At 69.5% G+C, this 56406-nt stretch carries 50 protein-coding genes (2 of these 50 running past the window's edge); 20 read left to right on the plus strand and 30 right to left on the minus strand.

What is annotated here, in order from left to right; genetic code table 11:
* Positions 1-661: the 5' portion of an acyl-CoA dehydrogenase family protein gene (locus tag ABTW65_RS11055; protein WP_350660122.1), read on the minus strand. The gene continues 965 nt to the left of window position 1, outside the view; 661 of the gene's 1626 nt are visible here — the first part of the coding sequence; its start codon is at positions 659-661; its stop codon lies beyond the left edge, outside the window.
* Positions 662-753: 92 nt separating this feature from the next.
* Between ABTW65_RS11055 and ABTW65_RS11060 the strand changes: the two genes are divergently transcribed.
* On the plus strand, positions 754-1491 hold the full coding sequence (locus ABTW65_RS11060) for a PaaX domain-containing protein, C- domain protein (RefSeq protein ID WP_350660123.1): 738 nt from the start codon (positions 754-756) through the stop codon (positions 1489-1491).
* A 19-nt stretch (positions 1492-1510) separates the two neighbouring features.
* On the opposite strand, the gene ABTW65_RS11065 is transcribed toward ABTW65_RS11060, so the two are convergent.
* Together ABTW65_RS11065 and ABTW65_RS11070 are read right to left on the minus strand one after the other, a co-directional pair.
* Positions 1511-3223 (minus strand): aldehyde dehydrogenase family protein, encoded by a 1713-nt coding sequence (locus tag ABTW65_RS11065; RefSeq protein ID WP_350660124.1) that lies wholly within the window; start codon positions 3221-3223, stop codon positions 1511-1513.
* A gap of 1 nt (position 3224) precedes the next feature.
* A complete protein-coding gene (locus tag ABTW65_RS11070; protein WP_350660125.1) occupies positions 3225-4805 on the minus strand; it encodes a GMC family oxidoreductase in 1581 nt (526 codons plus the stop codon).
* A 182-nt stretch (positions 4806-4987) separates the two neighbouring features.
* Here ABTW65_RS11070 and ABTW65_RS11075 point away from each other — a divergent pair, with 182 nt between their 5' ends.
* Positions 4988-6211 carry a PucR family transcriptional regulator gene (locus ABTW65_RS11075; RefSeq protein WP_350660126.1) on the plus strand — a complete coding sequence of 408 codons (1224 nt, stop codon included), beginning with the start codon at positions 4988-4990 and terminating at the stop codon, positions 6209-6211.
* Positions 6212-6458: 247 nt separating this feature from the next.
* Positions 6459-6677, plus strand: a complete 219-nt coding sequence (locus ABTW65_RS11080) for an amphi-Trp domain-containing protein (RefSeq protein ID WP_350660127.1) — start codon at positions 6459-6461, stop codon at positions 6675-6677.
* 43 nt (positions 6678-6720) lie between these two features.
* On the opposite strand, the gene ABTW65_RS11085 is transcribed toward ABTW65_RS11080, so the two are convergent.
* The gene (locus ABTW65_RS11085) at positions 6721-7119 is read right to left on the minus strand and encodes a hypothetical protein (protein WP_350660128.1); all 399 of its coding nucleotides are present in this window, start codon (positions 7117-7119) and stop codon (positions 6721-6723) included.
* 272 nt (positions 7120-7391) lie between these two features.
* Between ABTW65_RS11085 and ABTW65_RS11090 the strand changes: the two genes are divergently transcribed.
* Positions 7392-7736 carry a carboxymuconolactone decarboxylase family protein gene (locus ABTW65_RS11090; RefSeq protein ID WP_350660129.1) on the plus strand — a complete coding sequence of 115 codons (345 nt, stop codon included), beginning with the start codon at positions 7392-7394 and terminating at the stop codon, positions 7734-7736.
* A gap of 9 nt (positions 7737-7745) precedes the next feature.
* On the opposite strand, the gene ABTW65_RS11095 is transcribed toward ABTW65_RS11090, so the two are convergent.
* A complete protein-coding gene (locus ABTW65_RS11095) occupies positions 7746-9992 on the minus strand; it encodes a winged helix-turn-helix domain-containing protein (protein ID WP_350660130.1) in 2247 nt (748 codons plus the stop codon).
* Positions 9993-10195: 203 nt separating this feature from the next.
* Here ABTW65_RS11095 and ABTW65_RS11100 point away from each other — a divergent pair, with 203 nt between their 5' ends.
* The 3 genes from ABTW65_RS11100 to ABTW65_RS11110 all read left to right on the plus strand — a co-directional run bounded on the left by ABTW65_RS11100 (position 10196) and on the right by ABTW65_RS11110 (position 13644).
* Positions 10196-11329, plus strand: a complete 1134-nt coding sequence (locus ABTW65_RS11100; RefSeq protein WP_350660131.1) for an AI-2E family transporter — start codon at positions 10196-10198, stop codon at positions 11327-11329.
* A gap of 7 nt (positions 11330-11336) precedes the next feature.
* Positions 11337-12281, plus strand: a complete 945-nt coding sequence (locus tag ABTW65_RS11105) for a YhjD/YihY/BrkB family envelope integrity protein (RefSeq protein ID WP_350660132.1) — start codon at positions 11337-11339, stop codon at positions 12279-12281.
* A gap of 127 nt (positions 12282-12408) precedes the next feature.
* The gene (locus ABTW65_RS11110; protein ID WP_350660134.1) at positions 12409-13644 is read left to right on the plus strand and encodes a cation:proton antiporter domain-containing protein; all 1236 of its coding nucleotides are present in this window, start codon (positions 12409-12411) and stop codon (positions 13642-13644) included.
* Between the two features lie 26 nt (positions 13645-13670).
* On the opposite strand, the gene ABTW65_RS11115 is transcribed toward ABTW65_RS11110, so the two are convergent.
* Both ABTW65_RS11115 and ABTW65_RS11120 read right to left on the minus strand, forming a co-directional pair.
* Positions 13671-15089, minus strand: coding sequence for a DUF2252 domain-containing protein (locus tag ABTW65_RS11115; RefSeq protein WP_350660135.1), 1419 nt, complete (start codon positions 15087-15089; stop codon positions 13671-13673).
* A gap of 76 nt (positions 15090-15165) precedes the next feature.
* Positions 15166-16113 carry a 1,4-dihydroxy-2-naphthoyl-CoA synthase gene (locus ABTW65_RS11120; protein WP_350660136.1) on the minus strand — a complete coding sequence of 316 codons (948 nt, stop codon included), beginning with the start codon at positions 16111-16113 and terminating at the stop codon, positions 15166-15168.
* Positions 16114-16186: 73 nt separating this feature from the next.
* Here ABTW65_RS11120 and ABTW65_RS11125 point away from each other — a divergent pair, with 73 nt between their 5' ends.
* From ABTW65_RS11125 to ABTW65_RS11145, 5 genes are all read left to right on the plus strand, one after another.
* Complete coding sequence (locus ABTW65_RS11125) at positions 16187-16567, plus strand: MerR family transcriptional regulator (protein WP_350660137.1); 381 nt, start codon at positions 16187-16189, stop codon at positions 16565-16567.
* Positions 16564-16899, plus strand: a complete 336-nt coding sequence (trxA, locus tag ABTW65_RS11130; protein ID WP_350660138.1) for a thioredoxin — start codon at positions 16564-16566, stop codon at positions 16897-16899. Before ABTW65_RS11125 ends, trxA begins: the two co-directional genes overlap by 4 nt.
* Before the next feature lie 45 nt (positions 16900-16944).
* Positions 16945-17394: a nitroreductase family deazaflavin-dependent oxidoreductase gene (locus ABTW65_RS11135; RefSeq protein WP_350660139.1), complete on the plus strand. Its 450-nt coding sequence runs from the start codon at positions 16945-16947 to the stop codon at positions 17392-17394.
* An 80-nt stretch (positions 17395-17474) separates the two neighbouring features.
* Positions 17475-18077, plus strand: coding sequence for an ACT domain-containing protein (locus ABTW65_RS11140; protein WP_406029240.1), 603 nt, complete (start codon positions 17475-17477; stop codon positions 18075-18077).
* A 7-nt stretch (positions 18078-18084) separates the two neighbouring features.
* Positions 18085-18666, plus strand: a complete 582-nt coding sequence (locus ABTW65_RS11145; RefSeq protein WP_350660141.1) for a DinB family protein — start codon at positions 18085-18087, stop codon at positions 18664-18666.
* Positions 18667-18675: 9 nt separating this feature from the next.
* Here the strand turns inward: ABTW65_RS11145 and recD are convergent, their stop codons facing one another.
* The 3 genes from recD to recC are packed head-to-tail and all read right to left on the minus strand — an operon-like array spanning position 18676 to position 27073.
* A complete protein-coding gene (gene recD, locus ABTW65_RS11150; protein WP_350660142.1) occupies positions 18676-20433 on the minus strand; it encodes an exodeoxyribonuclease V subunit alpha in 1758 nt (585 codons plus the stop codon).
* Positions 20430-23702, minus strand: coding sequence for a UvrD-helicase domain-containing protein (locus ABTW65_RS11155; protein ID WP_350660143.1), 3273 nt, complete (start codon positions 23700-23702; stop codon positions 20430-20432). Before ABTW65_RS11155 ends, recD begins: the two co-directional genes overlap by 4 nt.
* Positions 23702-27073 carry an exodeoxyribonuclease V subunit gamma gene (recC, locus tag ABTW65_RS11160; RefSeq protein WP_350660144.1) on the minus strand — a complete coding sequence of 1124 codons (3372 nt, stop codon included), beginning with the start codon at positions 27071-27073 and terminating at the stop codon, positions 23702-23704. The genes ABTW65_RS11155 and recC overlap by 1 nt, the downstream gene beginning before the upstream one ends.
* A 104-nt stretch (positions 27074-27177) precedes the next feature.
* On the opposite strand from recC, the gene ABTW65_RS11165 reads away from it, so the two are divergent.
* Positions 27178-28584 (plus strand): hypothetical protein, encoded by a 1407-nt coding sequence (locus tag ABTW65_RS11165; protein WP_350660145.1) that lies wholly within the window; start codon positions 27178-27180, stop codon positions 28582-28584.
* 9 nt (positions 28585-28593) lie between these two features.
* On the opposite strand, the gene ABTW65_RS11170 is transcribed toward ABTW65_RS11165, so the two are convergent.
* Positions 28594-29172 (minus strand): hypothetical protein, encoded by a 579-nt coding sequence (locus ABTW65_RS11170; protein WP_350660146.1) that lies wholly within the window; start codon positions 29170-29172, stop codon positions 28594-28596.
* Positions 29173-29278: 106 nt separating this feature from the next.
* On the opposite strand from ABTW65_RS11170, the gene ABTW65_RS11175 reads away from it, so the two are divergent.
* Entirely contained in the window at positions 29279-29743 is a 465-nt protein-coding gene (locus ABTW65_RS11175) for a hypothetical protein (RefSeq protein ID WP_350660147.1), read from the plus strand.
* A 3-nt stretch (positions 29744-29746) separates the two neighbouring features.
* A complete protein-coding gene (locus ABTW65_RS11180) occupies positions 29747-31120 on the plus strand; it encodes a hypothetical protein (protein WP_350660148.1) in 1374 nt (457 codons plus the stop codon).
* Between the two features lie 140 nt (positions 31121-31260).
* Here ABTW65_RS11180 and ABTW65_RS11185 read toward each other — a convergent pair whose 3' ends face one another.
* Positions 31261-31656, minus strand: a complete 396-nt coding sequence (locus tag ABTW65_RS11185) for a RidA family protein (RefSeq protein ID WP_350660440.1) — start codon at positions 31654-31656, stop codon at positions 31261-31263.
* Positions 31657-31762: 106 nt separating this feature from the next.
* Here ABTW65_RS11185 and ABTW65_RS11190 point away from each other — a divergent pair, with 106 nt between their 5' ends.
* Entirely contained in the window at positions 31763-32734 is a 972-nt protein-coding gene (locus tag ABTW65_RS11190; RefSeq protein ID WP_350660149.1) for a helix-turn-helix transcriptional regulator, read from the plus strand.
* Positions 32735-32740: 6 nt separating this feature from the next.
* Here the strand turns inward: ABTW65_RS11190 and ABTW65_RS11195 are convergent, their stop codons facing one another.
* The 3 genes from ABTW65_RS11195 to ABTW65_RS11205 all read right to left on the minus strand — a co-directional run bounded on the left by ABTW65_RS11195 (position 32741) and on the right by ABTW65_RS11205 (position 35676).
* On the minus strand, positions 32741-33238 hold the full coding sequence (locus ABTW65_RS11195) for a PGPGW domain-containing protein (RefSeq protein WP_350660150.1): 498 nt from the start codon (positions 33236-33238) through the stop codon (positions 32741-32743).
* Positions 33239-33294: 56 nt separating this feature from the next.
* Positions 33295-33669 carry a DUF805 domain-containing protein gene (locus ABTW65_RS11200; RefSeq protein ID WP_350660151.1) on the minus strand — a complete coding sequence of 125 codons (375 nt, stop codon included), beginning with the start codon at positions 33667-33669 and terminating at the stop codon, positions 33295-33297.
* Between the two features lie 165 nt (positions 33670-33834).
* A complete protein-coding gene (locus tag ABTW65_RS11205; RefSeq protein ID WP_350660153.1) occupies positions 33835-35676 on the minus strand; it encodes a phosphoenolpyruvate carboxykinase (GTP) in 1842 nt (613 codons plus the stop codon).
* Positions 35677-36008: 332 nt separating this feature from the next.
* Here ABTW65_RS11205 and ABTW65_RS11210 point away from each other — a divergent pair, with 332 nt between their 5' ends.
* A complete protein-coding gene (locus ABTW65_RS11210; protein ID WP_350660154.1) occupies positions 36009-36470 on the plus strand; it encodes a hypothetical protein in 462 nt (153 codons plus the stop codon).
* A 49-nt stretch (positions 36471-36519) separates the two neighbouring features.
* A complete protein-coding gene (gene argJ / locus ABTW65_RS11215) occupies positions 36520-37668 on the plus strand; it encodes a bifunctional glutamate N-acetyltransferase/amino-acid acetyltransferase ArgJ (RefSeq protein ID WP_350660155.1) in 1149 nt (382 codons plus the stop codon).
* A 190-nt stretch (positions 37669-37858) separates the two neighbouring features.
* Here argJ and ABTW65_RS11220 read toward each other — a convergent pair whose 3' ends face one another.
* The 10 genes from ABTW65_RS11220 to ABTW65_RS11265 form a co-directional block, all read right to left on the minus strand.
* On the minus strand, positions 37859-38542 hold the full coding sequence (locus tag ABTW65_RS11220; RefSeq protein ID WP_350660156.1) for a sirohydrochlorin chelatase: 684 nt from the start codon (positions 38540-38542) through the stop codon (positions 37859-37861).
* Positions 38539-39693, minus strand: coding sequence for a uroporphyrinogen-III synthase (locus tag ABTW65_RS11225; RefSeq protein ID WP_350660157.1), 1155 nt, complete (start codon positions 39691-39693; stop codon positions 38539-38541). The genes ABTW65_RS11220 and ABTW65_RS11225 overlap by 4 nt, the downstream gene beginning before the upstream one ends.
* 108 nt (positions 39694-39801) lie before the next feature.
* Complete coding sequence (gene nirD / locus ABTW65_RS11230) at positions 39802-40155, minus strand: nitrite reductase small subunit NirD (protein ID WP_350660158.1); 354 nt, start codon at positions 40153-40155, stop codon at positions 39802-39804.
* Positions 40152-42779: a nitrite reductase large subunit NirB gene (gene nirB, locus ABTW65_RS11235; protein ID WP_350660159.1), complete on the minus strand. Its 2628-nt coding sequence runs from the start codon at positions 42777-42779 to the stop codon at positions 40152-40154. The genes nirD and nirB overlap by 4 nt, the downstream gene beginning before the upstream one ends.
* Positions 42776-44221 carry an FAD-dependent oxidoreductase gene (locus ABTW65_RS11240; RefSeq protein WP_350660160.1) on the minus strand — a complete coding sequence of 482 codons (1446 nt, stop codon included), beginning with the start codon at positions 44219-44221 and terminating at the stop codon, positions 42776-42778. Before ABTW65_RS11240 ends, nirB begins: the two co-directional genes overlap by 4 nt.
* Positions 44222-44265: 44 nt before the next feature.
* Positions 44266-46305: a molybdopterin oxidoreductase family protein gene (locus tag ABTW65_RS11245; RefSeq protein WP_350660161.1), complete on the minus strand. Its 2040-nt coding sequence runs from the start codon at positions 46303-46305 to the stop codon at positions 44266-44268.
* Between the two features lie 142 nt (positions 46306-46447).
* Positions 46448-47185 (minus strand): ABC transporter permease, encoded by a 738-nt coding sequence (locus ABTW65_RS11250; RefSeq protein ID WP_350660162.1) that lies wholly within the window; start codon positions 47183-47185, stop codon positions 46448-46450.
* Positions 47182-47895, minus strand: coding sequence for an ABC transporter ATP-binding protein (locus ABTW65_RS11255; RefSeq protein ID WP_350660163.1), 714 nt, complete (start codon positions 47893-47895; stop codon positions 47182-47184). Before ABTW65_RS11255 ends, ABTW65_RS11250 begins: the two co-directional genes overlap by 4 nt.
* A gap of 43 nt (positions 47896-47938) precedes the next feature.
* The gene (locus tag ABTW65_RS11260; RefSeq protein WP_350660164.1) at positions 47939-48535 is read right to left on the minus strand and encodes a TetR/AcrR family transcriptional regulator; all 597 of its coding nucleotides are present in this window, start codon (positions 48533-48535) and stop codon (positions 47939-47941) included.
* A 9-nt stretch (positions 48536-48544) separates the two neighbouring features.
* Complete coding sequence (locus ABTW65_RS11265; RefSeq protein WP_350660166.1) at positions 48545-49747, minus strand: heparan-alpha-glucosaminide N-acetyltransferase domain-containing protein; 1203 nt, start codon at positions 49745-49747, stop codon at positions 48545-48547.
* Positions 49748-49821: 74 nt separating this feature from the next.
* Between ABTW65_RS11265 and ABTW65_RS11270 the strand changes: the two genes are divergently transcribed.
* On the plus strand, positions 49822-51027 hold the full coding sequence (locus ABTW65_RS11270; protein WP_350660167.1) for an MFS transporter: 1206 nt from the start codon (positions 49822-49824) through the stop codon (positions 51025-51027).
* A gap of 24 nt (positions 51028-51051) precedes the next feature.
* Here the strand turns inward: ABTW65_RS11270 and ABTW65_RS11275 are convergent, their stop codons facing one another.
* The 5 genes from ABTW65_RS11275 to ABTW65_RS11295 all read right to left on the minus strand — a co-directional run bounded on the left by ABTW65_RS11275 (position 51052) and on the right by ABTW65_RS11295 (position 55454).
* Positions 51052-51822, minus strand: a complete 771-nt coding sequence (locus ABTW65_RS11275; protein WP_350660168.1) for a sugar phosphate isomerase/epimerase family protein — start codon at positions 51820-51822, stop codon at positions 51052-51054.
* 11 nt (positions 51823-51833) lie between these two features.
* Positions 51834-52790 carry a Ppx/GppA family phosphatase gene (locus ABTW65_RS11280; RefSeq protein WP_350660169.1) on the minus strand — a complete coding sequence of 319 codons (957 nt, stop codon included), beginning with the start codon at positions 52788-52790 and terminating at the stop codon, positions 51834-51836.
* A 216-nt stretch (positions 52791-53006) separates the two neighbouring features.
* Complete coding sequence (locus ABTW65_RS11285; protein ID WP_350660170.1) at positions 53007-54269, minus strand: MFS transporter; 1263 nt, start codon at positions 54267-54269, stop codon at positions 53007-53009.
* Between the two features lie 160 nt (positions 54270-54429).
* Positions 54430-54864 carry a YybH family protein gene (locus ABTW65_RS11290; protein WP_350660171.1) on the minus strand — a complete coding sequence of 145 codons (435 nt, stop codon included), beginning with the start codon at positions 54862-54864 and terminating at the stop codon, positions 54430-54432.
* On the minus strand, positions 54861-55454 hold the full coding sequence (locus ABTW65_RS11295; RefSeq protein ID WP_350660172.1) for an NADPH-dependent FMN reductase: 594 nt from the start codon (positions 55452-55454) through the stop codon (positions 54861-54863). Before ABTW65_RS11295 ends, ABTW65_RS11290 begins: the two co-directional genes overlap by 4 nt.
* Before the next feature lie 144 nt (positions 55455-55598).
* On the opposite strand from ABTW65_RS11295, the gene sigJ reads away from it, so the two are divergent.
* Positions 55599-56406 carry the 5' portion of an RNA polymerase sigma factor SigJ gene (sigJ, locus tag ABTW65_RS11300; protein WP_350660173.1) on the plus strand. The gene runs 83 nt beyond the window's last position, so 808 of the gene's 891 nt are visible here — the first part of the coding sequence; its start codon is at positions 55599-55601; its stop codon lies beyond the right edge, outside the window.

Genomic DNA, 56406 nt, shown 5'->3' on the forward strand with positions numbered 1-56406 from the left:
GGAACAGGTCGCTCATCGGGGCGCTGGTGAACCACTTGTGCCCGCGCAGGACGTAGGTGCCGTCGGTCTGCGGAGTCGCGGTCGTCGTGTTCGCGCGTACGTCGGAGCCGCCCTGCTTCTCGGTCATCGACATCCCGGCGATCAGACCGCGCTTGGACTCGGGATCGCGGAGCCCGAAGTCGTACTCCCGGCTGGTGAGCAGCGGCTCGAACCGCGCGGCGAGCTCGGGGTTCGCCCGCAGCGCCGGGACCACGGCGTAGGTCATCGAGATCGGGCAGCCGTGGCCGGCGTCGACGTTCCAGGCGTAGAACTTCGCGGCCCGGGCGACGTGGGCACCGGCCCGGTCGTCGGCCCAGGGAGCGGCGTGCAGGCCGTTCTCCACCGCCACGCCCATCAGCTGGTGGTACGCCGGGACGTACTCGACCTCGTCGACGCGGTGACCGTAGCGATCATGGGTGTGCAGACGCGGAGGCACCCGCTCGGCGAGCCGGCCCCACTCCTGCGCCTCGGCAGTGCCGGCAAGGCGGCCCAGCTCGTCGATCTCAGGCAGCGCCCATGCGGCACCCTCACGCTCGAGACCCTCCCGCAGGACCGGATCACCGGCCGTGTTGTGACCCACCAACGGCGGGACCTGGTTGAACACCTCATGCGTGCTGGTCATGCGCTTCCCCTTACTAGCGGAGGGTCATCACCCATGATGTTACACAAATAGACACAACCGTGTCGAGATCTGTTGCATGAGAGGATGGCCGCGTGGCTACCGCGCGCGATGAACTTGCTCCGCTCTCCGCCCGCTCCACCATCCTGAGCCTGATGCTCGGCGCACACCCGAACCCGCTGACCCCCGCCGACCTCGCCCGCGCCGGGCAGTTCTTCGGCATCGCACCAGCGACGGTGCGGGTCGCGGCCACCCGCGCCGTGAGCGACGGCGACCTGCGCAGGACCGAGGCCGGCTACCGGCTCGGCGAGCGGCTCGTCCAGCGGCAGGCTCATCAGGACGAAGCGGTGCACACGGCGGACAAGCCGTGGGACGGCTCCTGGGAGATGGCCGTCGTCGTCACCGCCGGCCGGCCCGGCCCTGAACGCGCCGTACTGCGCGATGCGCTGAAGGCGCACCGACTCGCCGAGCTTCGCGAGGGGGTCTGGACCCGACCGGCCAACCTCCAGCGTCCGCGCTTCACGGATCCGGTGCTCCAGACCTTCACGGCAACACCCGAGCAGGATCCGGCCGAGCTCGCCGCCTCGTTGTGGGATCTCGGCGGCTGGGCGCGCGAAGGCGAGCGTCTGCTCGAGCTCCTGTCATCCACGCCCCAGCCCGCGCGACGGCTCGCCACGGCCGCTGCGATCGTGCGCCACCTCAGCGAAGACCCGCTCCTCCCCGTGGAGCTCCGCCCGGCGGACTGGCCGGCGGCGGACCTGCGCGAGACCTACAGCGCCTATCAACGTGAGCTGAGCGAGCTCGTCGCGTTGAACGGCCTTCGTTCTCGCTGACCGCCGTTGACCGCCGCTGTCAGCCCCGTAGCGCCGAGGCGAAGACCCCGGGGAGCTTCCGCCAGCGCGGCGCGGCCGAGAAACGGACCAGCCGCTCCCCGGTCGTCTCCGCCGTACGGTTGTGCACGAACCACGGCGGGACCGGCGTGAGTGCCGGGCTGCCGCTCGCCCATGAGCGAGGGAACGGGCGGAACGGGCCGCGCACCACGGTGCGCTCGGGGCGCGCGAGGAGCAGCCCGTTGTGCACGACACCGTGACCGGACTGGATGTCGTCCGGGGTGTGACCGGGAAAGGCTCCCCAGGTCGCGAACGGTGAGAGGTAGCCGACTCCGGTCCACGCGTTCACAGCGATCGTGCCGTAGCGCAGGCCGGCGAGCAGCTGCTCGAACCGGTCAGCCCCCACCGCGCCGAGGTCGCGTGGGTGGATGACGATGTTGGCACCGAGGGTGCCGCGCAGCCGGTCGTTGGCGAAGTCGATGGCGTGGCCGAGGAACTCCGCCCCGGCGCCGGAGATCTCGGTCACGCCCAGGACCGGACCGAAGAACTCCATCGAGTACGCCGCCTCGTCCTCGAACGGATCGAGGGCCGGGAGCAGGGTGCGCTCCGGTGTGCCACCGAGCGCCTCGAACGGCGTGGCACCACCCCGGGCGGCGTCGATCCGGGGCCCGGTGCCGGGATACCAGGCCGGACGTACGGGCGCATCGGCGAGCGCACGCCGCAAGGCGGCGAGGAAGTCGTCCTTCTGCTTCCAGTCCTTGCTGACGACGACCACCTGGCCAGCGACGCAGTTGGCTCCGGAGTTGTGCAGTCGCATGGTGGCGACGTGACGCGCCTGGAACTCCAGGTCACGCTTCGACCATCGGCCGGGTGTGACGATGACCGGCGCGACCCCGCCCAGCTCGCTGGTGATCGGCTTGCGCAGCAACGGCGTGCCGGCCGCCTTGTTGGCCGCGCCCTCCGCACCCGGACCCCAGACGATCGCGTCGTGGGTCGCCTCGGAGCCAGTCATGTGGACCGCGTCGAAGCCGTCATGAGCGATGAGTGCCGAGCCGAGCTCGAGGTCGCTGGTGAAGACCTGCACCACGCCCAACTCGATGAACGGGGCGAAGATCGCCTCGAACACCGGCAACAGCCGGTCGGTGACCGGGTTGAGCTTGAGCGCGACGGAGCGGTTGTCGGCGTAGAGGACGTAGAGCGCGTCGAGCGGGGCGATCGAGAAGATGTTGCCGGCGCCGAGGACGACGCACGTGCCGCGTACCGCCTCGGGCTCGCGCAGGCCAAGGCCGGCGGTCGCACGCACCTCCTCGGCGGAGACCCCGGGCTCGGACCACACCTCGGCGGAGAAGCCGGACAGCAGCAGCCGGTCCCAGACCGAGTGCGGGAGCACCTCGACGGCGACCCTGTCGCCGGGAACGGGGCGGATGTCGAAGCCGTCCGTCGGCGTACCGACCTGCTCCATAGTCGCCAGCGTCTGCGCGAGGTGTCCGGCGTAGTAGAGCGTGGCCCAGGGCCCGGAGATCCACTCCTCCCCGACCGGCGGAGTGCCCGGTGTAAGGCCCTTGATCTCGGTGGCGACCCGGACCCACTCGGTGGCGTGCTCGTCGACCAGGCCGACGAACTTCCGCAGCAGCGCTCGGCGCCCGGCCAGGCTGACGCCGGACCACGCTTTGGCGCCGGCCTGTGCTGCAGCCGCGATCTCGTCAGCCCGCTGAGGAATGGTCTGGGTGGACATCTCAGGCTCCGCTCTTGATGAGATCGGCGGCCTTCTCGCCGATCAGCATGGTGGGTGCGTGGGTGTTGCCATGGGTGACCCGCGGCATCGCCGACGCGTCAGCGACCCGCAGACCGGTGACGCCCTGAACCCGCAGGGAAGCGTCCAGCACGCCCTCGCCCTCGACGCCGATCCGGGCGGTGCAGCTCGGGTGATAGGTGTGCTCGACCTCCGCGCGCACGGCTCGCTCGAGGTCGGTCCGGCTCGTGCCGTACGACGGGCCGGGGTGGATCTCCTTGCCGACGGTCCCGCGCATGGTCCGGCTCGCCATGACCTCGCGCGCCCGCTCGATCCCGTCGATCATCGACTGCATGTCACGGGGGTCGGCGAAGTAGTTGTTGCAGATCCTCGGCGCCGCCGCCGGGTCCGCGGACCGCAGCCGGACCGCCCCCTCGGACCTCGCGCCGACCATGGACAACCCGATCGCGATGGCGGTCTTGTCATAGGACGCCGCGCCGTGCTGGAAAAAGTAGACCGGGGCCGTGATCATCTCCATCTGAGGGGCGATGTCGTCGACGCTGGTGTGGAAGAAGCTTCCGGCCTCCCCGACGTTAGAGGTGAGCATGCCCTTCCGACGGGTGACGTACTTCAGCAGCTCACCGGGCTTCTCGGCGTGGGCAAGGTTGTCCCGATCCGTCGTCTCCCAGTTCATCAGGAGCATCGGGTGGTCCATCAGGTGCGCGCCGACGTGGGCATTGTCGACGACCGTCGCGATGCCGTGCTCGGCGAGATGTTCGGCGGGGCCGATGCCGGAGAGCATCAGCAACTGTGGCGTGTTGTAGGCGCCGGCGGCGAGCACCACCTCACGGGCCGCGCGGATCGTCTGCAGTTGGCCCCCGACGTTGACGACCACGCCGGTGGCGCGGCCGTTCTCGATCAGGACGCGGTGCACCAAGGCGTTCGGGGTGATGGTCAGATTGGGCTGCTTGCGACGCGGAGCCAGATAGCCGTCGTACGTCGTCCAGCGCTGCCCGCGGCGAGTGAACCGCTGGAACATCGATGCGCCCACCTGCTCGGCTCCGTTGAAGTCGTCGACGCGTGGCATACCGACCTCGGCCATGGCGTCGATGAATCGCCCTGACACCGCACGGGGATCGGGAGCGTCCTCGACGTACTGCGGGCCGGAGTCGCCGTGGAACTCGCTCGCGCCGCGGCTGTTGGTCTCCATCCGGCGATACAGCGGGAGGATCTCGTCATAGGACCAGCCGGTGGCGCCGGACTTGGCCCAGCCGTCGTAGTCGGCTCGGTTGCCCCGGACGTACATCATCGCATTCATGCCGCTGGAGCCACCGAGCATCTTGCCGCGCGGCTGGTAGATCCGGCGGCCGTCGAGGTGCGGCTCGGGCTCGGAGGTGTAGTCCCAGTCGATCGTCGTGTGGAACTGCTTCGCGAACGCCGCCGGGATCTGGACGTTCAGGTTCGGACGGCTTCGCCCGCCTGCCTCGAGCACGAGCACCGACGTGCGCGGGTCCTCGCTGAGGCGACCGGCGAGCACCGCTCCGCCTGAGCCACTGCCCACCACGATGTAGTCGAACTCTTCCATGGCCATCCTCTCGTCGGGCCCGGGGTACTCGGGCGCTCCTCATGGTGGTCGCACACGTCCGGTCGGCGCTTGTGACGGCGACCACATTCGCGCCTCGCGTTTGTGGGAGACTCCAAAACAGATCCGGGATCCGCGAGACCGACCCGCGCGAGCATGTTCGACACCCCAAAGGCAGCCCGACCATGACCACACCAGCACCTGTCGAGAGGTGGCTGCAGGACTTCGCCCAGAACTCCCTCCGCCCGGGGATGGTGGACGCCTTCGTCCGACGCGTCGACGACGACATCCTGAACGCGATCCCCGAGATCGCCACCGACCCGGTGCTCGTCGAGGAGCTGCACGCCTCGACCCGGGAGCACTGGCGCAACTTCCTGGTCAGCCTCGCCGACGACTATCGCCTCGCGCTGCCGTCGGCGGCCATCGCGCTCAGCCTGTCCATCGCGCGCCGCCACCTCGACATCAGTGTGCTGCTCAAGGTCTATCGCGTCGCCAACAAGACCGTGTTCGGCTACGTCGCGGAGAACACGGAGCCAGATCGGCTGCCCGACGGTCTGGCCCGCGACGAGGCGCTGCTCGCTCTGTGGCTGCGCGCCGAGCAGTGGATCGACGATGCGGTCGAGCAGCTCATCGGCCACTACACCCGTGAGCGGGCCTCACTGGCGGAGGGCGCTCAGGCACGCCGGTCCGAGGCCATCGAGGCCCTGATCGCCGGCGCTGCTCCGACGACCGACAGCGAACGCGTGCTCGGCCACAAGCTCACCTCGTGGCAGACCGCCTTCGTCCTCTCCGCGCCCTCGACCTCCGACGGCGGCGCGCCGCTCTTCGACCTCGCGCTGCAGATCTGCGAGAGCCTCGGTCTGCCGCGTCCACTGACCACGCTGGCCGGGAGCCGGGAGCTCTGGGGATGGGTCGCCACCGCCGAAGAGCCGACCGTCGACCTCGGGGCCGTGATCCCGCTCCTGGAGGAGGCCGAGCTCCACTTCGCGCTCGGGCGGGCCTGCCATGGACCGACAGCGTTCCGCGACAGCCACCTCCAGGCGGTCGCGACGCAGCGGATCGGCCGCAGGTCCCCCACGAGGGCCCATGGCTACGCCGATGTGGAGCTCGTGGGACTGGTCGGCGACGGCGAGCTCGCCCGAGCGATGGTCCGAAGGGAGCTGGCGCCGCTGATGACCGGCGGCCGCGGCGACGAGGACCTGCGCCACACCACGCTCACCCACCTTCGGACCGGGTTGAGCGTGGAGGCGACGGCCGAAGCGCTCTTCATCCATCCGAACACGGTTCGCTACCGCATCGGTCGTGTCGAGGACCGGCTCGGCCAGCGCCTGGCCGCACGCGCGACCATGCTCGAAGTCTGCCTGACCTGGCTGGAGGTCTACGACATCGACGTCCTGGAAGGTCCGTGATCATGGCGGCTGCGTACGCCTGTCTTCTCGAACACGTGCTGCTGGACGGTGTGCGGCGGCGCCGATGGTCCGTTCCACGTGATTCCTCCGCTTGATGCTCGCGCTGAACTCGAGCGGGATTCACGCGTTCTGTATGACGCCGGTCTCCATGTCGATGGGTAGGTTGCGATGATGCCATCTGTAGGGCTGGCACGAATCACGCTCGGCCGCGTTCAGCAATCCTCAACGTCGAAGCAAGGAGATCGAGATGGACCTGATGGAAGTCACGGAACGGGCGAGGCTCCGTCGTGAGGACGCCGCGGCTCGCCTGCATGCCTTGGCCGACGCGCTCGCCAGCAACAACGAGGTCGAGTTCGAAAGAGGCGGGCTGCGCTTCAAGGTGCACGTACCCGACGAGGTCGACTTCAAGCTGGAGGTCGAGATCGGGGACGACGAACGCGAGCTCGAGATCGAGCTGAAGTGGTGACAGGAGCACGTCGCCTGCACAGCTGACGCGGCGCGCGGTCCGGTCAGCAGGTTTCCTTGACGTCGGTCACGAGGGTCTCAATGTCGTCGCCGAAGGTGGACAGTGCGGCACGAGCCGCGGCCAGCGTGTCCACGGAGACGCCCGCAATGGCCGACTCGACGCTGCTGGTCAGAGTGGCGAAGCTCGCCTCGACGGCCTCGATCTGCGTCGAGAACTCGTCGGCGGCGTCGGCCTTGAGATCGACCAGGTCGTCCTCGACCGCACTCAGCCCAGTCTGCAGGTCGCTGAGAGTCTCGGAGGAGCCGATGTCGATGCCCTTGACGTCGTCGACCGACGACTGCAGCTCGTTGACCGAGCTGCACACGGCGGGGTCGTCTTCACCACATGCTGCCAGCGACGCACTGAGCGTCAGAGCGGCGACGATGGCGGGGATGAGCTTCATGATGACTCCTTCGATGGGTCGGCGTGGCGTCGGGCAACCGGTCCCATCATTCGCGGCGAGCGGGACCGGGGTCGTCACACAGAAGACGTGAAGGTCAGAGGCCGCCGGCCGGGTTCACCAGATCTGCGTGATGCGGCCCCGGGCCGGGTGGGGATGAATGGGCTCCTGCAGCGCGATTCTCTTCCCCGGCCCGGCGGTCTCACATTCTTCGTCGGCGTGGGGACATGGGTGGTCGCGGTCAGGCTCAGATCGAGCCGGAAGGACGGTCCGGAGTGCACTACGTCGATCGACTCCACCGCCTGGTGATCAACCAGACGGACTGGGCAGAGGGTCCCGCTCACGCGGCTGACGTCGCGTGGCTCGAACCCATGCTGGATGCCCGGACTCTGGCCCTGGTCCGGCTGGCCGCGCTGGTTGCGGTCGGGGGCGAGGTCCCCTCCTACGGTGCCGCCGCGGATGCGGCCGTCGATGCCGGCGCGAGCGCTGCCGAGGTCGTCGACGTGCTGATCGGTGTCCTTCCGGTCATCGGCACGGCGCGCGTGGTGGCGGCCGCTCCCCGGCTGGCGATGGCGCTCGGATATGACGCCGACGCGCTCGAGCAGGAGCACCCCGGCTGATCGTTGTCACTAGCCGCCGAGGAGCCCGATGACGGTTGCCTGCTTCACTGCCTCGTTGCGCGAGGAGACGCCCAGCTTGCGGTAGATCGAGGCGACCTCCGAGCTCACCGTGTTGCGTGAGACGTACAGCCGCTCCCCGATCTCGCCGATGGTCAGGTGGGTCTGCAGGTACGGCAGGAGCCGCAGCTCCGCGGGTGTCAGCGGCGGCCCCCGGCCGGTCACACCCCTCGCATCCGCAGCGACGACCTTCCGGAAGTCGTTGACCTGGTCGACCAGGACGCCGAGGTTCGGGACGTGGACGAGGATGTCATCGATCTCCCGAAGCAGGTGGCGCGCCGTCGTGTGGTCGCCACGAGCCCAGAAGACCCTGGCCAGCTGAAGCCGGCTGCGCGTGGCGAGGGACGGCAGGACGTACGTGCAGGACGGGCGTGCCCGCATCCCCCGCGTCAGCTGGAGATCCACCTGCTCCAGCGCGCCATCGTGCAGGGCAAGCCGTGCAGCCGCCGCGAACGCCAGCACGCTGGCCGCGTAGTCGTACATCCGATACTCGTCGACGACGCCGACTGCCCGGGCGACGCGATCCCTGGCCTCGCCCCACTGGCCGCGCTCCATCGCCAACAGCGCCAGCACGGACTCCGCGTTCACGACCGTGTCGATGTTGCCGATCTCGCCCCCGACTACGGCCGCCTCGCTGAACAGAGCAGCTGCCCGGTCCACATCTCCGGCAAGGAGATGCGCCTCCGCGGACCCGGTGAGCGCCGTGTCCCGCCACGCGCTCCACGCCGGCTCCTGCGCCATCGCCACATCGGCGTCGCGCATCATCCGTTCCGGGCCGGCCGGACACATCAAGGTTCTCAACATGGCGCGCGAAGACTCGAACGAAGCCGTGCCGTCCACAGGCACCTGGTCGTAGACGGCTTCATCCGCCAGAGCGGCCCAGCGCAGGGCTTCCACGGGCGCACCGCCCAACACCCCGATCCAGCCGGCCAACACCGCCAGAGGGGGATGAGCCGAGATGGTGTCGCCTCCGAGCGCTGCCAGCCATCTCCGTACGGTCGAGAGCTGGCCGGCGCTGTAGGTGACTTGCACGAGCTGCGTGATCAGCTGCACGCAACGGTCGCGCTCGCTGGTGTTCAGCAGGTGCTCCAGCGCCATCGCCGGCGCCCCGTTCGCCTCGTACCAGTCGGCGGCGCGCAGGTGCAGCCCCATGACTGCATCGGGTTCGACACGGCGCAGCTCCCCGAGCAGGAACTCCCGGAACAGCGAGTGGTACCGATACCACTCCCGCCTGCGATCCAGCGGGATCAGGAACGAGTTCGACGCCTCGAGCGCCTGCAACCGGTCCTGGCCGCCCGACTCTGCGAGCAGCGCGTCGCAGAGCGGTGCGTGCAGTCGGTCCAGCACCGCGGTCCGGCGCAGGAAGCGCTGCGTCGACTGGTCCTGCTGGCTCAACGACTCGCGGTACAGGTAGTCGGCCACGTACCGGTCGTTGCCCGACACCGTCCAGTCGTCCTGCTGGGCGTCGCGGGCGATCATCGCCGCCAGCTGAACGCCGGCCGGCCAGCCTTCGGTCCGTTCGATGACGAGCGCGGCCTGGGTCTCGGTCAGCGGGACCTCGGACCTGGAGAAGATCTGCTCGGCGCCGCCGGGTTCCAGGGCGAGATCGGCGGCCAGCAGCTCCAGCGCGTCCCCAGAGGCACGCATGCGGGACAGATGCGGCTGCTCTGCGCGGCTCGCGGTCACCAGTTGCGAGCCGACGGGCATGCCGGAGATCACCACGCTCAGGACGTCGTGACACGCGGGTGCCTGCAGATCGTGCAGATCGTCGAGCATCAGGACGAACGGGGCCGGACTCCTCCGGAACGCGGACGCGATGACCGGCGCGGCACGGCCCAGAGCAGAGACACCCACACCGCTGACATCGGCGACTAGCCCGGCCCAGGCCGGAAACATCCTGACGTACGCCGAGGCCAGGACCGCCAGCAATATGCCCGGATCGTCGTCGAGAGGGTCGAGCGAGACCCACCCGACGACACGGTCCTCAGTCGCGGCCCACTCGCAGAGCAGTGTCGACTTTCCATACCCTGCCGGGGCCGTGATCCCAGCCGCTCTCACCGGACTGGCCCTGGCCACCTCGATGATCGGCGCCCGACTGACCATGCCGGGACGCATCTGCGGCGCCGAAAGCTTGACGTCGAGGAGCACGTCATCAAGCCCGGCGGCCGGCCGCGCACGCGCGGGACGACTCTCCGTCACACGACCGAGCGTACGAACAGCGAGGACCGCGGCGCCTCATCCGCTCCGGGTGACCCGTCGCACGACACCCACCAGGGCATTCAGGTGTTTTCACATGATGCAGGTGATTCGCCCGCGGGGAACCAGCACTGGAATGAACCCGTTCCAGCAGCCGGCGCATCCGGTGCGGCTCAGCGCGACCCCGGGAGGGGCGACCAGATCCCATGAAGCACGCCTCCACCACTGCCCCGAGCGGGCTTCGGCCCCGATCGTTCGCGTGGACCCTGCTGCTGGGTGTCGCCGCGCTGACCATCGCGTTGGCCGGGGTGAGATCCATCGCCGACATCGTCGGGCCGGTCTTCATGGCGATGGTCATCACGATCACGTTGCACCCGATCCGCCGGTGGCTGGAACGGGGACGGCTTCCCGGGTGGGCGACCTCGTTGATCATGCTGGCCGCGGCAGTCCTGTTGCTCTCGCTCTTCGCAATGGCCTTGATGGTGTCGATCGCCCAGCTGGCCGCCCTGGTGCCCCAGTACGCCGACCAGATCACTGACGGTGTCGCGAACCTGGGGAACACCTTGCGGGACGCGGGGGTCAAACAGGAACAGATCGATGCGGTGGTGAACGCGTTCGACCCGGGTCAGCTCATCGACGTGGCCATGTCGGTGCTCTCCGGCACCCTCGGCCTGCTCACCGATCTGCTCTTCCTGATCACGGTGCTGCTGTTCGTCGCCTTCGACACCAACTCCACGCGCCGCAGCCTGAAGGCGTTGGGTGACCGCTTCCCCGACCCGGTCGCCGCGCTGGACAACTTCGCCCGCGGCACTCGCAACTACATGGGCGTCTCGGCCAGCTTCGGGCTGGTCGTCGCCGTCATCGACGGCGTCGCCCTGTACCTGCTGGACGTCCCCGGAGCCTTCGTGTGGGCGGTGCTTGCATTCGTCACCAACTTCATCCCGAACGTCGGCTTCATCATCGGCGTCATCCCGCCGGCCCTCATCGCCCTGCTCGACAGCGGGTTCGGCCTGATGATCACCGTCATCGTCGTCTACAGCGTCATCAACTTCGTGATCCAGTCCATCATCCAGCCGCGCGTGGTCGGCGACTCCGTCGGTCTCTCCCCCACGTTGACTTTCCTCTCGCTGGTGTTCTGGACCTGGGTGGTCGGACCGGTCGGCGCGCTGCTCGCCGTCCCGTTCACCCTGCTCACCAAGGCCCTCTTGGTCGAGGCCGATCCGGGCGGAAGGTGGGCCCTGCCACTGATCTCAGGGAAGCCGGACGCAGAGCCGGAACCGGAGCCGGAGCCGGAGCCGGCGGTCTCGGCCGAGCTTCAGCCTGAGGGAACGCCAGAATGAGATCGGCATGGAATCGAACGACGGGACTCCGTCCGAGGAGAGCCAGCCGGGCCCAGACGCCGAGCCGGTCGACGATCCGGCCCGGGCACGCGTCGATGCCTCCTTGGGGCGTCTGCCCGCCGGGCTGCAGCGGCGGCTGGGACGGCTGCTCGACAGGCGACCGGGACGGATCGTGCTGCAGGCAGCCGCGGGACTCAGCCGAGTCGAGGTGTTCGACCGGTCGATGACCATCGCGGCCCAGTTCTTCACCTCCGTACTCCCGGTACTCATCCTGATCGCCACCCTGGGCTCGAACAGCGACGGGTTCGCCGACGCGATCGACTTGCCGGAGCAGTCCCGGCAGGTCCTCGAGGGCGCTGTCGACAGCGGTGGTGCAGCGTTCGGCATCGTCGGGGCCATCTTCGTGCTCGTCTCGGCGACCAGCCTGTCTCGGGCGCTGGCTCGCGCCTTCGCCGCGATCTGGGGGTTGCCCCGACCGCAGACCAGGCTGCGCTCAGCCTGGCGCTGGCTGGCTGTCGTCCTCGTCTTCGCGCTCTCCCTGGTCCTCGTCCGCACTGCGGGTGAGCCCCTCGACGCCATTCCCCCTCGGGAGCTGTGGCCACGGGTGGTCTCGTTCTCCTGGGACGTCGCGGTCGCATCGTTCGTGCCCTGGGCGCTGCTCGCCGGCGCCGTTCGCGCCCGGATGCTGGTTCCGGGTGCGCTGCTGTTCGCTCTGCTGATGATCACCGTCCGCCCCGCCACCCAGGCATGGCTCCCCGGGGCGCTCGAGGCAAGCGCCGACCGGTACGGATCCATCGGTGTCGCCTTCACCTATCTGACCTGGCTCTACGTCGCCGCCTTCTGCTTTCTCACGACCGCGCTCGTGGGCCAGGTGTTGGCGACCGGTCCCGGGATGCTCGGTCGACGCATCCGGGGCGAGCACCGCCGTATGCCCGGGACTGTCGACCACTGACGACACGGTCATCGAGGGCACCCGCCAGTTCACACAGACAGTGCGATGAGACCCGGCGGCCACGCCCGTACGTTCGTCACGAATGACCGCCTGACCAAGCCGTCGCGTCCACCCGGAGGTCCGCTGCATGGATTCCCTGGCACTCACCGCCGTTCTCGCGGCCATCGTCACCTGGTGTGTTCTCGCGGGCCGGCTTCAGCCCGCCGGACTCACCGCCCCCATCGTGTTCGTGGCCTGCGGCTGGGTGTTTGCCGACGTGTTCGGCTTGTTCGACCTCGAGGTCGAACCCGAGCTGGTCAAGCTCGTCGCCGAAGTCACCCTCGTCTGGATCCTCTTCGCGGACGCGTCTCGGGTCCGGCTCCGCCAGTTCCGACGTGACCTGAACACCTATGTACGACTGCTCGGCGTCGGCTTGCCGCTGACGATCGCGCTCGGCGCAGGTGCCGCGATGATCGTGATCGGCTTCGACCCGTGGGCGGCCCTCCTGGTCGGCGCGGCACTGGCGCCCACCGACGCCGCGCTCGGGGCGCCCGTCATGTCGAACCCGCACGTGCCGGCGAGGGTGCGACGCGCGCTGAATGTCGAGAGCGGGCTGAACGACGGGATCGCGACGCCGATCGTGCTGGTGGCCATCGCCGGTGTCGCGACGGCGGAGGGAGTCCTCGGCGTCGAGAGTCCGGGCGGAGCGGTTCTCTCGCTGCTGGTCGGGCTGGTCGCGGGCATCGTCATCGGCGGCGTCGGCGGCACCGTCAGCAGGCTCGCCGGCAAGCGCGGCTGGCTGTCCGAGGAGCTTGCCGGTCCGGCCGTACTGGCTCTCGCCCTGCTCGCGTACACCGCGGCTCTCCTGGTGGATGGGAACGGGTTCGTCGCTGCCTTCGTGGCCGGCTTGGTCTTCGGGAACACCGCCGGGAGCAGCGGTGAGAAGGAGGTGTACTTCGTCGACCAGTCCGGCGACGTGGCCTCGATGATCAGCTGGCTCGTCTTCGGTGCGCTGGCTGTGCCGGTCATCCAGGACCAGTGGAGCTGGACCGTGCTGCTCTATGCGGTCCTCAGCCTGACCGTCGTCCGCATGCTGCCGGTCGCGATAGCGCTGCTCGGCGCCGGGTTCGACCGCTTCAGCGTCGTCTTCATCGGCTGGTTCGGTCCTCGCGGCCTGGCCTCGGTCATCTTCGCGCTGATCGTGCTCGAGGACCTGCACGCGGTCGGCACCGAAGTCGTCGCGGTCATCTCCCTCACGGTCCTGCTCAGTGTCCTGGCCCATGGCCTCGCCGCGGTCCCCGCAGCGAACCGGTACGTCTCGGCGGGCCGCCCGACGGATGCCTCGCCCGAACCAGACCAGGCATCCGGGCGCGCCGCGGGGTGATGGTCCTGCGAGCTCGCCGAACGGGCTCAGCCACTCCGAGCCACGATCCGGCCCTCGTCGACCGCACGACGGAGCGCTGCGTAGTCCCGCTCGTTCTGGTCTGCGTATGCCTCGGCGAACCTCGAGATGGCCCGATCGAACCGATCACCGGAGCCGAGGTAGCTCGCGATGGCGGCCGGGTCACCGGAGCGTGCGTGGGCCCGTGCCAGCGTCCACCCACACATCCGGGCGTAACCGGTCATGGCGGCGGGGTCCATCGCCTCGACGATCGCCGAACCCTTGCCGTCCCACAGCTGCCGGACGAAGAAGTCCCGCTCGACGCCGTCGAACCCTTGCGCCCTCATCCAGCCGAGCATCACGTCGCTCGCCGACTGCATCAGTCGCTGCCCCTCGACGACCCGCTGACCGTGGCTGGCGTACGCACTCTTGCCGAGGAAGGGTTCCAAGACCGATGCCTGGGCCTCCTTGGCCTGGAGGAAGAGCGGGTCCTGGTCGTCGTTGCCGACCAGCAGCACGATCCAGGCGCGGGTGCCGACGCTGCCCACGCCGACCACCTTGCGTGCGGCGTCGGTGAAGCGGAACCCCTCGAGGAGGTGCCGATAATCCCCACGCAGGGTCCGGCGGTAGGTGCGCAGGATGGCATGGAGCGTCTCTTCGACCTCATGGAACTCCGAGTCGGGCATCAGCTCCTGGACCCTCACGATCATCGGAGGATCGTTGATCAGGCGCGGACGTCCATCCACGATCTCCACGAGCTTGGAGAAGGCCTTCAAGCTGTCCTTCGACCGGGCCCTGGCCACGTTCTTGCGGAAGCGCTTGAGGTGCTTGGCCGTGAACTGCGAGCTCAGCACGGCGTCCAGCTCGTCCACGTCCAAGCGCGAGTACCACACGTCGAGCTTGCGCTTCCGCGCCAGGTCCTGCATCGCATCTCGATAGGACGATGCGGCAGCCATGTTGACGACCCTGCGCTCGGCGTCATCGAACGCACGGTCACGTCCCGCGACCGCAAAGCTCGCCACCATCCGCTTGACGTCCCACTCGAAGGGGCCGGGCAAGGACTCGTCGAAGTCGTTGAGGCTGAAGACCAGCCGCCGGTCCGGTGCTGCGAACGTCCCGAAGTTCGACAGATGCGCGTCGCCGCACAGCTGGACCCTCAGGCCGGTGCGCGGCTCGTTCGCCAGATCTGCCGCCATCAGGTAGGCGCCACCACGGTAGAACGTGAACGGCGACGCCAGCATCCTGCCGTAGCGGAGCGGCACGAGCTCTTGCACCCGGCTGGCTGCCTGCTCCTCGAGGAGGCTGACAGGGTCGGCCCGGTCGGGCGCCGGCTGCCACTCGCCGTGGACCGACCGTGGGACCTCCGCTCGCGCCCCGCGGCCCGCCGACGCCCGCTCCGCCAGAGTGAGGTAGTGGGTTCTACGTGCCCGGAGCTCGATCGCGCTCATCTGCCCATGTCACCTCACGCCGCCCGCCATCGGCATCACGCAGCCTGGGTGACGGGGACTGCGCAGATGCGGCAGATCAGTAGTACCAGGGGTACGGCGACCAGTCGGGCTCGCGCTTCTCCAGGAACTGGTCGCGGCCCTCCTGGGCCTCGTCGGTCATGTAGGCCAGGCGGGTGGTCTCACCGGCGAACATCTGCTGGCCGACGAGTCCGTCGTCGAGCAGGTTGAAGGCGTACTTCAGCATCCGCTGGGCCGTGGGCGACTTGCCGTTGATCTTGCGGCCCCACTCGAGCGCGACGTCCTCGAGCTCGGCGTGCGGGACGGCGCGGTTGACGGTGCCCATGCGTACGCCGTCCGCGGCCGAGTACTCCTCGGCGAGGAAGAAGATCTCGCGGGCGAACTTCTGGCCGACCTGGCGGGCGAGGTAGGCGGAGCCGTAGCCGCCGTCGAAGGAGCCGACGTCGGCGTCGGTCTGCTTGAAGCGCCCGTGCTCGGCGCTCGCGAGCGTCAGGTCGCACACCACGTGGAGGGAGTGGCCGCCGCCGGCGGTCCAGCCCGGGACGACGCAGATGACGACCTTGGGCATGAAGCGGATCAGTCGCTGGCACTCGAGGATGTGCAGCCGGGCGAGCTTGGCCTTGTCGATCAGGGTGGGCTCCTCCGCACCGGTCCGGCCGGCGGCGTACGCCTCGTCCTCCTCGTACTGGTAGCCGGCCTTGCCGCGGATGCGCTGGTCGCCGCCGGTGCAGAACGAGTGCTTGCCGTTCTTGACCGAGGGGCCGTTGCCGGTGAGCAGGACGCAGCCGACGTCGGCCGAGATCCGGGCGTGCTCCAGCACCCGGAGGAGCTCGTCGACGGTGTGCGGGCGGAAGGCGTTGAGTACGTCGGGGCGGTCGAAGGCGATGCGTACGGTGCCGTGCTCCTTGGCCCGGTGATAGGTCAGGTCGGTCAGATCCTCGAAGCCCTTCACCTCGTCCCAGCGGCTCGGGTCGAACGTGTCGGAGACTCCTTCGATGGCGCTCATGGCCCTGAGGTTATCCGGCGGGCCGATCACGGGCTTGACCTTGCCCCCAGGGGCAAGGTCTACGGTCGTACGCGTGCAGATCAAGGAGCTCGCGGATCAGGCCGGTGTGACGGTGAAGGCCGTGCGCTATTACGAGTCACGCGGACTGCTCGCACCGCGGCGGGCGGGCAACGGCTATCGCGACTATGCCGAGGTGGATGTGCAGGTGGTGCGAGAGATCCGCGCCCTGCTCTCGCTCGGCCTCACCGCCGAGGAGACGCTGCCCTTCGTCGACTGCCTGCGCGCCGGCAACGACCGTGCCGACGTGTGCCCGGCCTCGCTCGATGCCTATCGGCTGCGCATCGCCGAGATCGACCGGCGGGTCACCGAGCTGACCGCCCTACGCGGCGAGCTCGCGGCGTTGCTGCGCGAAGCCGAGTCCTATCGACCGAAACCAGAAGGAGAGAAGCGATGAGTCATACCGCCGTGATCGAGGACATCACCGATGCCCGGTTCGTAGAGGACGTACTCATGTCCGAGACGCCGGTGCTCGTGGAGATCTGGGCAGAATGGTGCCCACCGTGCCGTCAGCTCGCACCGATCCTCGAGAAGATCGCCACGGAACGGGCCGGGAGCCTGCGCGTCGTGAAGCTCAACCAGGACGAGAACCCGGCCACCTCCGCCGACTACCGGGTCATGGCGGTGCCGACGATGCTCCTCTTCCGGGGTGGGAAGCCCGTGCTCCAGCTGGTCGGCGCACGGCCCAAGTCGCACCTCGATCGCGAGATCGACAAGGCGCTGGCCTGAGCGGGTCGCTTGGAATAGGCACCGCCCGCTGGTGTTGTAGTGAGCATGACCGAACTGCAAGGTGAATATGTCCCGAGCACGGCCGACTGGGTGCGCGAGCAGGTGGCCGCGTTCGAAGCCTCCGGCGGCGCCGAGGCCAACGTCCTCGAGCGTGACGGCAAGCCGATCATCCTGATCACCAACCGCGGCGCGAAGACCGGCGCGATCCGCAAGACCCCGCTGATGCGCGTCGAGCGCGACGGCCGCTACCTCGCGGTCGCCTCGATGGGCGGCAGCGACAAGAACCCAGCCTGGGTGGCCAACTTCCGCAAGTACCCCGACATGGTGCTCCAGGACGGCGGCACCAAGAAGGCGTACGTCGCCCGCGAGCTCTCCGGGGCCGAGCGGGAAGAGTGGTGGGACTACGCCGTGAAGACCTGGCCGACGTACGGCGAATACCAGCCCAACACGTCCCGGATCTTCCCCCTCTTCCTGCTGGAGCCGGCCGGCGAATAGGTCGCCAATTGACGGGTGCGTAACCGGGACAGTGCCACGCCTGTCGGTTCGCGACGCTAGGGTCTATGGCCATGCCGTTCCTGCTACGCGTCGAGCTGCCCGATATCCCGGGTTCCCTCGGTCGCCTCGCCTCCGCCATCGGTGAAGCCGGTGGCGATATCGAGGCGATCGAGATCGTCGAGAAGAACAAAGTCGACGGAAGAGCTGTCGACGATGTGCTCCTCGAGACCCAACCGGGAACGATGCCGGACTCCATCGTGTCGGCGTGCAACGAGCTCGACGGGGTGCACGTCGTCTGGATCTCCCGCTACGCCGCCGGCGGCAACCTCTTCCTCGACCTCGAGGCCGTCGAGGACCTCACCGAGAACGCCCTCGAGGCGCTCGACCGGCTCGTGGACGTGCTGCCGCTGACCTTCCGCGCCGACTGGGCGATCCGCGTCCACCGCGTCAAGGGCATCAGCCGAGCCACCGACGGCTCGCCCGAGAACGTCCCCTTCATCGAGCTCGACCGCCCCGAGCGGATCGAGGTCGAGGGTGAGGACGAGAACATGTTCGCCGGCGCCCGCATCGACGGCAACGAGATCGTCATCATCGGCCGCCGCGGCGGCCCCGACTTCCTCGACTCCGAGCTGGCCCGCCTCGGCCACCTCGCCTCCCTCGCCACCTCCATCGCGCGGTCCTGAGATACCGATGGCCGCCGACGCAGATCCGAAGGACACGCTGAAGCAGCGCCTCGACTCCGTCCGCAACGCCTTGATCGGCAAGGTCGAGGGCCTCCCAGAGCGGGAGGCCCGGATGCCGCGTACGCCGACCGGCACCAACCTCATCGGCATCGTCAAGCACTGCCTCAACGTCGAGGCGATCTACCTCGGCGACACCTTCGATCGGCCGTTCCCGCAGGCCGACGAGCTGATCTCGCTGGACCGCTACGAGGCCGATCCGCAGATCGACTGGTACGCGACCGAGGACGAGACCGTCGTCGGCATCATCGGTCTCTACCGCCGGGTGATCGCGCACGCCAACGCGACCATCGACGCGCTCGACCTGGACGCGGTCGGCCACGTCAAGCACTGGGGCGGCACGCCCGTCACGCTGCACGAGATCGCGACGTACACCTACGGCGACATCGCGCAGCACGCCGGCCAGGCCGACATCCTCCGCGAGGGCATCGACGGCGCGGTCGGCTGGCTCTCGCGTGACGACAACGTCCCGCAGAGCGTCGACTTCCCGGCGTACGTGGCGAAGTTGACGGAGCTCGCAGAGCGCTTCTGAGGCTGCGGCTCAGTGGTGGCCGAGCCGCTGGCGGAGGCCGGAGGCGCGCTGGGCCCGGCGGGTGATCGCGGCGGTGACGGCGTCGGGGGTGCCGACGATGCGTACGCTCTCCTGCGCCCTGGTCACCGCGGTGTAGAAGAGCTCGCGGGTGAGCAGGGGCGAGTCGTCGGGCGGGAGCAGGACAGTAACGGACCTGGCCTGGCTGCCCTGGGACTTGTGGACGGTCATCGCGTGCAGGGTCTCGATGTCGCCGAGCCGTGAGGGCGTGTACGTCGCGCCGCCCGCGATGGCGACGCGGAGGTCGCCGCCGGCGTCGGTGTAGGTGACCCCGGTGTCGCCGTTGAAGAGACCGAGGCCGTAGTCGTTGGCGGTGACGAGGACCGGCCGGCCCGGATACCACTCGTGGCCCCAGCCGATGCCGAGCGGCTCACCGGTCGTCTCGGCGAGGCCGCGCTCGATCTGCCGGTTCCAGTGGGCGACGCCCCAGGGGCCGTCACGGTGGGCGCAGAGGAGGCGCGACTCGTCGAGCATCCGTACGCAGCGCTCCGCGTCGCCCGCGAGCGCGGCCTCGTGAAGGGCGGCGGCGTGCGTGACCAGGCCACGCTCGACCTCGGCCACCCGGGCCTCGTCGGCAGGGTCGACGAGCTCGACCGCGGGGTCGCCGGACTTCAGCACATCGAGCGCCGCGTCGGCGTCGCCGACCCGCAGCGCCTCGGCGAGGGCGCCGATCGCGCCACCGAAGCGATGGGTGATGCGGAGCGCGGCGACGGCGTCGGGCGAGCGCACGGCGAGCCCGGCCACGAGATCGGAGAGCACCGCCCCGGCCTCGACGCTCGCGAGCTGGTCGGGGTCGCCGACGAGAATCAGCCGCGCCTCGGGGCGTACGGCCTCGAGCAGCCGGGCCATCATCGTCAGCGAGACCATGCTCGTCTCGTCGACGACGATCACGTCGTGCGGCAGCCGGTTGGTGCGGTGGTGCTTGAACCGTGTCGACGAGCCGGGCCGCCAGCCGAGCAGCCGGTGGAGCGTCGAGGCGGTCAGGCCGTGGAGCCGAGCGCGGTCGTCGGCGGTGAACTGCGTCGCCCGCTGGGCACCCTCGACGGCCTCCTGCAGCCGAGCCGCGGCCTTGCCCGTCGGGGCGGTCAGCGCGATCCGCAACGGGGTCGAGGACTGCTCGGTGAGCAGCGCCAGCAGCCCGGCCACGGTCGTCGTCTTGCCGGTGCCGGGGCCACCGGTGAGCACCGTCGTCGACTGCCGGGCGGCGGCGAGCGCGGCGGCCCGCTGCTCGGCGTAGCCCTCGCCCGGGAAGAGCCGGGCCGCGGTCGCCTCCAGCAGGGTCTCGTCGGCCACAGGTCGCGGCGAGGCCAGCCGGGCGAGCAGGTCGTCGCGTACCTGTCCCTCTTCGCGGTGATAGCGATCCAGGTAGAGGAGGCCGTCCTCGACCTGCACCAGGGACTGCGCCGCCAGCGGGCTGTCGGCGACGGCCTCCAGCCAGCCAGTGGCAGCCGGCCACGGCAGCGTCTCCTCGGTCTCCCGCAGCGCGGCCAGGTCGACGCAGACCGACCCGTGCCGGACCGCGCGGACCGCCAGCGCCACCGCCAGTCGCACCTCGTCGCGCTCTTCTCCGGCGAGCGCGGAGGCTCGGGTCGCGACATGTACGTCAGCCGCGGTCAGCACGCCCTCACGGTTGAACGACGCGAGCAGGCCGGTGGCGGACCGGGCCAGGCGTGCGTCGAAGGGGTCCTCGGACTCCCAGCGCTCGATCATGCGGTTGCTCCGTCCAGCAGGTCGGACAGCGCGACCGCCAGGGACGCGGGTGGCTGCCAGGTGAAGACTCCGGTCGGGATGCCGTCGACGACAGGGGTGTCCGGGCCGAGCATCCCGCGCACGTAGAGGTAGAGCACGCCGCCGAGATGAGTCTCGGGGTCGTACCCGGGCAGGCGCCAGCGCAGGAAGCGGTGCACCACCGCGGAGTAGAGCAGCGCCTGCAGCGGGTAGTGGGAGTGCAGCATCGCCTCGGCAAGCTTCGGCTGGGTGTAGTCCATCGCCTCGACCCCCAGGAAGTTGGTCTTGTAGTCGACCACCACGAACCGTCCGCTCGGCAGCCGCAGTACCACGTCGACCGATCCGGTCAGGTAGCCCCGCAGCGACTGGTCGCCGAGCGGCGGGGCCTCGAGCCGGTCCGCGTACGTCACCATCGGGTCGTTCGCAGGAAGGTGGGCACGCAGGAGCGGCGCGAGGTCGCGCAGGCGTACGTCGGGATCCTCCGCCCCGCGGGTGTCACCGCCCCCGAGTGGGATCTCGAAGTCGAGCTCGCGCAGCCGGTCGCGCAGCGGGATCTCGGCCAGCGTGAGTCCGTCGGCCAGCGGGCCGAGTGGGGTCAGGTTGAGCGGCAGAATCCCGGTCGCGAGATCCTCGGCCGAAGCCGGAACGGGCCACCAGCGCAGCTGCTCACGAGTCCTGGTCAGCACCTCTTCACCCAGGTCAGGGGCGTCCGGGTCGGTGTGCTCCAGGACCGCGTGGACCAGCGACCCGAAACCGGCGCCCTTGGGCAGCTCGGCCATCGGCGAGAGCTGCTCCTCCTCCGCGGGGATCTCGACGAGGTCGACGTCCTCGGCGAGCGGCTCGTCGTCCTTGCCCTCGACCTCCGGCTCCGAGGTCGCCGCGACGCCCTCGTCGACCCGGATGAGCCCCGAGTAGGACGTACGCCGCCACTCCGCGTCCACCTCACGGGTGAACGGCCGCGCGGCGAGCATGCCGGGCGGCGCTTCTCGCACCGGCGGCGCTGTCGTCACCGGCACCGCTTCCTCGGCCACCGGACCGCCGTGGCGCGCAACATTGCTCAGCAGACTTGCCGCGTCCTCGTCATTCGGCACGGCGACGTTGTCAGGAACCGCCGCTTGGCCAGGACCTCGCCCGAACAGCAGCCGGTGCAGTCCGCCGGTGGCCGTGTTGGCCGTCGGCGCCCACCACGCGACGACCTGCGACTGCGCCCGGGTCAGCGCGACGTACAGATCTCGAAGCTCCTCCCCCAGCTCCTCGGCCTGGTGGCGCGCCAGGTGCTGTGCCCACCGCGCACCGGTCCGGGTGACGTCGATGGTCCGCTGCCCCGAGGCGTCGTGGAAGCGGGCGACCTCCGGGTCGCGCACGAAGAAGTCATAGGCGAAGGGCAGGTAGACGATCGGGTACTGCAGCCCCTTCGACCCGTGCACCGTCACGATCTGCACCGCCGCGGCGTCCGAGTCGAGCCGCCGCGGCCGCTCGGCAGCGGCAGAACGCCGCCGCTCGTCGCGGAACCAGGCCAACAGCGCCGGCAGCCCGAGCGAGTCACGCACGGAGATGTCGTGGAGCAGCTGCCCCAGGTGACGTACGTCGGTGAGCAGCCGATCCCCGTCGGTGCGCCGCAGCACGCGCGCGGTGAGACCGCGCTCCTCCGCTGCCTCGATCAGGGCTGCGACACCGCGGCCGCGCAAGAGCAGCGCCCAGCCGCGCAGCGTGTCGGCGATGCGGGAGGTCAGCGCCTCGCCGCCCGCGTCGAGCTCGGTCGCGGTGTAGCCGAAGAACACGCTCAGCCCGGCCGCCCGCACCAGCGGCGTCCGGTGAGGCGAGTCGAGCGCCTGCAGCAGCGCGAGCCAGTCCTCGCCGGCGGGAGTCAGGAAGACGTCGCCGCCGCCGGCCATCACGGCCGGGATGCCGTGCTCCTGCAGGACGCGCTGGACCAGCAGCCCGTGGGAGCGCACCGCGACGATGACCGCGACGTCCCCTGCCTGGATCGGGGCGTCGCACCACGTGGCACCGGAGCCGAGCAGCTCGGCGATGTCGCCGGCGAGGTCCCGGGCGATGTGGGTGCGGGCGTCGCCGGCGGTGATCATCCTGCCGCGGGTGAGCTTGAAGCCGCTGCGGGCAACCCGGCGGATCCGGAACGGCGCCGGATGCGGGACACCGGCCAGCCGGGAGCCGGCGTGATGGGCCTTCACGTCGTGGACGACGATGTCCGGGGAGCCCAACGCCGCGCCTCGCAGGACCACCTGGAGCCGCTCGACCAGCGGCGCGTCGCTGCGCCAGTTGGTGTCGAGCGTCGCCTGCGTCTCGGCCGCTCGGGCGGCGGTCAGGTAGGTGAAGACGTCACCGCCACGGAAGGCGTAGATCGCCTGCTTAGGGTCGCCGATGAGCACGAGGGTGGCGTGGCCCTCGAAGGCCCGGGAGAGCACCTGCCACTGCACCGGGTCGGTGTCCTGGAACTCGTCGACCAGGACGATCCGCCACCGCTGTCGCATCCGTGCCCGCGCCGGCGCCGAGGTGTCCTCGAGCGCGATCGCGAGCCGGGAGAGCAGGTCGTCGTAGGACAGGACGCCGCGCATCTGCTTGCGCCGGTCGACTTCGTCCCGCACCGCCTCGGCGAACCGCACCCGTGCGCCTGCGACCGGGTCCTCGGCGGGTGCCGGAGCGAGCACCGACTGCGGGTCCTCGACTGCGGTGCGCGCCAGGCCCAGCGCGTCGTCGCGGTCGAACGGCGGGCGCTCCCGAGCCTCGCCGAACCACTTCAGGTAGAGGTCGTCGACGACCTCCACGACCAGCTCGTCGAGCGACTCGACCAGCTCGGCGCCGGCGTCGGTGTCACCGGCCACCCCCAGCGAGCGCAGCACGAGCTGGCAGAACTGATGGGTCGTCGCGATCGTCGCCCCGTCGAAGGAGGCGAGCGCGTCGCGCACGCGCTCGTGGCGTACCCGGATCTCTTCCTCGGACACGTCCAGCAGGAGCTCGAGATGGGCGTCGAGCGGGGTCGGACGCTGGCCGGCGACGGCGGCCGCGAAGGCTCGCTCGGCCTCGACCAGGTGGGAGCGCACCCGGTCGCGCAGCTCCTGGGAGGCGGCGCGGCCGAAGGTGATCGCCAGGATCTCATCGAGCGTCGCCTCGCCCTCGACGACGTAGCGGGTGACCAGGGCGCCGATGGTGAAGGTCTTCCCGGTGCCGGCCGAGGCCTCGATCAGGGTCGTGCCGGTCGGGAGGGGACCGGTCAGGTTGAATCCGTCCATCACCAGCTCCCCTGCTCCGCCGTGAGCAACGGCGACCAGACCCGCATCGCGAGCGCGCCGAAGCGGGTTGTCTCCCCGTCGAACTCCTCGCCGGCCTCCGGCGGATCACCCAGTCCAGGGATCCCGGACCCCTTGCCCCAGGCCCTCACCTGCTCCACGTCGGACTCCTCGCCCTCGAACCGTCCGTCGTTCCAATCCCAGCCGGCCTTGTAGAGCGCGTCGTCGATGCCGGCCTGGGTCCGCCGCTGCCGCGCGTAGGTGAGCGAGGTCTTCAGTGGCAGCGGCAGCGGCGCGGAGAGCCCGCGGTCGCGCAGTCGCACCAGGTCACGCAGCACGTCGACCGCGGTGTGGTCGAGCGGCCCGAGCTGGGAGAGCCCGTACGGCGTACGCGACCGGGAGTTGCCCGGACGGCCCAGCGTCCAGGCGCTCCAGGCCCGGTCCTCGTCGGAGGCGGCCAGCGCGACCAATTGCACCCACGACTCGATCCGCTGCTTGGCGCCCAAGCGCGAATATGTCACCGGCGCCAGCCGGTCGCCGTAGACCTGTGGCACGGTGCCGGTCAGCCGCCGCCCGTCGCCGAGATCGACCTCGACGTCGACGGCCCGCGCCTGTCCGGTGGAGATGCCCGCCTGCCGCACCTGCAGCGCCTCGGCCGCGATCGGCTTCGCCTTGGTGATCACGTCGGTGAGGATGCGCCAACCGAGCCACTTCGGAGGCAGTACGCCGCGGCGCCACTCCTGCTGGGTCGCCTGCTCCTCCGACATCCCGGCGAGCAGATCATGGAGCAGCCGGTCGCCCACCGACCACTGCCCCAGGCCATCGAGCTCGACCGGCAGACCGTCGGAGAGCGGGTCGTCATCACGCGGCAGCGCCAGGTCCAGCCGGTCGCGGAAGAAGGCACGCACCGGCGACCGGTAGAAGGCAAGCAGCTCCTCGAGCGTCAGGTCTCCGGCTCGGGTCGGCGCCAGCGGGTCGGGCAGGAACTCCGGCGGCTCGACGCGGTCGGACACCGCGGCGAGAGCGCCGGCCTCGGCTGCCTTGTCGAAGGAGAAGGAGTGCCCGGCGACCAGCGCCCCGGGCGTCAGGTTGCGCGGGTCGAACGGCTGCAGCGGGTGCCTGGTCGTCACGACCTCCTTGACCGGCCTCCCGTCTGCGGAGACGGCGGTCGCGTCGAGTGTGTCCAGCAGCTCCCCCAGCGGCACCGCGGGCGGCCGTGGCTGGCCGGAGTACTCGTTGGCGCCCGTGTAGGTCACTACCAGCGTCTCGGTCGCGGCCAGCAGCGCGTCGAGGAACAGCTGGCGGTCCTCGCTGCGCAGGTCACGCTCGCCGGTCTGCGGGTCGCGGGCCAGCAGGTCGTCGCCGTCGGTGATCCCGACCCTGGGGAACACCCCGTCGTCCATGCCGAGCAGGCAGACCACGCGATGGGGCACCGACCGCATCGGCACCAGCGTGGACACGGTCAGCGTGCCGGTGCGGAAGTTGGCGCGCGTCGCCCGCCCGGCCAGCCGCGCTCCCAGCAGCGCCCGTACGTCGGGCAGTCGCAGCTCGTCGACCTCGTGTCCCGCGGCGGCGTCCCGCACCCGGGACAGCTCCCTGGTCACCTGGCCCGACTGCCACTCGTCGTTGGTCGAGACCGACGTCAGCGCGGCGACACCCTCCTCGATCACCTTGAGCCAGTGCTTCAGCGGATGCACCCCGGCCAGCTCGTCGGTCACGTCCTGCAGGCGGTCGACGAGCTCGGCGAACCTCCCGGCCAGCTCGACCGACCCGCTCCCGACATCGTCGAGCGGCAGGGTCGTGTCCAGCCAGGTCGCCGAGTCCTCGGACATCGCGACCCCTGTGAGGATCCGGTCCATCCCGAAGCGCCAGGTGTTGGCGACGTACGTCTCCAGCCCGAAGGGCTCGCGGTGCTCCGCGTCGAACCCCCATCTGATCCCGGCGTCCTTGGCCCAGTCCTCGAGCTGCTCCAGGGCGTCGTCGTTGAGCCCGAACCGGCGTCGCACCGGATCGAGGTGAGCAAGATCGAGTACGTCGCTCACACCCGCCCGGCCGCCGGCCAGGTCGAGCAGCCTGGTGGCCACGTCCAGAAGCGGGTTCGTACGCGTCAAGGACCGGTCCGCCAGCTTCACCCGCAGCCGGTGAGCTGGGTGCCCGGTCTCGCCGGTCATCTCCCCCAACCCGAACCCGGCCTCGATCAGCGGCGCGAAGGTCTCGATGTCGGGGCACATCACCAGGACGTCCCGCGGCTCCAGCGTCGGGTCGTCCTCGAGCAGCCCCAGCAGCACCTCGCGCAGCACCTCCACCTGCCGCGCCTCGCCATGGCAGGCATGCACCTGGATCGAGCGGTCCCCGGGCTCGATCACCCGTCCGCCGCTCTCCCCAACTGTGTTGCCCCGAATGTCCTCCTGCAACCACGAGAGCAGCCCTCCGCTGGTTGAGCCGCGAGTGCCACCAACACAGTCGTCAACCGCGGCCAGCTCCGCAAGCCCCCGCTGCAGCTCCCGCGTATCCCGCCCCAGCGTCGCCAGCAACGGATGCCCGACCGCGTCGTGCGACCGGTCCGCCGTACGCGCGACCGTCCCGTCCAGCCCGGCGAGCGCCTCCCAGAGGGCCTCGGAGGGATGCGGCAGCCACAGATGCACCTCACGGTGCTCCCCCAGCGCCGCGACGAGCTCGATGTCGGTCGTCGAGAGCCGGGTGTGCCCGAACAACGAGACCCGCTCCGGCAGCTCGAACTCCCGGGGCTTCTCCTTCAGCCGCGCGACCGTCGCCGCCTGCCGCTCGATCGGCGTCGGCCCACCGACCAGTCCGGCAACGGCCCGCCACAACGGCGGCTGCCACGCCAGATCCTCGGCGATCTCGGCCCCGAGCCCATCCGTGTCCCGCCCCGCACTCCAGTCGGCGACCACCGCCGGCCGCTGGTCCGCGTACGCAGCGAACAACCGCGCCAGCCGCCGCGCCAGCGCCAACCGCCGCCCGCGCCGACGTACGCCTTCCTCCGTCGCATCACCGTGCCCCAGATGCATCGCGAGCGGCCTGGCCCAAGGCTCGTCCAGCGATGCGTCGATCGCCGCCAGCACCGGCCAGGTCAGCGACTCCGGCGCCCAGGGATCCTCATCCCCCGTGCCCGCGACCTCCGCGAACAGCGACCAGGGAGACCGGAAGTCGACCCCCGCACAGATCCCGTCTCCACGCCCGTCAGCAGCCCCCAGCCGATGCGAGAGCCGCTGCGACAACCACCGCTCCACCCCCCGCGCCGGCACCACCACGACCTCCGTCGCGAACGGATCCCCCAACGGCACCGACAACAGCTCGCCGAGCGAGTCGGCGAGCAGATCGGTCCGCGGCGCGCGGTGCAGATGTACGACCACAGACCGCAACCTATCGGTGACCGCCGACAGGAATCCTCGGGGCTCAGCGGCCCCGGAGCGTGTCTAGATTCCGGAGGACCGATCCCATCAACGATATTTGCTCCATGAAGATTCGTCTCGGGATCATCGCCACTGCGTTGGCTCTCTCGGCGTGCGGCCTCTCGCCCTCGACGTCATCGGCTCCCAAGAGCCCGAGCACCCCTGAGTCGTCGGTGCCGCCCACGCTTCAGCCCGGTGAACCCCCGTACTACCAGCCGCTGTGGACGCTGAACGACCTCGGCTTCCAGATCGATGTGAGCACGCAGTTCGAGATCGTCGGGGACACCGCTCTCATCCGTACCGATCCACTCCCGGAGGCGGTGTCAGACCACCTGCCCGAGGGTATGGACGCGAGCCAGTACGCCGACAGCGACTGGCTCGCAGCGGTCGACATCCCCAGTCGGAAGGTGATGTGGGAGATGCCCTCCGACGCCCTCTTCAACGTGCCCCAGCTCGCCAAGTACCGCGCAATGCCAGACAGTTCTGACCCTGCTCTGTACGCAGCTGGCGATGCCGTGATCGTCGGCTTCGCCAGCCACGTCAGCGGCAAGCCGGGCGATCTCACTGTTCTGACCGCTCCGGGGACTGCCAGCATCGATCCAGCCACGTTGAAGACAAAGTGGGCCAAGGCGTACAAGCCCGTCGACCGCCGCGAAGGCATCACGGTGAATCGGCAGTTCGTCGGGGCCCATGACGGGCTGATCATCCAGACGGTGGAGGAGTACACGGGCGGCAGCATCGATGGCGAGCCCAAGCGCACCCGGTTCCGCATCACTCAGGCGTTCGATGCGACCACCGGTGAGGTCGCATGGGAGCGAAAGAACCTGTTCGCCATATCCGTCTCGAACGGAGTCGTTCTAGCCCGGACGCTGCCCGACGATGCCACAGCAGAGGATGGGTCGCCGTTCGCTGCCGTCGACGCGACCACGGGTAAGACAATGTGGCAGACCAAGTGGCGTACGAATCTCTTCGGCATTTCCAAGGACTGGGTGATGTTCGACCGCGACGACATCGACCCCAAGAAGGTCGACCCGAACAAGGGCGTCTACGCACTCGAGACGGGAGCCAAGAAGGTCGGCTTCGCCAAGCACGAGCGCCCTGCCCTTCCAGCAGGCGGGCGGATCACCGCCGACCGCATCTTCCCTGCCGGAGATGGTGTCGTGTGGGACGTCAGCGGCCGTGGCCAGGACAAGATCGGCTGGTTGGCCGACGGGGCTGACGCACCAGTTCGGCAGAATTACGATGCGGCAACCCACCTCCTGTCGCCAGTCGTCGCCAACGACCACGTCCTGGCCTACGACTTCTTCGACCCGTGGACCTTCCTCGATGACGCATCGAACCCAGTTGGGGAGCCACTGCCTTTCGAGACGCGCGACAACGAAGTCGGCCTCGCGGGCAGCTATCTCTTCACGACTCCGAAGGACACCGACTCATTCGACGCGACGATCACGCTCTACCGCCTGATCCAGTAGCGCTCTTGCTCAGCCCTCGAACTTGAACGACGGCATCACCTGGTTGACCAGCTCATCGATCTGCTTCGGGCTGGCAAAGTCATTGATGAACGTCCACGTCACCGTCACTCTGGAGCCGTCGATGACCGCTCCGTAGGTGTCAAAAGTGTTCGTATCGTTTCCTTCACGGACGTGGAAGAACGTGACACCACCGAACTCGACATCGGCAAGGCGCTTCGCGCCCGGCTGCTTCATCACGTTCGACGCTAGCGCCTGTGTGTTCTCCGAGAGCGTGATGTCCGCATCCAAGAGTCCGAACCCGGGCGAGTAGCCAAGATCGTCCTTGGGTGCGCTGATGGCGACGCTCGCCTGCTCCTGCTCGACCGTCCAACCCGCAGGTGCCGTGAGCTGGGCACCGTTCTCCTCCGCCACCTGCGACTCGGCGGGCGATTCGGTGCTCGACGCCGACCCCCCAGCAGCCGGCGACGAAGCCGTTTCATCTGGATCGTCGACGGAGCTGCCACATCCACCGACCGCGAGAGCGAAGACAACTGATCCAACGATTGAGGCGGAGCGGCGGGCAGCAAGGCCTGTCCGAGATGGGGTCATGCCGGACAGGATAGTGGGCCCGCATGCGATGACGATTGACGGTGACGACGTACGGCCATCGTGTTTACACTTGGCACCGCCGCAAACAAACCCTCGGGAGGCCGACATGGCAGGTCCGCAATCTACCGGTGTCGATGAGACTTTGGTCAACCGGATCAAGCAGGTTCTGATGACCTCGAAGGACGAGGTCTACAAGGTCCACGTCGACAAGCCAGGGACTAGCCATCTTGGGGGTAGCGCAAGTGCACAGAAGCTCGAGACCCTGATGAACTTGGCCACGGAACGAATCAACTCGACCCTCTCGGAAACCAACCAAGCGTTGGTCAAGTTTGTTGATGGTCTCGACGACGCGGTGCGTGCAGTCAAGGACGCCGACGAGGAGGCCAAAGTTGCGTTCCACACGTTGATGGATGACGCCGAGGACCTGATCCGCAAGCCCTTCTTCGAGAACTTGGTGACGGACAAGCGACTCAACCTTCCTGAGGTCAACCTTCCCTTCTTCCCCCTGTCGCCCGAGGCCCTGGAAGAGATCGCGTCTCGCTCTGAGTACGGACAGGGCCGGGAGGACTGAGGAATGACTGGTGTCAAAGGCACGATGATGATCGTGCTCAAGGAGTACATCCGCACGGCCAACCCGGACGAGGTCGACGCAAGAATCAAGCAGTGGTCAGATGCGCGCAACGCTCTGAAGAAGGTCGCGGATACCCTCGACGATGCGAAGCACAGCCTCCCGCGAGCGTTCGAAGAGACATCGCTCACGACGTCTGCCGCAACCGACGCATTCCGAGACTCCGCAACGAGGCTGCGCGAGAAGGTCAAGCAACTCGATGCCGCCATCAAGGCCTTGGGCGAGGCTCAAACCACGACTCGAAATGCCCGGACGATCCACGACCAACTCGAGGCGTCCCTTCCGGCCACTCACGGTGCTGCTCCCGATCCGTCGTCGCCGAAGTACGCCCAGTCGGGCACCGGCGTCGATTCGGCACAAGCCGTCCAGAACCAGAAGACGCTTCAATCAGACCGTGCTGCTTGGCAGGCCCAGGAGCAGGCGATCGCCGACGCCGAACGGGCCGCTGCCCAGCAGATCGAACAGGTCGACGAGAGCAACTACACCGCCGAGCCCCCGGTCCGTGAGATCACGGATGAGCCGAACACCGAGAGCAACAGCAAGCCGACGACGCCGTCGTCCTCCGGCTCCTACAGCAACATCGCAGCATCCCGAGCCCGGATGGAGAAGTACAACTCCGGCACGCTCTACCCCGACGGCTGGGGGCACGAGCTGATTGCCCAGGAGAAGGCGAACATCGAAGCGCACCAGGCAGAGAACAAGCCTGAGTGGAACGGCACCCAGTGGGTCAACGCTGACGGCAGCCCGGCACCGTCGACGTCGTACGCGATGGTCGAGACGGCTGACGGGCTAGCGCCGCTTGCCGGCGGGACGGGTGGCATGGCTGCGCTCGCGATCGGTGGTGGCGGGGCTCTGCTCGGTGCTGGTGTGGCCAAGGCGCTTGCCAACAAGTTTGCGTCGGGAGCGGCTGCCAAGTCAGCGACAGCCAGCGCCACGTCGAGGTCGGCATCCGCAAGGGCCGGCGCTGCCGGCGCCCGCGCGGGTGCCGGAGCTGGCGCGGGTGCACGCGGAGCCGGGGCTGGCGCACGTGGCGCCGGTGCCGGGGCAGGTGCCCGCGGCGCTGGTGGACGTGGCGCCCGAGGCGGCGCGACTGGAGCGGGCAGCCGCGCCGGGCGCGGCGGAGCCGGCGGTGCCGGTGGCCGGGGCGGCAAGAAGGACGACAAGAGGAACGGCCAGGACCAGGACTGGCAGGCCGATTACAGCGACGACTGGACCGAGACTGCGAGCGACGTCCTGGATCCCAACGCGGCCCGCGGCTGGACCCCGAACGCGCCACAAGGTGATGACTCCGGCGCCGACAGGAACGGCCGCAAGCCCTAGTCGGACGAGCACTCGCAGCTGAATCGCCGGCTTTATCCATGGCCCGCACGATCGTGGATGGAGCCGGCGGTTCGCATTGTCGGGCGGGCTGTGGCGAACGAACTTTCGTTCGCCACAGCGATGCCGGCGAGGTCAGCTGCTCAGGCGACCGCGGTCCCCTCGAGCTCGACGAGCTGCCCTGGGATGGCCAGGCGGGTCACCCCGAGCATGGTGGTCGCCGGCGCCACCTGAGCAGCTCCCAAGCGCGACGCGAGGAGGCCGTAGTGCTGGAAGAGCAGGTCGACGTCGGTGGTGTAGACGTTGAGTCGGACCAGGTTGCCGAGGGACATGCCGGCCGCAGAGAGCACGGCTTCCAGGTTGTCGAGACTCAGCCCGAGCTGGGCGGCCATGTTTCCCTCGTACCGGGGCGTGCCGTCAGCGCTCATCGCCGTCTGGCCGGAGCAGTAGAGAGTCCGGGTGCCTCCGGTGACGACCTCCCCCTGGTTGAAGCCCATCTCCACTGACCACGTCACCGGGTTGACGGCCGTTCGTTCGATTGCCACAACAGCTCCATTCGGATCACGCGGGGACCTCCCCCGTCATGGATCCAGCCTGGCAACGAATCACGTCATCTAGTGTCAGGTATCTCGGTAGAGTGCTGACGTGCGTGCCGACCGGCTGGTCTCCCTGGTGCTCCTCCTTCGGCAGCGCGGACGACTGACCGCGGATGTCCTGGCCCGCGAGCTCGAGGTCTCGACGCGTACGGTGCTGCGCGACATCGAGGCGCTATCCGCGGCGGGGGTCCCGGTCTATGCCGAGCGCGGTCGCTACGGCGGATTCTCGCTGCTGCCCGGGTTCCGGACGGAACTCACCGGGCTGAACCACGAGGAAGCCCTCGCCCTCCTCACCGCCGGATCAGGCCGGGGCGAGCGGATCTTCGGACTCGGCTCGGCGCTCGCATCCGCCATGAGGAAGGTGGTCGACGCACTTCCCGAAAGCCATCAGACGGCTGCCAGCGATGCGGCGCAGCGGTTCCTCTTCGATCCCGAGACCGACCTGCTCTCCCGTCGCCTGGACGTCGACGAGGTTTCCAAGGAGACGATGGCCGAGATACGCCAGGCGGTCCTCGTCGGGCACAAGCTGCGCCTCCACTACGCTTCCCGCGGCCAGGCGCCCCGCCGGTGCGTCGTCGACCCGATCGGCCTGGTCACCGTGCGCGAGAAGGGCTACCTGCTGGCCACCGAGTCCGGCATCGACCGCACGTTCCGGATGTCACGGGTCCTCGAGGCGTACGAACTTCCGCAACGGGCACAGCGACCGGACGACGTCGACCTCGAACACATGTGGGCGGACCGCTGTGCGCAGTTCCTCTCCGAGGGCCATATCGCCGTCCAGGTTCGGGTCGACCCGGTACGCCGCGATCAGCTGCTGGACATGGCGGAGGCCGTCCGCGCGGAAGAGCCCGACCCCGACGGCTGGCTTCGTCTCGAAGTCACCTTCCAGGATCTATGGCATGCGGAGTGGGCGATGTGGCAGCTCGGCACCAACGCCGAATCGCTGGGGCCACAGGAGCTGCGTACCGCCTTGCACCAGCGTGCCCAGATGGTCGCCGACCGATATCGAGAGCGACCATGACTCGCCCTAGGCGACCTTGTTCATCTCACCGGTGTGCTCGATGGACTCGTCGAGCTGGTGGCGGGCGTCGGGGTGCCCGTGGAAGCGGCGGTAGGAGTAGCCCAGGATGACGAGGGCGAGGACGCAGGAGCCGAGAAGGGTGACACCGGTCCAGTCGCCGCCGAGGAGCCAGAAGGATGCCTCGAGGGGCCACCAGTGGGGCGCAGGCGGGTTGATCAGGAAGATGACGCCGACGACACCGATGGAGAGCGCCCCCAGGGTGGAGGCCACGATCCGCGGCCACGTCTCGACGCCCTCAGCAGCCCCGCGCAGGGCGCGGAGGCGGACCGGCTCGACGTAGCGGCGAGCCCAGGCGTACTGCCGGGAGAGCACAGCCAACCCACCGAAGAGCATCAACAGCCCCGGCCCCGGCAACACCATCGCGGCGATGCCGGCGACCACGAGCAGCCACCCAACGGTCTCGTAGGCGAGCCGCTTCGCTGCGGCTCCTGCGAGGGACTTCATGCCAATAGCCTGCCATTCGGGGACAACCCCGAGAACCACTAGGGGAATTTTACGCCTCATGCGGCCAGGTCGTACTTGACGCCCTCGGGGCTCGGAAACTTCAGCCACAGCACCGCGAGGACGATGTCACCGATCACAGGTACGACCAGGACCAGCTGCCACCAACCGGAGCGGTTGATGTCGTGCAGCCGGCGCGCGCCGAGCGCGATCGTCGGCACGAACGCCACCAGCCCGTAGAGGCCGACCACGAGGCTCACCACCTCGTTGCGCGCCAGTACGAGAACGATGAGCATCAGAAGGTTCACGAGCATCGGCCAGAGCAGCTCGGTGCGGCTGGCGCGACCCGAGAATGTCGCGTACTTCTTCCAGAACCGCGCGTACGCCTCGGTGATCGAGGCCGCACGAAGCGGCTGGCTCAAGGGGATCGTCACGGGCAGGAACCTTAGGTGGGGGACATCGGCTACGTAAATGTCTGGCCGGGCATCTGTTCCAGATACGAACAAAGTTCATCTTCCCGTAGGAAACGAACGCAGACGTAAACAACAGAGGCGGCGTACGGAAAGACTTCCGTACGCCGCCTCCGGCTGTGGTCTCGATCAGGCCTGAGCGGCCTCGTCGATGGCAGCAGCGACGCGCTTGTGCGCCTCCCAGATCTCCTCCGGCAGCTTGAACTGCTTGAGGTGCTCCTCGCGGAAGCCCATCTCCTGCTTCCAGCGGTTCAGGTCGAGGGAGAGGATGCGGTCGAGGTCCTTCTGCGGCAGCTCGAGGCCGCGCAGGTCGAGCTCGTCCTCGGTCGGGATGACACCGACGGGGCTCTGCTGGCCCTTGACCTCACCCTTCTTGAACTGCAGCAGCCACAGCAGCGCGCGCACGTTCTCGCGGTAGCCGGGCCACAGGAAGTGACCGTCCTCGGAGTCGCGCTGGAACCAGTTGACGTGGGCGAAGACCGGCTTGTCGGTCGCCTCGCCGATGATCTTCAGCCAGTGGCGGGCGTAGTCGCCCTCCTCGTAGGCGAGGAACGGACGCATCGACATCGGGTCGTAGCGCAGCACGCCCTCGAGGCCGTCGGCCGCGGCGGTCGCCTCGGCACCCAGGGTGAGGCCGTCGTAGACGCCCTCGGCGACGTCGGTGATCGCACGGATCAGCGGCTCGCGGTCACGGGTGCGGCCACCGAAGATGATCGCGTCGACCGGCACACCGGCCGGGCTGTCGTAGTCGGGGGCCGCGTTGGGCACCTGCGAGATCGGCGCGGTGAAGCGGGAGTTGGGGTGGGCCCAGGGGTCGCCCAGCTCGTCGTCGATCCGGTCGGCGATGCGCTCGCCCTTCCAGTCGATCCAGCCGTCGAGGTCGTCCGGGTGGTGCTTGGTGAGCCCCTCCCACCAGACCTCCTGGGTCTTCTCGTTGTAGGCGACGTTGGTGAAGATCGCGCCCGAGCCCGGCAGGATCGCCTTGATGGCGCCCGGGTTGGTCTTCTCGTTCGTGTCCTTGGCGACGCCGAAGACGCCGTTCTCCGGGTTGAAGGCGTAGAGCTTGCCGTCCTCGCCGACCCAGATCCAGGCGATGTCGTCGCCGTAGAAGGTGACCTCGTAACGCTCACCGAGGGCGTCGGGCGAGAGCGTCATCGAGAGGTTGGTCTTGCCGGAGGCGGACGGGAAGCCACCGACGACGTGGAACTCCTCGCCGGTCTCCTTGTCCTTGATGCCCAGCAGCAGGAACTGCTCGGCCAGGAACTTGCCGGAGGCGCGACCGTCGTAGCAGGCCTGGCGCAGGCCGTGGGCGATCTTGCCCAGGAGCGCGTTGCCGCCGTAGGAGGAGCCGAAGTGGAGGATCGTACGCTGGTCGGCGACCGTCGCGAACAGACGCTGGTCCTTGTCGGTCCCCTGCCCGAGGTTGGGCAGGTCGCCGGTCACGTGCACCGCACGGACGAAGGAGTTCGGGTCCGCGAGGTTGTTGATGTAGTCGATGCCGACGCGGGCCATCCGGATCATCTGCTGCACGACCGGGCGGCTGTCGGTGAGCTCGACACCCGCGGCGTACGCCTCCAGGGGCGAGCCGGCCGGAGCCATCAGGTAGGGGATGACGTACATCGTCTTGCCCGCCGAGGCGCCGGTCATCCGCTCGGTGAGCGTCTTGACGGTCTCGTCAGCGGGCTTCCAGTTGTTGTAGACGCCCTTGTCCTCCGGGTTGGAGGTGGCGACCACTGTGCGCTCCTCGGAGCGCGCGGTGTCCTTGCTGTAGGAACGGCTGTAGTAGCGACCGCCCGTCACCGGGAGGAGCTCGCCCGCTGCCAAGGACTCCTGGAGGAGCCGCTCGTCGTCGGCTGCGCTGACAACCTCGATCTGCTCGGCTCCGGTCACCCCTGCCCAGTAGGAGACATACTCCCGCACATGAGGATTCGTCAGCCCCGCCTCATCGAGGACCTTGTCCACGTCAACCATTCCGACACCCTTCAAAAGTTTCGCCGATTGCAGGCACGTTACCCCAGTTGAAGAGGGCTCCAACCGGGGTACCGTGCACCAGAGTGGGTCATCGATCACGGGCCTGGACAATTGATCGATCCAACTGCAGGCGATGTTCCGATAGCCGGTCCTGAGACCCTTGTGACCCCCATGTTTAAGTGAGAAACGACTCATTTCGGCAGGCGGTCCGTAATGTGGATGTGACGCCGATGTCGCATCGTGACACGGATTACATCTAAGGTTTCGCGAGTGATCCCCCAACACACAGACGTTGAATTGTTTCAATTCCTGAACGGTCCAGAGGTCGCCTGATGGACCTCATTCTCGGGACCTTCGCCGCCTCCTTCGCCGGAGGACTCTTCCCCGTCATCAACTTCGAGACCTACCTCGCGGTGGCCGCCTCGAACCTGACCTTCTCCGCCCTGGTGCTCGCTCTGGTGGCGGGAATCGGCCAGACCAGCTCCAAGGTCCTCTGGTACTACGCCGGCCACGGCACCACCTCTCTCCCCTTCGTCCGCAAGAAGATGTCCTGCGAGAAGTGGCAGAAGCGGATGGAGAAGTGGGAGCGGCGTACGCAGGGCCGGCCCGCCTACGCCGGCGGCCTGCTCGCGGTCGCCGCACTGAGCGGGCTTCCGCCGCTGGCGATCCTTGCGGTGGTCTACGGCACGCTCAAGGCCAACCTGATGCTCTTCGTCGCGATCACGTTCGTGGGCCGCGTACTCCGGTCCTGGATGATCCTGGAAGCCGCCGCGTTCGCGTGGTTGCGGACATAGGACCCGAGACGCGCTGACCCGGAGATCGGGCAGAGCCTAGGCTGTCCGCATGCCTCAACCAGCCGGATTCGTCGGAGTCACCGCCAACCTCGGACTCAAGGAGGGCGCTGACGACTTCGCCGTCGTCGCCGCCCCCTCGGGCCCGGTCACGAGCGCTGCGGTCTTCACCCGATCCCGATTCGCCGGCGCCTCGGTGCTGCTCTCCCGGGCCTCCGACATCTCCGCGTTCCGCGGCGTGGTCACCATCTCGAAGAACGCCAACGTCGCGACCGGGCCGAAGGGCGAGGCCAGCGCCTTGGAGGTACGCCGCCTGGCGGCCGAGGTCGTCGGCGTCCGACCCGAGGAGCTGCTGGTCGCCTCGACGGGCGTGATCGGCGTGCAGTACCCGATGGACGTGCTCACGCCCGCGCTCGAGAAGCTCGTCGGGACCGCCGGCGACGCCGACTTCGACGCCGCCGCGGCGGCGATCATGACGACCGACACGATCGCCAAGATCGAGACCCGGACCGTCGGCGACGCCACGGTCACCGGGATCGCGAAGGGCGTGGGGATGCTCGAGCCCGACATGGCCACGATGCTGACCTACTTCTTCACCGACGCCGCGGTGCCCGCCGCCGAGCTCGACGCGGCCTTCCGCCGGGTCGTCGACCGCACCTACAACGCCGTCTCGATCGACACCGACACCTCGACCTCCGACACCGCCGCGATCTTCGCCTCCGGAACGGCGGGGGCCGTCGACCTGGGTGAGTTCGAGGCCGCCCTCTACGACGCCGCGCTGGCGCTGGTGAAGAAGATCGCCTCCGACGGGGAGGGCGCCTCCAAGCTGATCACGGTCTCGGTCAGCGGCGCCCGTGACGACGCCCAGGCCAAGCGGGTCGGCAAGGCCATCGTCAACTCACCGCTGGTGAAGACGGCCGTCCACGGCGCCGACCCCAACTGGGGCCGCGTCGCGATGGCCATCGGCAAGCTCCGCGAGGAGACCGACATCTCCCCCGAGAACGTACGCATCGCCTTCGGCGGCACCGAGACCTACCCCGCTCAGGTCTCGGCAAATCTATTGGCGGATTTGTCGACTTATCTGTCTGGCGATGAAGTCTCCATCGAGGTCGACCTCGGCATCGCCGACGGTGAGTTCACGGTCTACGGCTGCGACCTCACCGACGGCTACATCCGCATCAACGCCGACTACACCACCTGAGCACAAGGCTGGTCGAGCCGCTAGCGCTAGCGAGTCCCCCTAGCGCGGATGTGACCGTGTTGGTCTCGACACGCCTCCGCCTAGCGGCTCCGGCGGCTCGACCAGCGGGGCGAAGGGCGGCTCGACCAGCGGGGCGAAGGGCGGCTCGACCAGCGGGGCAAAAGGCGGCTCGACCAGCGGGTGAACGACGTTATCCGACCTGGGCCTCCTCGCGACCGTCGGCCGCGAGGAGCGCAGCGGCGCGGCGTACGACCAGCTCGATCACGTCGGGGTGGGGGCCGATGACGTCGGCGACGGTCTCCGCACCTGCGGCCGAGGAGCGCGAGCGGACGAGGTCGGAGAAGAAGCCGGGGGCGAGCAGGTAGGGCGAGACAGCGTCGCCGCCGGGGCGTACGACCTGGTCGATGGGCGGGGCCCCGGAGCCGGAGACGGTGGCGACCCTGACCGGACCACCCCAGGCCTTCTCCAGCATCTGACCGGCCGCCGCGATGTCGGCGCGGGCGGAGGGGTCGTTGGAGCCGGCGGCGACCAAGACGACGGGCTGGCCGGGGACTGCCCCGGCGGCGACCAACCGGGAGACCTGCGCGGAGGCGAGCAGCGGGTCCGGTCCGAGCGCGCGGCCCATCGCCACGGGCAGCCCTTCGGCGGCCTGCGGCAGGTCGACCTTGATGTGATAGCCGGTCGAGAGCAGCAGCGGGACCACGACCGAGGGCTGGCCGTCGGCCAGGACGTCGGTCAGCAGCGGCTCGCAGAGCTCGACGTACGCAGCCTTCGACTCCATCCCCAGCACGCGACCGGCGCGCTTGGCGATGATCGAGGCGACCGCGTTGCCGAGCAGCTGCCGGGTGCCGTGGGCGACGACGACGAGCCTCATGAGTCCACCGCCAGCCGGTAGCCGCGCTTCACGACGGTCTGGATGGTCTTGGTGCCGAGCGCCGACCGAAGCCGGGCGACCGCCATCTCGACCGCGTGCTCGGAGCCGGCGGTGCCGGAGGGAAGCATGGCGAGCAGGGCCTGCCGGGAGACGACGATGCCGGGGTTGGCGACGAGAGCGCCCAGGACGGCGGCGGGCGCCGGCGAGAGCTTCACCTCGGCGCCGTCGAGGATCACCGCGTCGCCGTGGAGCAGCAGCTGGTGACCGCCGGAGAGCTCGATGAGGAGACCCTCGCGCCGCAGCGGCAGCTCGGTCTGGAGCATCTTGACCATGGCCGCGGTGCGGGAGCGCTCGGGGAACATGGTCGGTACGCCCCACATCTCGAAGGCGGCGGCGGTCACCGGGCCGACGCAGGCAGCGACCACATCGGCCTGGAACGCCGCCACGACCTCGTCGCGCAGGCCGACCGAGCCGGCGGCCTGCATGAACGCGGCCACAGCCGGCGCGGAGGTGAAGGTGACCGCGTCCAGCTCACCGTCGGTCAACGTCTCGACCAGCCGGAACATCGGTTCGGGGTCGGCGGCCGACTCGACCCGGTAGACGACCACGTTGATGACCTCGGCTCCCTGCCGGGTCAGCGCGTGCGCGACCATCGACAGCGACTGCCCGTGCTCCTGCACCACGATCCGCTTGCCGCTCAGGTCGCGGCCGCGCAGGTGCTCCAGGACGTCGTCGAACTCCTCCGACTCCGGCGCCCACAGCTCTCGCAGCCCGCGCCGCCGGATCGCCCCGACCGACTTCGGTCCGCGGGCCAGGATCTCGGCGCCGCCGAGCGTCTCCAGGAGCCGGTCGAGCAGTCCCCACTCCTCCGCGGCGTCGAACCAGGTGCGGGTGCCGATGCCGGTCGTGGCCAGGAACATGTCGATCTTCTGGCCGATGATCTGCTCGGTCACCGCACGCAGCGCACCGGCGTCGACCCGGTTGGGGTCGACGGAGAGCGCGGGGGCCCACACCACGTGTGCCCCCCGCCTCTCGAGCAGGTTGATCTGCTCCTCGGCCTTCCGCGCCGCGGTCACGCCGACACGGAAGCCGCTCAGCGCGCCACTGTCCACATCCGCATCGTAGATCTCCTGCGCATTCTGCACCGCCATGCTTCCACCCTGCGGCAGCCGCGTTTCGCCATCCGTGGGCTGCTTGATCGCCACGGCTAACTTTCGCTCACGGCCTCACAGGCTCGAGGAGCGGGGGAAAACGCGGCCCTACGCCCGGCGTGCCCCGATGCGTACCTCGCCGTCGACGACGTCGACCTCGTAGGTCGCGACCGACACCGACGGATCGTCGAGGCACTGGCCGTTCTCGAGCGAGAACGGCTGCTTGAGCAGCGGCGAGGCCACGAACGGCACCTCACCACGCGTCCCGACGATCCCCCGGGCGAGCACCGAGGCGTGGCCGTACGGGTCGAAGTTCGACAACGCGAAGACACGGTCGTCGACGGTCCGGAAGACCGCGACCGCCTCCCCGCGCACCAGCGCGGCGATGCCCGTCTCCGGGTCGATGTCGTCGAGGCGACAGACGGCGATGTACGTCACGGGCTGGGTCTGGGTCTCGGTCATCGCGTCTCCTCCAAGGTGGGCATTCCGACAGGGATCGAGGAACCGAGCGAGACCGGGCCGACGGCGGCCGGCTCCTCGCCGACCTCCGGGACGATCTGGCCGCGGGTGGACCCGAAGGAGATGTTGGGGTCCGGGATGTCCGGGGCGTTGACGAAGGAGACGAACCGCTTCAGCTTCTCCGGGTCCTCGATCGTCGCCTTCCACTCGTCGAAGTAGCCGTCGACGTGCGTGGCCATCGCGGCCTCGAGCTCGGTGCCCAGGCCGAGGACGTCGTCGACCACGACCTCGCGGACCCGGTCCAGGCCGCCGTCGAGGGAGCCGATCCAGGTCGAGGTGCGCTGGAGACGGTCGGCGGTGCGTACGTAGTACATGAGGAAACGGTCGAGGTAGCTGACCAGCTCCTCGGTGCTCAGGTCACCGGCAAGCAGCTGGGCGTGGGCCGGGATGGCGCCACCGTTGCCACCGACGTACAGGTTCCAGCCCTTCTCGGTGGCGATGACACCGAAGTCCTTGCCTCGCGCCTCCGCGCACTCGCGGGCGCAACCGGAGACCCCACCCTTGAGCTTGTGCGGCGAGCGCAGTCCCCGGTAGCGGGTCTCGAGCATGATCGCGAGGCCGACGGAGTCCTGGACGCCGTAGCGGCACCAGGTCGAGCCGACGCATGACTTCACGGTACGCAGGGACTTCCCGTACGCGTGGCCGGACTCGAACCCGGCATCGACCAGGCGCTTCCAGATCGCGGGCAGGTCCTCCATCCGGGCACCGAACATGTCGATGCGCTGGCCGCCGGTGATCTTGGTGTAGAGACCGAAGTCCTTGGCCACCTCACCGATCACGATCAGGCCCTCGGGCGTGATCTCGCCGCCGGGGATGCGCGGCACGACCGAGTAGGAGCCGTTCTTCTGGAGGTTGGCCAGGTAGGCGTCGTTGGTGTCCTGGAGCTTGCGGTTCTCCTTGGCCAGCACGTGCCCGTTGAGCTGGCTCGCCAAGATGCTCGCGACGGCGGGCTTGCACAGGTCACAGCCGCGGCCGGTGCCGTGGGCCTCGATGATCTGGTCGAAGGTCTTGTAGCCGTGGATCAGGACCACGTCGAAGAGCTCGGCGCGGGTCATCTTGAAGTGCTCGCACAGGCTCGTGTCGACCGTCTTGCCCTGGGCGGTGAAGTAGTCCTCGACGATCTTCTTCACCTGCACCTTGCAGGAACCACAGGTCGAGCCAGCCTTGGTCTCCTTGGTGACGTCCGCCGCGCTCTCGCAGCCGTTGTCGACGGCCGCCTCGATGTCACCGCGGGTGACGTTGTTGCAGGAGCAGATCTGCGCTTCGGGCGGAAGCTGAATTCCTCCCCCACCGCCACTGGACTGGGGGAGGATCAGCTCCTCCGGGTTCTCCGGAAGGACCATGCCCGAGGCGACCATCGGCCGGAGCAGCCCGTAGGCGCTCGCGTCGCCGACCAGCACGCCGCCGAGCAGGCGGGTGCCGTCCTCGCTGATCACGAGCTTCTTGTAGACGCCGGCGACGGCGTCGGAGTAGGTGAGCTCGAGGCACTCGTCGGTGGTGCCGTGCGCGTCACCGAAGCTCGCGACGTCGACACCGAGCAGCTTGAGCTTCGTCGACATGTCGGCGCCGGTGAAGGTGCCGGCACCGCCGAGCAGGGCGTCGGCGACGACCTCGGCCATGTCGTAGCCGGGGGCCACCAGGCCGTACATCTTGCCGCCGGGCGCGGCGCACTCGCCGACCGCCCACACGTGCGGGTCGGAGGAGCGGCACTGCTCGTCGACCAGAACGCCACCGCGCTCGGCCAGGTCCAGGCCGGCGGCGCGGGCGAGCGCGTCGCGCGGCCGGATGCCGGCCGAGAAGACGAGCATGTCGATCGGCAGCGGCTCCTCGACGTCCTTGAACTTCAGGGCGCTGACCTTGCCGTCGAGCACGCCGCTCTCGTCCTCGTCCACGACCGAGATCTCGGCCGCGGAGTCTGGCGAGATGGACTCGGTCATCACCCCGGTGTGCACGGTGAGGCCGAGCTTCTGGATGTGGCGCTTGAGCGTGTTGCCGCCGGCGTCGTCGACCTGCACGGCCATCAGCCGCGGCGCGAGCTCGACCACGTGGGTCTCGACGCCGAGCTGGTGCAGCGCGTTGGCGGCCTCCAGCCCGAGCAGGCCACCGCCGATCACGGCCCCGGTCTTCGCGGTCTTCGCGGCCTCGCGGATCGCCTCGAGGTCCTCGATCGTGCGGTAGACGAAGACGTTCCCGAGCTCCGAGCCCGGCACCGGCGGCACGAACGGCGCCGCTCCGGTGGCGAGGACCAGCTCGTCGTACGCCATCTCCTCGCCGTCGGCGAGCATCACCGTCTGGGCGGCGGGGTCGATCTCGACGACGCTCGTGCTGGTGCGCAGGGTGACGCGCGGGTCCTCGTAGACGCCGGAGGGCAGGAAGGAGAGTGCCTCGGCGCCGACCTCGAAGAAGCTGGTGAGAGCGACCCGGTCGTACGCCGGGCGCGGCTCCTCACCGAAGACCACGATGTCGTGGGTCTCGGTGAGACCGCGCTCGATGGCCGCGGTCACGAAGCGGTGACCGACCATGCCGTGGCCGACGACGACGACCTTCTTGCGGAGGTGAGGGCTCATGACGTAGTTCCTTCCAGACTGAGCTTCGTTGCATTGAGCTGAGTGCCGCTGGGCCTAGTGGCCAGGAGCTGACGTACGGTCGGCGCGCAGCCACCGCATCCGGTGGTGGCGCGGGTCGTGTCGCGTACGTCCTCGAGGGACCGGCAGGCCCGGATCCGGCCGGCGCTGACGCCGGCGCAGGCGCAGACCTCCGCGTCGTCGGGGAGCTCCGGACGGGGACCGTTGGAGGGCTCGGGGAGCAGCAGCTGCCCGGCCTCGTGCTCGCCGAGCACCGTCTGCCGGTCGAAGGCCTGGGTGATCAGGCCGACCCGGCTCAGGTCACCGACGAGGGCGCCGGCGACGATGCGGCCGTCGCGTACGACCAGCTTGCGGTGGGTGCCCTTGACCGGGTTGGCGATCTCGACGACCTCGCCCGTCTCGTTCTCGGGCTCGCCGAGGACGCAGACGTCGAGGTCGGTGGCGCGCAGCCGGGCCACGACGCGGTGTCCTTCGTAGGTCGCGGAGCCACCGGCCAGGACCTCGGCGAGGACCCCGGCCTGCTCCCACGCCGGCGAGACGAAGCCGGTCACGGTCGCGTTGTGCTCGGCGCAGTCGCCGATCGCATAGACGTCCGGATCGTCGACGCTGCGCAGCTGGTCGTCGACGACGATGCCGCGGTTGACGGTGAGCTCGGCGCGGCGGGCGAGGTTGGCGCGCGGCCGGCCACCGGCGGTGAGCACCACCAGGTCGGTCTCGAGGGTGTAACCGTTGTCGAGCTTGAGCCCCTCGTCCGTCAGCCTGGTCGCGCGGGCGCCGAGGTAGACCTGGGTGCCGAGCTTGGCCATCGACCGCTTGAGCACCTTGCCGGCCGACGCGTCGACCTGGCTGCTGAGCAGATGGTCGCGGCCCTCGACGATCTCGGTCGCGATGCCGCGGACCGCCAGGGCGCGAGCGACCTGGAGACCGAGCAGACCGCCGCCGACGATCACCGCGCTTCGCGGGTGGTCGTGCAGAGTGTCGAGCAGCCGCGCGCAGTCGTCGAGGCTGCGGAACGCCTGCACCCGCGGGTCCAGCGAGCCGTCCATCCGCACCACGCCGCGGATCGGCGGCAGGGTCGGGATGGCCCCGGTCGCCAGCACGACGGCGTCGTAGGGAACCCTCGTCCGGTCGGCGAGCTCGACCTCGTGGCGGTCACGGTGGATGTCGACGACGAGGCTGTCCAGGCGGAGGTCGACTCCCCTGTCGGCGTACCACTGCTTCTCGCGCAGCGCGAGCGCCCCGGGACGGTGGGTGCCCTCGAGCACGGCGGAGAGAAGGATCCGGTTGTACGGAGCGTGCTGCTCCTCCGCGAGGACGGTCGTCTGCGGGCCGAGGCCGCGCGCGACCAGTCCCTCGACGAGCCGCGCCGCGGCCATGCCGCCACCGATGATGACGATCCGCTTCTCGCTCACGGGCTCACTCACGGGCTCACTCACGGGCTCACTCACGGGCTCACTCACGGGCTCGCTCATGCGCTCACCGCCGCGGCGCAGACCTTGAACTCCGGCATCCGGCTGGAGGGGTCGAGGGCGTCGTTGGTGAGCTTGTTGGCGCCGACCCAGTGGAACGGTACGAAGACCGTGTCCGGGCGGATGGTGGTCACGATCCGCGCGGGCGCCTTCATCTCGCCGCGCGGGGTGCGTACGACGACCGGGTCGCCGTCGTGGGCGCCGACCCGGTCGGCCAGCAGCGGGTGGAGCTCGACGAACGCGCCCTCGTCGGGGAGGTCCTTGATCCGCCGGGTCTGGGCACCGGACTGGTACTGCGCGAGCACCCGGCCGGTGGTCAGGTGGAGCGGGTAGTCGGCGGACGGCTGCTCGGCCGGCCCACGGTGGGCGACGTCGATGAAGCGGGCGCGGCCGTCGGCGTGGAAGAAGGAGTCGGCGAAGAGGCGCGGGGTGCCCTCGGTGTTCTCGGGGCAGGGCCAGAAGACGCCGTCCTCGTCGCGGATGCGGTCGTAGGTGATGCCGCTGTAGTCGGCCTTGCCGCCCTTCGAGGCCGCGCGGAGCTCGGTGAAGATCTCCTCGGGGTCGGTCGACCAGGTCGAGGCTGCACCGAGGCGGGTGGCGAGGCCGGTGATGATGTCCAGGTCGTTCTTGACCCCGTCGGGGGCGCTGATCGCCTGGTTGCGCAGGATGACCCGGCCCTCGAGGTTGGTCATGGTGCCTGTCTCCTCGGCCCACTGGGTCACCGGCAGCACCACGTCCGCCAGCGCGGCGGTCTCGCTCATCACCATGTCGGCGACGACCAGCAGATCGAGGTCCGCCAGTCGCGACGTGACGTGGGTGGCGTTGGGGGCGGAGACGACGATGTTGGACCCGAAGACGATGAGGCTCTTGGGGCCCTCGGGAGTGCCGAGCGCGTCGAGGAGCTCGTAGGCGGAGCGGCCCTTGCCGGGAAGGGTCTCGGGGTCGATGCCCCAGACAGCGGCGACATGCGCCCGGGCGGCAGGGTCGTCGATCATCCGGTAGCCGGGAAGCTGGTCGGCCTTCTGGCCGTGCTCGCGGCCACCCTGACCGTTGCCCTGACCGGTCAGGCAGCCGTAGCCGGAGTACGCCTTCCCGGGCATGCCGAGCGCGAGCGCCACGTTGACCCAGGCCAGGACGGTGGCGGTGCCCTGGGCGTGCTGCTCGGCGCCGCGCGCGGTCAGGACCATCACCTTCCCGGCGCCGGCGAGCAGGTCGGCGAGCTCGCGCAACTGCGCGGCCTCGACGCCACTGACCCGCTCGACCATCTCGGGCCACCAGGCGGCCACGGAGCGGCGTACGTCCTCGAAGCCCGTGGTCCGCTCGGCGATGTAGTCCTCGTCCACGGCGCCGGCCGCGTCGAGCAGGTGCAGGACGCCGAGCGCGAGGGGCAGGTCGGTGCCGGGAACCGGCTGGAGGAAGAGGTCGGCACGCTCGCCGGTCGGGGTCAGCCGCGGGTCGATGACGACGACCTTGCCGCCGTTCTCACGCAGCCGGTCGAGGTGGCGGGCAGCCGGCGGCATCGTCTCGGCGAGGTTGGAGCCGACGAGCACGCAGACGTCGGTCTTCTCGATGTCGGCCAGCGGGAACGGCAGGCCGCGGTCGACGCCGAAGGCCTGGTTGCCGGCCGATGCCGCCGAGGACATGCACCAGCGGCCGTTGTAGTCGATCTGGGAGGTGCCGAGGGCGACCCGGGCGAACTTCCCGAGCTGGTACGCCTTCTCGTTGGTCAGCCCGCCGCCGCCGAAGACGGCGTTGGCGTCGGCGCCGTGGTTCTCCCGCAGGTCGGAGAGCTTCGAGGCGACCAGGTCGAGGGCCTCGTCCCAGGTCGCCGCGCTCCACTCCCCCGTCGCCCGGTCGCGCACCATCGGCGTGGTGAGCCGCTCACGGCTCCCGCGCAGCCCCGTCGCCGTCCACCCCTTGCGACACAAGGCACCCTCGTTCACCGGGAACGGTCGCTCACTGACCTCCAGGCGGGGCCCTTTGCGTGAAAGGGTCATCCCGCACTGCAAGCTGCAGTAAGGACAGTGGGTGTCGGTCACGCGTACTCACACCGTTTCGGGTCGGGGACTGGCGACCTCTACTCTCCGGCGTCAAGGTTTCGCCCCGATCCGCTCTCCGTACCCCTTCCGTCAACTTCCGCTCACCACCTCACAGACCCGCCGCTGCGGCGGCCCTCGGTGATCAGGGAGTACGCCGCCGCAGCGTCGCCGATCCGAGGGCGAGACCGGCCACGACGAACCCGGCGACGACGGCCAGATCGGTCCAGACCTCGCCGGTGTCGGCGGAGGTGACCAGGTGGGTCATCGCGTCGACGGCGTAGGAGAGCGGCAGGACGTTGGAGATGGCCTCCAGGACCGCCGGCAGCGAATCGCGCGGCACGAGCAGGCCGCAGAGCAGGATCTGCGGGACCACGATCGCCGGCATGAACTGCACGGCCTGGAACTCGGTGGTGGCGAAGGCGGAGACGAGCAGCCCGAGCGCCGTGCCGAGGACGGCGTCGACGATCGCGACGACCACGAGCAGGGCGACCGAGCCGGTGATCTCCAGCCCGAGCAGACCCACACTGACCCCGACGGCCACACCGGACTGAACCGCGGCGAGCAGCCCGAACGCCAGCGCGTAGCCCAACAGGAAGTCGCCCTTGCCCAGCGGCATCGCCAGCAGCCGTTCGAGCGTCCCCGAGGAGCGTTCGCGCAGCGTGGTCACCGAGGTGACCAGGAACATCACGATGAACGGGAAGATCGCCAGCAGGGCCGGCCCGATCCGGTCGAAGATCGGCGCGGGCGACTCCTCGTACATCCACCACAGCAGGGTCATCAGCAGCGTCGGGAGGACCACCAGCATCACCAAGGTGCGGTGGTCGCGCCGGATCTGGGCGAGGACCCGCCCGGTCACCGCCAGGGTTCGTCGCAAGCTCATCGCGCTGCCTCCTTCACCAGTGTCAGGAAGGCCTGCTCGATGTCGTCGGCGCTCGCCTTCTGCTTGATCTCCGCGGGGCTGCCGTCGGCGAGGAAGGCACCGTCGCGCATCAGCAGCAGCCGGTCGCAGCGCTCGGCCTCGTCCATCACGTGGCTGGACACGATGACGGCCGCGCCCGCGGCGGCCAGGTCCCGGAAGGTGCCCCACAGCTGCTCGCGGAGCACCGGATCGAGCCCGACGGTCGGCTCGTCGAGGACCAGCAGGTCCGGCGATCCGAGCAGCGCGGCAGCGAGCCCGACCCGCGAGCGCTGGCCACCGGAGAGATCGCGTACGACCTGGTCCTTCTGATCGACGAGGTCGACCGTCTCGATGGCTTCGGTGACCGACGACATCGGCGCACCGAGCACCCGGGTGAAGAAACGGAGGTTCTCCGTGATCGTCAGGTCGTCGTAGACGCTGGCCGCCTGGGTGACGTACCCGATCCGCGGGCGCAGCGAGGCCGAGCCCGCCGGGCTGCCGAGGACGGTGAGGGTCCCGGTGACCTTCGCCTGCACACCGACCAGGGCCCGCATCAGCGTCGTCTTGCCGCAGCCGGACGGCCCGAGCAGCCCAGTGACCTCACCTGCTCGGATGGAGAAGTCGAGGCCATGGAGCACCTCGTTCTTCCCGCGTACGACCCGGAGGCCGGATGCCTCCACCACGTTATTCATCACATGATGAAATGTGGCACGCGCGCGGTCCTCGCGCAAGGGGCTACGGCAACGGTCCGGTCAGATATCCCTGGACCACCGGCGCGTACGTCGCCACCAGGGTCTCCACCGGCGCCGAGGCGAGCGGCTCGATCCGGGCGATGTAGCGCAGCGCGACGAGCCCGACCAGCTGCGAGGCCACCAGCGTGATCCGCCGCTCCGGTTCATCGAGCTCGAGCGCCTCGCTGACCGGAGCCAGGATCAGCCGGCCGAAGGCATCCGGCACCAGAGCCTTCCCCTCCGGCTCGAAAGCGTTGCGCATCAACGCCATCAGCGGGAGCCGGGCCTCTTCGTCGTCCCAGATACTCAGGAGGAGACGTACGAGCCGCTCCCCCACGCCGTCGCGGCCCCCGGCGGCGACCACGGGGACGACGTCTCGTGGGTCGACCCGCAGCTCCAACGAGGCGACGAAGAGGTCCTCCTTGGTGCCGAAGTAGTGGTGCACCAGCGCGGAGTCGACCCCGGCGGCGGTCGCGATCCCGCGGACGGAGGTCGCGGCGTACCCCTGCTGCGCGAAGCGCTGCCGAGCCGCCGCCAGGATCGCCGCCCGCGTGTCCGGCGAACCGGGCCTACGCCCTCGCCGCGGTGCCTTCGTGCTCATGGAAGCACGCTAACCCGACGACGGCAGCTCGGGGCGAGGCTCGGGGCGAGGCTCCGTCCGGCGCAACCAGGCCGCGGGGCGGCCGACGAGCCATTCGAGCGGACCGGGGCGACCCCATGCGGTGACGAGCGCGCCGATCGCCATCACGACGAGCACATGGAAGACGTACGTGTCGGGCGTCTCCGGCGGCCAGACGGCATCGGTCTTCATCACCACGTGCAGCGTGTAGAGGGTGAGGGTCATCGTGCCGGCGCCGAACAGCACCGCCATCCCGGCCCGCCACCGGTCCGGCAGCCGCAGCGCGATCATCTGGCAGGCGCCGATGACGAACATCGAGGTGCCGATCGTCTGCGCCAGGTCGAACGGCGTGGACGAGTGCGGCGCAACGACCAGCAGCCACTGCCAGCCGCCGTCGACCGGCGTCTGCCCGTAGAGGCCATGGCTCATCGCGGTCAGCGCCCCGTCGATGTCCAGCTCCGGATAGGTACGCAGCAGCACCTCGGCCACCGACGGCAGCCGGGTCAGCCTCCCCGACAGCCAGGTGGCCGAGACGGAGATGATGATGCCGCTGGTCCAGATCATGTCGACCACGAGCCGGTTGCGCAGGTCGACGCGGCCGATGGCCATCCCGATCAGCACGTAGGCCAGCCACGGCACGGCCGGGTAGTAGCCGGTGAAGAGCAGCTCGGCGAGCAGCTGCACCGGCTCCAGCAGCTGGCCCGGATCCGGGCTGGAGAACTGCCGCGGGGGCAGCATCGGCCGGATGACCTGCGACAACAGCGGCCCGACGACGATCCAGAGCACGCCGAGCAGCCACAGCCACCGTGCCCGCAGCCCGAGGAACGGGATGGCGAGCAGGAACAGCACCCCGTAGTAGGTCAGGATGATCGCGATGTTGGTGCCGAGCGACCCGAGCACCAGCCCGAGCGCGGCGATCAGCACGGCCCGCGCGACCAGTCCCAGCGACCGGGACGCGAGCACCTGCCCCCGCACCGGCTCCTGACGTCCGGTCATCAGCGCCAGGCTGACGCCGGCGAGCACCGCGAAGAGCGCCGCGGACCGGCCACCGGCGACGGCCTGGATCCTGGTCAGCTCCCCGGAGGCGTCGACCGGCTCGAGCACGTGCGTCGCCATCATCCCCAGCAGCGCCAGGCACCGCGCCACGTCGACACCGACAAGACGGGTCGAGAGTCGATCGGTCAGCGCGGACATCGCCCCCAGAGTAGAGATATCTCACGTACGCCGCGGCTTCACCCACCCACAACACCTGCTTTACCGTGAGAACGATGTCCGTCGATGCCTCCCTGACCCGCCCCTGGGTCGGGCACGATGCCGACAGCAGCGGCTACCGGCGGATCCTGATCGGCCTCTTCGCCGCCGGGATCGCGACCTTCGGGCAGATGTACTCCACCCAGGGCATCCTCCCCACCGTCGCGCACGCGCTCGAGGTCAACGAGGCCTCGGCCGCGCTCACCGTCTCCACCGCGACCCTCGGTCTCGCGGTCAGCGTCCTCGGCTGGTCGTGGGTCGCCGACCGCATCGGCCGGGCGCCGGCGATGAAGATCGCGCTCTCGATCTCCCTCGTCCTCGGCCTGCTCACCCCGCTCGCGCCCGGCTTCACCACGCTCCTCGTCCTGCGCAGTCTCGAAGGCCTCGCGCTCGGCGGCGTACCCGCCCTCGCGGTCGCCTATCTGGCCGAGGAGATCCACGTACGCCACGTCAGCCTCGCCGCGGCCATCTACATCTCCGGCACCACCGTCGGCGGCCTCCTCGGCCGGGTCATCACCGGCCCGTTCGCCGACCTCGGCGGCTGGCGCCTGGGCGTCACCGCCGGTGGCGTCCTCTCGGCGATCGCGGCAATCATCGCCATCACCCTGATCCCGCCCGCCCAGGGCTGGATCCGACCGACCGGCAGGCCGACCACGTCCGTACGCGAGGGGGTACTCGCCAACCTCCGTGACCCGGGCATGCTCGTGCTCTACGGGCAGGCAGCACTGCTGATGGGCGGGTTCGTGGCGACGTACAACTATCTGGGGTTCCGCCTCGAACGCGAGCCCTTCGGGCTGCCGGTGGCGATCTCGAGCCAGATCTTCTTCGCCTATCTCGGCGGCACCGTCTCTTCGTCGGTCGCGGGCCGCCTGGCCGCCACCCACGGGCGGCGAAAGGTCATGCTGACCTGCGTCGTCATCACGATCGTCGGCGTCGCGATGACCCTCCCCGACAACCTCGCGATGGTCCTGACCGGCCTGTTCGTCCTCACCACCGGCTTCTTCGGCGCCCACGGCGTCGCCTCGGGTTGGGTCGGCGCGCGAGCCCGGGTCGGCAAGGCCCAGGCCAGCGCCCTCTACAACCTCTTCTACTACGGCGGCTCCAGCCTCTTCGGCTGGCTGCTCGGCTATGCGTACGTCGTCGGCTGGTGGGGCGTCGCGACCGCCGTCCTCGTCCTCGCCCTGACCTCGCTCACCTGGTCCTGGCTCGCCGCCCACGACTGACGGGTAGCTTGACCGGCGGGCAGGTCAGGCCTGGAAGTGCTTCCGCGCGAACTCGAGCGACTCGCGGAGGGCGGCGACGCGCTCGGCGCGGGAGTGGGCGCGTCGGGTGCTGATTTCGAGGACGATCTCGCCGTCGAACCCCGACTCGGCCAGGTGGCGCAGGAAGCGGTCGGCACCCATGCGGCCCCGCCCGGGCACGAGATGCTCGTCCTTGGCCGAGCCGGTGCCGTCGGTGAGGTGGATGTGCCGCAGCCGCGACCCGAGCCGCTTCGCCATCTCGATCACGTCGTCGCCGGCGATCGCGGCGTGGGAGAGATCGATGGTGGTGTTGGCGTACTCCTCGGTCGACGGGTCCCAGTGGGGCAGATACATCTGCGTGGCGCGCTTGGCCGCACGCCACGGGTACATGTTCTCCACCGCGAACTTCAACCCGGTCGAGCGCTCCAGCGTGGCGATCCCCTCCACGAAACCGGCCGCGTACTCGCGCTGCCAGCGGAACGGCGGATGTACGACGACCACCCCCGCCCCGACCTCGACGGCCATCTCGGCCGACCGCTCGAGCTTGCCCCAGGGCTCGAAGCCCCAGACCTGCTGAGTGAACAGCAGCGTCGGCGCGTGGATCGCGACGATCGGCAGGCCGTGGTGCTCGGCGAGCTGCTTGACCGCATGGGTCTGCTGCGACAGCGCGTCGATGCCGACCATGATCTCGACCCCGTCGTAGCCCACCTCGGCCGCATAGGCGAAGCCGCGGGCGGTCGACTCGGGATAGGTTGAGGACGTCGACAGCGAGATCATCGCGGGGCCTCCTAGTCGGAGCTTCCAGGATTAGAACTGCCGATGAAGGACAGGTGGTCGAGACGGTCGAGGATCAGACCCTCCCGCAGAGCCCACGGACAGATCTCGAACGCGGGCAGGTCGAAGATGTCGAGGCACGCCTCGGCGACCAGCGCACCGGGCACGATCTGATGGGCCCGTGACGGGCTGACCCCGGGCAGCTCGGAGAGCTCCTCGAGCGACATCTCCAGCAGCTTCGGGATCCATTCACGCAGCTCGGACAGCGGCAGCTGGCGGCGCACCCGCAGCCCCTCACCGCTCGGTGCGGCACCGCAGATGCGTGCCAGCGAGCGGAACGTCTTCGAGGTCGCCACCGCCATGTCCGGGTGGCCGTCGCGCAGTATCTTGCCCGCGTCTTCGGCGATCGAGGCACGGATCGTCCGGCGCAGCTCGCGCAGCTCCTCCTCCGTCGGCCGGTCACCGAAGTAGCTGCGCGCGAGCCGGCCGGCACCCAGCGGCAGCGACCAGGCGACGTACGGCTGCTCGTCCAGGCCGGCCGCGATCTCCAGCGAGCCGCCGCCGATGTCGAAGACGGCGAGCCGTCCGGCGGACCAGCCGAACCAGCGGCGTACGGCCAGGAAGGTCAGCCGCGCCTCGTCGTCGCCGGGAAGGACCTCGATCTCGACCCCGGTCTCGGCATGTACGCGGTCGAGCACCTGCTGCGAGTTGCCGGCATCGCGCACCGCCGAGGTCGCGAACGCCAGCATCTCCGAGACGCCCTTCTCCTCCCCCACCGCGACCGATTCGCGCGTGAAGGCGGTCAGTGCCTCGATCCCTTCCTCGGTCACATCCCCGGCTTCGTCGAGGTGCTCAGCCAGCCGCAACGGCTGCTTGAACGAGTACGCCGGTGACGGGGCCGCCCCGCCGTGGGCGTCGACCACGAGCAGGTGTCCCGTGTTCGATCCGATGTCGAGTACGCCCAGACGCATAGGTCGACTTTAGTGCCACACCGTCATCCGCGCGGAACCCCTGTGCATGGACGAGGCACTACCAGCGATCGCGCTTGTGCACCTTGTACGTCACCGGCATCTGCCATCCCAGGTGACTCGCAATCCGATCGCCTGGGGTGACGGCGGCGGAAGAGTCGGACTCGACGTTTTCGTAAAACGAACCATGCCGTGCGTTTTACGAAAACGTCACCCGGTTCAGCGGTCGGCGGTGGCCGCAGCGCGTTCGGGGCTGGCAGCCGCAGCGGGCACCGGCCGCTCCCCGATCCGGGCGTTGACCGCTCCGGCGAGCACGACCACGAGCGCGGCGGCGGCAGGCAGGGCCAGGGCCGCCTCGGTACCCCAGCGTTCGGCGACGCCGCCGGTGATCGCGGAGGCGAGGGACTGGCCGAGGATCACCGCGGAGCCGAGCATGGTCATCACGGTGGCCGACCGGCCGACCGGGCTGCGGCGGGCACCGAGGCCGTACTGCGTGACCAGCGTCGGCCCGATTCCGAGACCGATGACGAGCAGCGCGACGACCATCCCGGTCACCGACGACACCCCGGGCAGCACGAGGGCGCCGGCGAGCATCAGCCCGCCGAAGACCAGCCAGCGCGCGGCCGAGGTGAAGCCGACCGGGAAGACGGCGACGCCCAGCGCCAGCGCGGCCGACCCGACACCCATCGCGGCGTAGACCAGGCCGGCCTCCTCGGGACGCCCGTGGTCGGCCATGAACGCAGTCAGCGAGGTGAGCATCGAGCCGAAGAAGAGCCCGACGCCGAGGATGCCGACCACGATGACGACCACGCCCGGACGAGCGAGCTCGCGCACGGAGCCAGCAGCCGGCGTACGGCCGGACGAGGCCTGCGCGGTCGCGGCGCTCGGGTGGAGGGCGAAGGCGGAGACGAAGACCAGGGTGAGCACCGCGGCGGCGACGACCGGTGCCCACGGGTCGATCGTGACGGCGAGGACGCCCGCGACGGCGGGACCGACGATGAAGACGATCTCGTCGGCCGCCGACTCGTAGGCCATGGTCGAGTTGATCACCCGCACGCGACGTCCCGGGACGATGCAGGCGGAGATGATCGCCACGAGCCGGGATCGCGACAGCGGTGCGATCTGCGGGGCGGTCGCGCCGACCAGGAACGCCACGCCCAGCACGGCCGCGTCGGGCAGCGGGCTGTAGACCACCCAGGCCATCGCGGCCAGCATCGCGCTGCTCGCGACGCCGACCACCAGCAGCACCCGGCGCTGGCCGAACCGGTCGACCGCGGCACCGAGAAGCGGACCGCACGACGCGGCTCCGATCCCGACCATCGCCGAGTTCAGACCGCCGAGCGCCAGCGAGTCGCGGCCGGCGACGACGAGCGTCAGCACGCCGACGACCATCATCGCGTACGGCATCCGCGCGACCAGCGCGAGTGGGAAGTACGTCCCTCCGACGGCGCGCACCAGACTCTGCTCGCCCTGCTGTGACATCTCTTTCGAACCTCCCGCTGCGAACCGCGGCTCTGTGCCGCCTTGGTCCGCCGGCGGGGCCAGCGCGAGGTGATACACACAATGGATACGGAGCGGTGGCTCCGTACCTACAGAATACGCCGCCCGCCCCGGCCACCCGAATCGCCGAGGTGAGCGCCTGTCAGGGCTCCAGATCGACCATCCCGTTGCCGCTGAGGACGTCCAACGGCACCGACACCTGGTCGTGCGCGATCCTCCAGCTGCCGTCGATCTTGCGCAGCCCGTAGGTGACCCGCACCCACATGCCAGCCGTGGCGACCCCGTTCTTCATCGCCCCGCTGAGACGGCCGAAGGCATGCCCGAACGCCACGTCGGCGCCGATGGTGAGCGTGAGGTCCCGCAGCTCGTAGTCCACGGTCTCGAACACCTGGAAGACCCGCGCCCAGTTGGCGAGCTTCGCCTCGATCCCGACGTGCTGGAGCGGCGGTTCGACGTCGAAGGAGACGACATCGGGGGCGTACGGCTCTCGCAGGGCGTCGAGGTCCTTGGCCCGCAGCCCTTCGACGACCTTCTCGATCTGTCGGCGGATCGCGGTCTCCTCCCCTGCGGCGCTCATGATCGCGCCTCCGCAGCGCCGACGAGGCCGTCCGCGGCCCGCAGCGGCGCGAGCGCGGTGCTCCACGAGACGACCTGGTCCAGCATGGCGGTCAGCGTTGCCGCGTGCCGCTCGCCGGGCACGAAGGTGGTGTGGTTCTCGAAGTCGGTGAACAGCGAGAGCTCCACCGGGCGGCTCACGTCGGCCATGCCCAACGTCCCGCAGACCGTACGCAGCTGGGCAACCGCCCGAGCGCCGCCGCTGACCCCGTACGAGACGAATCCGACCGCCTTGTTCGCCCACTCCGCACAGGCGTGGTCGATGGCGTTCTTCAGGACCCCGGGCATACCGCCGTTGTACTCCGGCGTCACGATCACGAACCCGTCGAACAGGGCGATCCGCGCGGCCCAGTCGCGGGTGTGCTGGTTGGCCGACGGGCCGAACATCGGCGGCACGGGCTCGTCCAGGTGCGGGAGCGGGTGATCGAGCAGATCGACCAGCTCGAAGGTCGCGTCGTCGCGGTGCGACGCCAGATCCTGGACCCACTGGGCGACCTGTGCGCCGTTGCGGTTGGGGCGGGTGCTGCCGAGGATGATGCCGATGCTGATCACGTCCGGACTCCTTGTTCTCCGTGCTGTTCTTGGTGGTGGGTGCTGCCCCTCCGACGAAGGAGACGTACGGAATGTCAGGCGGTCTCACAGATCGGGTCGCTGTTTCGTCGGATCGGTTGTAGACCTGCAGACGAAGGAGCCGCCATGACCGACCCGCACCTCGCCGAGGTGATCAGTGAGCGCCGCCAGCTGATCAACCTCGCCTACCGCCTGCTCGGCTCGCTCGCCGAGGCCGAGGATGTCGCGCAGGAGACCTACACGCGCTGGTACGCCCTGTCCGAGCAGCAACGGGAGGCGATCGCCTCTCCCGGCGCCTGGATGACGACGGTCGCCAGCCGGATCTGCCTGGACCTGCTCGGCTCCGCACGCGCCCGGCGCGAGCACTATGTCGGCGACTGGATCCCGGAGCCGGTGCCCGGCGGCTGGCTCGACGGCACCGGATCTGCCCCGGACGACCCCGCCGACAGGGTCACCCTCGACGAGTCGATCAGCATGGCCTTCCTGGTGGTGCTGGACTCCATGACTCCCGCCGAGCGGGTCTCCTTCGTCCTGCACGACATCTTCCGCTACACCTTCGCCGAGATCGCCCAGGTCGTCGGACGCACCCCAGCGGCCTGCCGCCAGCTCGCCTCCAGCGCACGACGCCGCATCGACACCTCACGCGACCCGTCGACCACCGAGCGCGCCGACCTGGTCCGGGGCTTCAAACAGGCCTGGGAGTCCCGAGACATCGAGGCCCTCGTCGGACTGCTCGACCCCCAGGCGATCGCCACCGCCGACGGCGGCGGCCTCGCCCTGGCCTTCCTCGAACCGATCAGCGGCGCCGAGCAGATCGCCGACGCCTGGATGGACATCGCCGCTCGCGGCCCGGCAGTGACCCTGAGCGAGTGCACGGTCAACGGCCAGCCCGGCCTGGTCGGAGAGCTGGACGGCGCCACCGTCTCCGTCTACG

Source organism: Nocardioides sp. NPDC127503 (assembly GCF_040302165.1).
GTDB lineage: Bacteria > Actinomycetota > Actinomycetes > Propionibacteriales > Nocardioidaceae > Nocardioides.

Excerpts from the sequence above, each read along its gene's own strand:
- ABTW65_RS11220 (WP_350660156.1), bottom strand. The coding sequence starts at position 38,542 with ATGAGGCTCGTCGTCGTCGCCCACGGCACCCGGCAGCTGCTCGGCAAC.
- ABTW65_RS11205 (WP_350660153.1), bottom strand. The coding sequence starts at position 35,676 with ATGGTTGACGTGGACAAGGTCCTCGATGAGGCGGGGCTGACGAATCCT.
- ABTW65_RS11210 (WP_350660154.1), top strand. The coding sequence starts at position 36,009 with ATGGACCTCATTCTCGGGACCTTCGCCGCCTCCTTCGCCGGAGGACTC.
- ABTW65_RS11070 (WP_350660125.1), bottom strand. The coding sequence starts at position 4,805 with ATGGAAGAGTTCGACTACATCGTGGTGGGCAGTGGCTCAGGCGGAGCG.
- ABTW65_RS11280 (WP_350660169.1), bottom strand. The coding sequence starts at position 52,790 with ATGCGTCTGGGCGTACTCGACATCGGATCGAACACGGGACACCTGCTC.
- ABTW65_RS11135 (WP_350660139.1), top strand. The coding sequence starts at position 16,945 with ATGACCGAACTGCAAGGTGAATATGTCCCGAGCACGGCCGACTGGGTG.
- trxA (WP_350660138.1), top strand. The coding sequence starts at position 16,564 with ATGAGTCATACCGCCGTGATCGAGGACATCACCGATGCCCGGTTCGTA.
- ABTW65_RS11180 (WP_350660148.1), top strand. The coding sequence starts at position 29,747 with ATGACTGGTGTCAAAGGCACGATGATGATCGTGCTCAAGGAGTACATC.
- ABTW65_RS11225 (WP_350660157.1), bottom strand. The coding sequence starts at position 39,693 with ATGGCGGTGCAGAATGCGCAGGAGATCTACGATGCGGATGTGGACAGT.
- ABTW65_RS11290 (WP_350660171.1), bottom strand. The coding sequence starts at position 54,864 with ATGAGCGCCGCAGGGGAGGAGACCGCGATCCGCCGACAGATCGAGAAG.
- ABTW65_RS11075 (WP_350660126.1), top strand. The coding sequence starts at position 4,988 with ATGACCACACCAGCACCTGTCGAGAGGTGGCTGCAGGACTTCGCCCAG.
- ABTW65_RS11170 (WP_350660146.1), bottom strand. The coding sequence starts at position 29,172 with ATGACCCCATCTCGGACAGGCCTTGCTGCCCGCCGCTCCGCCTCAATC.
- ABTW65_RS11105 (WP_350660132.1), top strand. The coding sequence starts at position 11,337 with ATGGAATCGAACGACGGGACTCCGTCCGAGGAGAGCCAGCCGGGCCCA.
- ABTW65_RS11120 (WP_350660136.1), bottom strand. The coding sequence starts at position 16,113 with ATGAGCGCCATCGAAGGAGTCTCCGACACGTTCGACCCGAGCCGCTGG.
- ABTW65_RS11165 (WP_350660145.1), top strand. The coding sequence starts at position 27,178 with ATGAAGATTCGTCTCGGGATCATCGCCACTGCGTTGGCTCTCTCGGCG.
- ABTW65_RS11250 (WP_350660162.1), bottom strand. The coding sequence starts at position 47,185 with ATGAGCTTGCGACGAACCCTGGCGGTGACCGGGCGGGTCCTCGCCCAG.
- ABTW65_RS11100 (WP_350660131.1), top strand. The coding sequence starts at position 10,196 with ATGAAGCACGCCTCCACCACTGCCCCGAGCGGGCTTCGGCCCCGATCG.
- ABTW65_RS11195 (WP_350660150.1), bottom strand. The coding sequence starts at position 33,238 with ATGAAGTCCCTCGCAGGAGCCGCAGCGAAGCGGCTCGCCTACGAGACC.
- ABTW65_RS11255 (WP_350660163.1), bottom strand. The coding sequence starts at position 47,895 with ATGAATAACGTGGTGGAGGCATCCGGCCTCCGGGTCGTACGCGGGAAG.
- ABTW65_RS11265 (WP_350660166.1), bottom strand. The coding sequence starts at position 49,747 with ATGTCCGCGCTGACCGATCGACTCTCGACCCGTCTTGTCGGTGTCGAC.
- argJ (WP_350660155.1), top strand. The coding sequence starts at position 36,520 with ATGCCTCAACCAGCCGGATTCGTCGGAGTCACCGCCAACCTCGGACTC.
- ABTW65_RS11260 (WP_350660164.1), bottom strand. The coding sequence starts at position 48,535 with ATGAGCACGAAGGCACCGCGGCGAGGGCGTAGGCCCGGTTCGCCGGAC.
- recD (WP_350660142.1), bottom strand. The coding sequence starts at position 20,433 with ATGATCGAGCGCTGGGAGTCCGAGGACCCCTTCGACGCACGCCTGGCC.
- ABTW65_RS11155 (WP_350660143.1), bottom strand. The coding sequence starts at position 23,702 with ATGGACGGATTCAACCTGACCGGTCCCCTCCCGACCGGCACGACCCTG.
- nirD (WP_350660158.1), bottom strand. The coding sequence starts at position 40,155 with ATGACCGAGACCCAGACCCAGCCCGTGACGTACATCGCCGTCTGTCGC.
- nirB (WP_350660159.1), bottom strand. The coding sequence starts at position 42,779 with ATGAGCCCTCACCTCCGCAAGAAGGTCGTCGTCGTCGGCCACGGCATG.
- ABTW65_RS11275 (WP_350660168.1), bottom strand. The coding sequence starts at position 51,822 with ATGATCTCGCTGTCGACGTCCTCAACCTATCCCGAGTCGACCGCCCGC.
- ABTW65_RS11110 (WP_350660134.1), top strand. The coding sequence starts at position 12,409 with ATGGATTCCCTGGCACTCACCGCCGTTCTCGCGGCCATCGTCACCTGG.
- ABTW65_RS11080 (WP_350660127.1), top strand. The coding sequence starts at position 6,459 with ATGGACCTGATGGAAGTCACGGAACGGGCGAGGCTCCGTCGTGAGGAC.
- ABTW65_RS11115 (WP_350660135.1), bottom strand. The coding sequence starts at position 15,089 with ATGAGCGCGATCGAGCTCCGGGCACGTAGAACCCACTACCTCACTCTG.
- ABTW65_RS11175 (WP_350660147.1), top strand. The coding sequence starts at position 29,279 with ATGGCAGGTCCGCAATCTACCGGTGTCGATGAGACTTTGGTCAACCGG.
- ABTW65_RS11065 (WP_350660124.1), bottom strand. The coding sequence starts at position 3,223 with ATGTCCACCCAGACCATTCCTCAGCGGGCTGACGAGATCGCGGCTGCA.
- ABTW65_RS11085 (WP_350660128.1), bottom strand. The coding sequence starts at position 7,119 with ATGAAGCTCATCCCCGCCATCGTCGCCGCTCTGACGCTCAGTGCGTCG.
- ABTW65_RS11270 (WP_350660167.1), top strand. The coding sequence starts at position 49,822 with ATGTCCGTCGATGCCTCCCTGACCCGCCCCTGGGTCGGGCACGATGCC.
- ABTW65_RS11145 (WP_350660141.1), top strand. The coding sequence starts at position 18,085 with ATGGCCGCCGACGCAGATCCGAAGGACACGCTGAAGCAGCGCCTCGAC.
- ABTW65_RS11285 (WP_350660170.1), bottom strand. The coding sequence starts at position 54,269 with ATGTCACAGCAGGGCGAGCAGAGTCTGGTGCGCGCCGTCGGAGGGACG.